The 56,038-nt window shown below is 65.4% G+C and carries 51 protein-coding genes and 1 tRNA gene (2 of these 52 only partly in view); 23 read left to right on the top strand and 29 right to left on the bottom strand.

Annotation, left to right across the window (positions count from 1 at the left end; translation table 11 throughout):
- Positions 1-821 carry the 5' portion of an NADP-dependent oxidoreductase gene (locus QBJ92_RS04930; protein WP_277968576.1) on the bottom strand. 169 nt of this gene lie to the left of the window's left edge, so the window shows 821 of its 990 coding nt (coding positions 1-821); its start codon is at positions 819-821; its stop codon lies off the left edge, out of view.
- A gap of 137 nt (positions 822-958) precedes the next feature.
- Entirely contained in the window at positions 959-1,954 is a 996-nt protein-coding gene (locus QBJ92_RS04925; protein WP_277968575.1) for a DUF2171 domain-containing protein, read from the bottom strand.
- Between the two features lie 246 nt (positions 1,955-2,200).
- Here QBJ92_RS04925 and QBJ92_RS04920 point away from each other — a divergent pair.
- The 3 genes from QBJ92_RS04920 to QBJ92_RS04910 all read left to right on the top strand — a co-directional run bounded on the left by QBJ92_RS04920 (position 2,201) and on the right by QBJ92_RS04910 (position 3,984).
- Positions 2,201-2,276 (top strand) — tRNA-Ala (locus tag QBJ92_RS04920).
- A 107-nt stretch (positions 2,277-2,383) separates the two neighbouring features.
- Complete coding sequence (locus QBJ92_RS04915; RefSeq protein ID WP_277968617.1) at positions 2,384-3,229, top strand: oxygenase MpaB family protein; 846 nt, start codon at positions 2,384-2,386, stop codon at positions 3,227-3,229.
- Positions 3,226-3,984, top strand: coding sequence for an NUDIX hydrolase (locus QBJ92_RS04910; RefSeq protein WP_277968574.1), 759 nt, complete (start codon positions 3,226-3,228; stop codon positions 3,982-3,984). The genes QBJ92_RS04915 and QBJ92_RS04910 overlap by 4 nt, the downstream gene beginning before the upstream one ends.
- A 6-nt stretch (positions 3,985-3,990) precedes the next feature.
- On the opposite strand, the gene QBJ92_RS04905 is transcribed toward QBJ92_RS04910, so the two are convergent.
- The 4 genes from QBJ92_RS04905 to QBJ92_RS04890 all read right to left on the bottom strand — a co-directional run bounded on the left by QBJ92_RS04905 (position 3,991) and on the right by QBJ92_RS04890 (position 6,720).
- Entirely contained in the window at positions 3,991-4,542 is a 552-nt protein-coding gene (locus QBJ92_RS04905) for a hypothetical protein (protein WP_277968573.1), read from the bottom strand.
- 210 nt (positions 4,543-4,752) lie between these two features.
- Positions 4,753-5,052, bottom strand: coding sequence for a hypothetical protein (locus tag QBJ92_RS04900; protein WP_277968572.1), 300 nt, complete (start codon positions 5,050-5,052; stop codon positions 4,753-4,755).
- Positions 5,053-5,108: 56 nt separating this feature from the next.
- Entirely contained in the window at positions 5,109-5,888 is a 780-nt protein-coding gene (locus tag QBJ92_RS04895) for a transglutaminase-like domain-containing protein (protein WP_277968571.1), read from the bottom strand.
- Positions 5,889-5,985: 97 nt separating this feature from the next.
- Positions 5,986-6,720, bottom strand: coding sequence for a Bax inhibitor-1/YccA family protein (locus QBJ92_RS04890; protein ID WP_277968570.1), 735 nt, complete (start codon positions 6,718-6,720; stop codon positions 5,986-5,988).
- A 280-nt stretch (positions 6,721-7,000) separates the two neighbouring features.
- Between QBJ92_RS04890 and QBJ92_RS04885 the strand changes: the two genes are divergently transcribed.
- Positions 7,001-8,572, top strand: coding sequence for a spinster family MFS transporter (locus tag QBJ92_RS04885; protein ID WP_277968569.1), 1,572 nt, complete (start codon positions 7,001-7,003; stop codon positions 8,570-8,572).
- Positions 8,573-8,607: 35 nt separating this feature from the next.
- On the opposite strand, the gene QBJ92_RS04880 is transcribed toward QBJ92_RS04885, so the two are convergent.
- From QBJ92_RS04880 to QBJ92_RS04870, 3 genes are all read right to left on the bottom strand, one after another.
- The gene (locus QBJ92_RS04880; RefSeq protein ID WP_277968568.1) at positions 8,608-9,144 is read right to left on the bottom strand and encodes a superoxide dismutase family protein; all 537 of its coding nucleotides are present in this window, start codon (positions 9,142-9,144) and stop codon (positions 8,608-8,610) included.
- A gap of 156 nt (positions 9,145-9,300) precedes the next feature.
- On the bottom strand, positions 9,301-10,317 hold the full coding sequence (locus QBJ92_RS04875) for a ferritin-like domain-containing protein (protein WP_277968567.1): 1,017 nt from the start codon (positions 10,315-10,317) through the stop codon (positions 9,301-9,303).
- Between the two features lie 40 nt (positions 10,318-10,357).
- Entirely contained in the window at positions 10,358-11,341 is a 984-nt protein-coding gene (locus QBJ92_RS04870) for a ferritin-like domain-containing protein (RefSeq protein WP_277968566.1), read from the bottom strand.
- Positions 11,342-11,751: 410 nt separating this feature from the next.
- On the opposite strand from QBJ92_RS04870, the gene acnA reads away from it, so the two are divergent.
- The 3 genes from acnA to QBJ92_RS04855 all read left to right on the top strand — a co-directional run bounded on the left by acnA (position 11,752) and on the right by QBJ92_RS04855 (position 18,116).
- Complete coding sequence (gene acnA / locus QBJ92_RS04865; protein WP_277968565.1) at positions 11,752-14,424, top strand: aconitate hydratase AcnA; 2,673 nt, start codon at positions 11,752-11,754, stop codon at positions 14,422-14,424.
- A gap of 410 nt (positions 14,425-14,834) precedes the next feature.
- Positions 14,835-16,223: a helix-turn-helix domain-containing protein gene (locus tag QBJ92_RS04860; protein WP_277968564.1), complete on the top strand. Its 1,389-nt coding sequence runs from the start codon at positions 14,835-14,837 to the stop codon at positions 16,221-16,223.
- A 297-nt stretch (positions 16,224-16,520) separates the two neighbouring features.
- Complete coding sequence (locus QBJ92_RS04855) at positions 16,521-18,116, top strand: isocitrate lyase (RefSeq protein WP_277968563.1); 1,596 nt, start codon at positions 16,521-16,523, stop codon at positions 18,114-18,116.
- Between the two features lie 46 nt (positions 18,117-18,162).
- On the opposite strand, the gene QBJ92_RS04850 is transcribed toward QBJ92_RS04855, so the two are convergent.
- Genes QBJ92_RS04850 through QBJ92_RS04840 form a run of 3 tightly spaced genes read right to left on the bottom strand, consistent with a single transcriptional unit; the run spans position 18,163 to position 19,654 of the window.
- On the bottom strand, positions 18,163-19,113 hold the full coding sequence (locus QBJ92_RS04850; RefSeq protein ID WP_277968562.1) for an aldo/keto reductase: 951 nt from the start codon (positions 19,111-19,113) through the stop codon (positions 18,163-18,165).
- A complete protein-coding gene (locus QBJ92_RS04845) occupies positions 19,110-19,319 on the bottom strand; it encodes a hypothetical protein (protein ID WP_277968561.1) in 210 nt (69 codons plus the stop codon). Before QBJ92_RS04845 ends, QBJ92_RS04850 begins: the two co-directional genes overlap by 4 nt.
- Positions 19,319-19,654: a hypothetical protein gene (locus tag QBJ92_RS04840; protein ID WP_277968560.1), complete on the bottom strand. Its 336-nt coding sequence runs from the start codon at positions 19,652-19,654 to the stop codon at positions 19,319-19,321. The genes QBJ92_RS04845 and QBJ92_RS04840 overlap by 1 nt, the downstream gene beginning before the upstream one ends.
- Positions 19,655-19,830: 176 nt before the next feature.
- Here QBJ92_RS04840 and QBJ92_RS04835 point away from each other — a divergent pair, with 176 nt between their 5' ends.
- The 4 genes from QBJ92_RS04835 (at position 19,831) to metH (ending at position 25,774) form a co-directional block, all read left to right on the top strand.
- The gene (locus QBJ92_RS04835; protein WP_277968559.1) at positions 19,831-20,799 is read left to right on the top strand and encodes an ArsR/SmtB family transcription factor; all 969 of its coding nucleotides are present in this window, start codon (positions 19,831-19,833) and stop codon (positions 20,797-20,799) included.
- Positions 20,796-21,734: a methylenetetrahydrofolate reductase [NAD(P)H] gene (gene metF / locus QBJ92_RS04830; protein WP_277968558.1), complete on the top strand. Its 939-nt coding sequence runs from the start codon at positions 20,796-20,798 to the stop codon at positions 21,732-21,734. Before QBJ92_RS04835 ends, metF begins: the two co-directional genes overlap by 4 nt.
- A 133-nt stretch (positions 21,735-21,867) precedes the next feature.
- Complete coding sequence (locus QBJ92_RS04825; protein WP_277968557.1) at positions 21,868-22,914, top strand: homocysteine S-methyltransferase family protein; 1,047 nt, start codon at positions 21,868-21,870, stop codon at positions 22,912-22,914.
- 142 nt (positions 22,915-23,056) lie between these two features.
- A complete protein-coding gene (gene metH, locus QBJ92_RS04820) occupies positions 23,057-25,774 on the top strand; it encodes a methionine synthase (RefSeq protein ID WP_277968556.1) in 2,718 nt (905 codons plus the stop codon).
- On the opposite strand, the gene QBJ92_RS04815 is transcribed toward metH, so the two are convergent.
- The gene (locus QBJ92_RS04815) at positions 25,771-26,970 is read right to left on the bottom strand and encodes a cation:proton antiporter (RefSeq protein ID WP_277968555.1); all 1,200 of its coding nucleotides are present in this window, start codon (positions 26,968-26,970) and stop codon (positions 25,771-25,773) included. The genes metH and QBJ92_RS04815 overlap by 4 nt on opposite strands.
- Before the next feature lie 176 nt (positions 26,971-27,146).
- On the opposite strand from QBJ92_RS04815, the gene QBJ92_RS04810 reads away from it, so the two are divergent.
- Complete coding sequence (locus QBJ92_RS04810) at positions 27,147-28,079, top strand: right-handed parallel beta-helix repeat-containing protein (protein WP_277968554.1); 933 nt, start codon at positions 27,147-27,149, stop codon at positions 28,077-28,079.
- Positions 28,080-28,089: 10 nt separating this feature from the next.
- Here the strand turns inward: QBJ92_RS04810 and QBJ92_RS04805 are convergent, their stop codons facing one another.
- Positions 28,090-28,467, bottom strand: coding sequence for an avidin/streptavidin family protein (locus QBJ92_RS04805; RefSeq protein ID WP_277968553.1), 378 nt, complete (start codon positions 28,465-28,467; stop codon positions 28,090-28,092).
- 109 nt (positions 28,468-28,576) lie between these two features.
- On the bottom strand, positions 28,577-30,229 hold the full coding sequence (locus QBJ92_RS04800) for an alkaline phosphatase family protein (protein ID WP_277968616.1): 1,653 nt from the start codon (positions 30,227-30,229) through the stop codon (positions 28,577-28,579).
- A 96-nt stretch (positions 30,230-30,325) separates the two neighbouring features.
- On the opposite strand from QBJ92_RS04800, the gene QBJ92_RS04795 reads away from it, so the two are divergent.
- From QBJ92_RS04795 to QBJ92_RS04775, 5 genes are all read left to right on the top strand, one after another.
- Positions 30,326-32,398 carry a protein-disulfide reductase DsbD family protein gene (locus QBJ92_RS04795; RefSeq protein WP_277968552.1) on the top strand — a complete coding sequence of 691 codons (2,073 nt, stop codon included), beginning with the start codon at positions 30,326-30,328 and terminating at the stop codon, positions 32,396-32,398.
- Entirely contained in the window at positions 32,395-33,246 is an 852-nt protein-coding gene (gene bla / locus QBJ92_RS04790) for a subclass B3 metallo-beta-lactamase (protein ID WP_277968551.1), read from the top strand. Before QBJ92_RS04795 ends, bla begins: the two co-directional genes overlap by 4 nt.
- Before the next feature lie 109 nt (positions 33,247-33,355).
- Positions 33,356-34,858 carry a circularly permuted type 2 ATP-grasp protein gene (locus tag QBJ92_RS04785; protein WP_277968550.1) on the top strand — a complete coding sequence of 501 codons (1,503 nt, stop codon included), beginning with the start codon at positions 33,356-33,358 and terminating at the stop codon, positions 34,856-34,858.
- Complete coding sequence (locus QBJ92_RS04780; RefSeq protein ID WP_277968549.1) at positions 34,858-35,793, top strand: alpha-E domain-containing protein; 936 nt, start codon at positions 34,858-34,860, stop codon at positions 35,791-35,793. The genes QBJ92_RS04785 and QBJ92_RS04780 overlap by 1 nt, the downstream gene beginning before the upstream one ends.
- Positions 35,793-36,602, top strand: coding sequence for a transglutaminase family protein (locus QBJ92_RS04775; RefSeq protein WP_277968548.1), 810 nt, complete (start codon positions 35,793-35,795; stop codon positions 36,600-36,602). The genes QBJ92_RS04780 and QBJ92_RS04775 overlap by 1 nt, the downstream gene beginning before the upstream one ends.
- A 16-nt stretch (positions 36,603-36,618) precedes the next feature.
- Here the strand turns inward: QBJ92_RS04775 and QBJ92_RS04770 are convergent, their stop codons facing one another.
- Together QBJ92_RS04770 and QBJ92_RS04765 are read right to left on the bottom strand one after the other, a co-directional pair.
- The gene (locus tag QBJ92_RS04770; RefSeq protein WP_277968547.1) at positions 36,619-37,422 is read right to left on the bottom strand and encodes an arginyltransferase; all 804 of its coding nucleotides are present in this window, start codon (positions 37,420-37,422) and stop codon (positions 36,619-36,621) included.
- A 178-nt stretch (positions 37,423-37,600) separates the two neighbouring features.
- Positions 37,601-38,848, bottom strand: a complete 1,248-nt coding sequence (locus QBJ92_RS04765) for a threonine ammonia-lyase (RefSeq protein WP_277968546.1) — start codon at positions 38,846-38,848, stop codon at positions 37,601-37,603.
- A 149-nt stretch (positions 38,849-38,997) separates the two neighbouring features.
- On the opposite strand from QBJ92_RS04765, the gene QBJ92_RS04760 reads away from it, so the two are divergent.
- A complete protein-coding gene (locus QBJ92_RS04760) occupies positions 38,998-40,674 on the top strand; it encodes an amidohydrolase (RefSeq protein ID WP_277968545.1) in 1,677 nt (558 codons plus the stop codon).
- 16 nt (positions 40,675-40,690) lie between these two features.
- On the opposite strand, the gene QBJ92_RS04755 is transcribed toward QBJ92_RS04760, so the two are convergent.
- From QBJ92_RS04755 to QBJ92_RS04740, 4 genes are all read right to left on the bottom strand, one after another.
- Positions 40,691-41,368, bottom strand: a complete 678-nt coding sequence (locus QBJ92_RS04755; protein ID WP_277968544.1) for a hypothetical protein — start codon at positions 41,366-41,368, stop codon at positions 40,691-40,693.
- Positions 41,368-43,542 carry an alkaline phosphatase family protein gene (locus QBJ92_RS04750; protein WP_277968543.1) on the bottom strand — a complete coding sequence of 725 codons (2,175 nt, stop codon included), beginning with the start codon at positions 43,540-43,542 and terminating at the stop codon, positions 41,368-41,370. The genes QBJ92_RS04755 and QBJ92_RS04750 overlap by 1 nt, the downstream gene beginning before the upstream one ends.
- A 238-nt stretch (positions 43,543-43,780) precedes the next feature.
- A complete protein-coding gene (gene ctrA / locus QBJ92_RS04745; protein WP_277968542.1) occupies positions 43,781-44,485 on the bottom strand; it encodes a response regulator transcription factor CtrA in 705 nt (234 codons plus the stop codon).
- Between the two features lie 145 nt (positions 44,486-44,630).
- Positions 44,631-45,533, bottom strand: a complete 903-nt coding sequence (locus QBJ92_RS04740; RefSeq protein ID WP_277968541.1) for a LysR family transcriptional regulator — start codon at positions 45,531-45,533, stop codon at positions 44,631-44,633.
- A gap of 132 nt (positions 45,534-45,665) precedes the next feature.
- On the opposite strand from QBJ92_RS04740, the gene QBJ92_RS04735 reads away from it, so the two are divergent.
- Positions 45,666-46,364, top strand: a complete 699-nt coding sequence (locus tag QBJ92_RS04735) for a pirin family protein (RefSeq protein ID WP_277968540.1) — start codon at positions 45,666-45,668, stop codon at positions 46,362-46,364.
- Between the two features lie 40 nt (positions 46,365-46,404).
- Positions 46,405-47,007, top strand: a complete 603-nt coding sequence (wrbA, locus tag QBJ92_RS04730; RefSeq protein ID WP_277968539.1) for an NAD(P)H:quinone oxidoreductase — start codon at positions 46,405-46,407, stop codon at positions 47,005-47,007.
- Positions 47,008-47,097: 90 nt separating this feature from the next.
- Here wrbA and moaC read toward each other — a convergent pair whose 3' ends face one another.
- From moaC to QBJ92_RS04710, 4 genes are read right to left on the bottom strand one after another with little or no spacing between them, the layout of a single operon-like run.
- On the bottom strand, positions 47,098-47,565 hold the full coding sequence (gene moaC, locus QBJ92_RS04725) for a cyclic pyranopterin monophosphate synthase MoaC (protein ID WP_277968538.1): 468 nt from the start codon (positions 47,563-47,565) through the stop codon (positions 47,098-47,100).
- A complete protein-coding gene (gene trpC / locus QBJ92_RS04720) occupies positions 47,562-48,347 on the bottom strand; it encodes an indole-3-glycerol phosphate synthase TrpC (RefSeq protein ID WP_277968537.1) in 786 nt (261 codons plus the stop codon). The genes moaC and trpC overlap by 4 nt, the downstream gene beginning before the upstream one ends.
- Entirely contained in the window at positions 48,344-49,339 is a 996-nt protein-coding gene (gene trpD / locus QBJ92_RS04715) for an anthranilate phosphoribosyltransferase (protein WP_277968536.1), read from the bottom strand. Before trpD ends, trpC begins: the two co-directional genes overlap by 4 nt.
- The gene (locus QBJ92_RS04710) at positions 49,336-49,920 is read right to left on the bottom strand and encodes an anthranilate synthase component II (protein WP_277968535.1); all 585 of its coding nucleotides are present in this window, start codon (positions 49,918-49,920) and stop codon (positions 49,336-49,338) included. Before QBJ92_RS04710 ends, trpD begins: the two co-directional genes overlap by 4 nt.
- A 123-nt stretch (positions 49,921-50,043) precedes the next feature.
- Here QBJ92_RS04710 and QBJ92_RS04705 point away from each other — a divergent pair, with 123 nt between their 5' ends.
- Complete coding sequence (locus tag QBJ92_RS04705; protein ID WP_277968534.1) at positions 50,044-50,481, top strand: hypothetical protein; 438 nt, start codon at positions 50,044-50,046, stop codon at positions 50,479-50,481.
- Positions 50,482-50,536: 55 nt separating this feature from the next.
- Here the strand turns inward: QBJ92_RS04705 and QBJ92_RS04700 are convergent, their stop codons facing one another.
- Both QBJ92_RS04700 and QBJ92_RS04695 read right to left on the bottom strand, forming a co-directional pair.
- Positions 50,537-52,060, bottom strand: coding sequence for an anthranilate synthase component I family protein (locus QBJ92_RS04700; RefSeq protein ID WP_277968533.1), 1,524 nt, complete (start codon positions 52,058-52,060; stop codon positions 50,537-50,539).
- On the bottom strand, positions 52,044-53,993 hold the full coding sequence (locus QBJ92_RS04695) for a peptidylprolyl isomerase (protein WP_277968532.1): 1,950 nt from the start codon (positions 53,991-53,993) through the stop codon (positions 52,044-52,046). The genes QBJ92_RS04700 and QBJ92_RS04695 overlap by 17 nt, the downstream gene beginning before the upstream one ends.
- A gap of 135 nt (positions 53,994-54,128) precedes the next feature.
- On the opposite strand from QBJ92_RS04695, the gene tpiA reads away from it, so the two are divergent.
- Positions 54,129-54,866: a triose-phosphate isomerase gene (gene tpiA / locus QBJ92_RS04690; protein ID WP_277968531.1), complete on the top strand. Its 738-nt coding sequence runs from the start codon at positions 54,129-54,131 to the stop codon at positions 54,864-54,866.
- 154 nt (positions 54,867-55,020) lie between these two features.
- On the top strand, positions 55,021-55,521 hold the full coding sequence (locus QBJ92_RS04685) for a GNAT family N-acetyltransferase (protein ID WP_277968530.1): 501 nt from the start codon (positions 55,021-55,023) through the stop codon (positions 55,519-55,521).
- Positions 55,522-55,531: 10 nt separating this feature from the next.
- Here the strand turns inward: QBJ92_RS04685 and QBJ92_RS04680 are convergent, their stop codons facing one another.
- Together QBJ92_RS04680 and QBJ92_RS04675 are read right to left on the bottom strand one after the other, a co-directional pair.
- Positions 55,532-55,924, bottom strand: a complete 393-nt coding sequence (locus tag QBJ92_RS04680; RefSeq protein ID WP_277968529.1) for a hypothetical protein — start codon at positions 55,922-55,924, stop codon at positions 55,532-55,534.
- Positions 55,921-56,038: the 3' end of a leucyl aminopeptidase family protein gene (locus QBJ92_RS04675; RefSeq protein ID WP_277968528.1), read on the bottom strand. It continues 1,274 nt past the right edge of the window; only the last 118 of its 1,392 coding nucleotides appear in the window; its start codon lies beyond the right edge, outside the window; the stop codon is at positions 55,921-55,923. The genes QBJ92_RS04680 and QBJ92_RS04675 overlap by 4 nt, the downstream gene beginning before the upstream one ends.

The following is a 56,038-nucleotide window of genomic DNA, read 5'->3' as shown; positions in this document are numbered from 1 at the left end:
GTGACCAGGAACCCCTGCACGCGGATGCGCGCGGCGATCACGCGCATCAGATACTTCAGTTCGGTCGGCGTGCCGCTGTTATACCCTTCGATCATCCCGCAAATCGCGAACCGGGCGCCATCGCGCGCATGGGCGAGCGCGGCGTCGAGGTGACTTCCACCGACATTGTCGAAATACACGTCGATCCCGTCCGGGGCGGCTGCACCGAGCGCTTTGACCAGTGACGTGCCGTCCTTGTAATCAATGACATGGTCGGCGCCCAACGACTTGACCCACGCGCACTTCTCCGCGCCGCCGGCAGAGCCGATCACCGTCATGCCCTTGGCTTTGGCAACCTGCACCACCGTCGAGCCGACTGCGCCGGCGGCTGCCGACACGAACACCGTCTCACCGGGTTTGGCGGAAGCGACGTCGAGCAATCCCCAATATGCGGTCATGCCCGGCATCCCGAGCATGCCGAGGAACTGTTGCACCGGCACACCCAGATCCGGCAGCTTCTGAACCTGCGCGGCGGGCAGCACGGCCTCGTCGCGCCAGCCGAGCATGTGCTGGACCATATCGCCGACCTTGACCGAGTCGGCGTTGCTCTCGACGACTTCGCCGATCGCGCCGCCCTGCATTGGCTCGCCGAGCGCGAATGGCGCGACGTAGGATTTCGTGTCGTTCATCCGGCCGCGCATATACGGATCGACCGACAACCAGCGGTTGGCGACGCGTACTTCGCCGTCACCAAGGCTGGCCGACGCGGTCTCCATCAGCGCGAAATCGTCCATCTTCGGCATGCCGGCCGGGCGGCTTTTCAAAGTCCAGGAACGGGGCATCGGGGCTTTCTCCTTCATGTGTTTCGAACGGGGGGTATGCCCTGAGGAAGCTTGAGGCAACGAAAAAACCCCCTCCCTGCGGTGGCAGGGAAGGGGGCTTTCCAAGTTCAGGGAAGTTTACTTACGTCGCAAGGACTTCAGTAGGTCCCGCCAAAGCTCCGGTTGAGCGTGCGCGGGCCATTATTCTTGTCCGCATCGGCTGCACCCGCATTTTTGTCGTTCTCGCCGAAGAGCGCCTGGTTGCGTTCCTCGTCGCGCCAATGCGCCTTTGCATCCTCTGCCGACTTCGAGATCGTCACCTTGTCGGCCACGGTCTGCAACCAGCTCGATGGGATCGAGTGGTGGCGTCCACCGGCGTCGGCATCGGTCTTGGTCAGAATGATGCGATCGCCGCGCACCTTGTCGACCGTGCCGACATGCGCGCCGTCCGAACCGACGACTTCCATATGCTCAGTGACCTGCGACAGGGACGAGCGCTGCGTCTGCCGATTGCTCCGCCACGACCCGAATTCCGACTCGAACTTCGACCGGTTTTCGCGGCGATATTCATCATAGTCGCGATCGAGCGCCTCGATCTGCGTACGACGCCAACTGCCGTAGTTCTCGTCATGATGTCCGCGCTCGTTGCCGCCGCGCTGGTCGTCGTAGCGCGCATCGAACTCACGGCGACGCTGAGCTTCGTCGTCGCCGAACCACGAGCGGACTTCGTCGCCCGCGCGATCGAAGAAGCCGCGGTCGTCATAGTCATAACCTTGGGGCTGGCGACCATATCCTTGCTGGGGGCGACCATAGGCCTGGTTGCCACCGCGATTGCCATATTGGTCACCTTGGCCGTAGCTATCGCGTCCGTCGCGGTTCTGGCTTTGGAAGCGATCGCCACTGCTCCGGTTGCCGCCATAGTAGCCACCGCCTTCCTGTCCGAAACTGCGGTCGCCATATCCGCGTGCGCCATATCGGTCGCTACCGCCTTGTCCCTGATACCCGCTTCGATCGGACGGTCCGTAGTCGTCGTGCCGGTCGGGTCCACCAAAGGGATTTCCTCGGTCGCCGTATGCGCTCTGACCGTAGCGGTCATTCTGGTCGCGGTTGCCGGGGCGGTCCGAATAGGATCGGGAATAGCGTTCATCAGCCATGATAACGTCCTCCTGAGACAGTGAGCATCAAGGTGCGCGACGTTTGCCGCGTCGCATTGACGGGGAATAAACTCGGAGAAAAGCAAACCGGTTCCGCTGTTTGACGCAATGTCGGGGCGGATCGTCGTCCAGCCACGGTGAAGCATTTGAAAATTGCGTACGGTCGGCGGCGCATTGTCGTTGCACCGTGCACAAACCATGATATTGCAAGAATGAACGCTCCGCTGGGGCGGTCGGGCGTGGTGCGGGGCTGTAGCTCAGATGGGAGAGCGCTGCAATCGCACTGCAGAGGCCAGCGGTTCGATTCCGCTCAGCTCCACCACCACGCATTTTTCCGACATCCCTGACGGCATCCGCCACCGGTTCCGCTAGGACGGGTTCGCGTGGGGAGCCTAGCGGCGGGTGCTTCGTTCGTGCATCATGCCGTTGATGTCCTCCGCCGATCGTCTCGCCCGCCCGCTTAAAGGATTGATCGCCGGACAGGTTCGTGCCGTCTTCAACGATCGGTCCAGCGGTGAGGTGCCGGTGGTACGGCGTGCCGATGCCTTGTTCCCGCCGGACTCGGTCGCGTGGCGCGTCCATGGCGACGTGACGTCGATGCTGGTGGGCGGCGTTACTGCGCTGATGCTTCAGATGCTCCATCCCGCCGTGCTTGCAGGAGTCTGGGATCATTCAGGGTTTCGGGACGACATGCAGGGGCGGCTCCGCCGGACCGCGCGCTTCATCGCGGTGACGACCTACGGCGCGCCCGAGGATGCCCGCGCGCTGCTGGCGAAGGTGCGTCGCATTCATGATCACATTGGCGGATCGCTTCCGGACGGTACGCCGTATCGCGCCAGCGAACCCGCTTTACTCGCCTGGGTCCATGTGAGTGAAGTGCTGAGTTTTCTCGACGGCTGGATACGGTATGGGGAGCCGGGCATGAGCCGCGCCGACCAAGACCGCTATGTCCGCGAGATGGCGCGGATCGCGGAGCCGCTGGGGGTCGATCCGATCCCGACGACCCGCGCCGAAGCGGAGGCGATCCAGCGCCGGATGCGGGAAGATCTCCGGGTCGATGCGCGGACTCGGGACGTTGCCGATGTGCTGCTCAACCAGCCGGCGCCATCGATCGCTGCGCGACCATTCCAGGCGATGACGATGCAAGCCGCGATCGATCTGCTGCCGGGGTGGGCGCGGACGCTCCATGGACTGGAGCGGCCCGGCATAACGCTGCCGCTGTTGCGCGCGAGTACCTTCGGTGTCGCCAGTACGCTGCGTTGGGCGTTCCGATGACGCCGGAGCCTGCCACGGTGCCGATCCCGGCGGCGACGCTCGTGTTGTTCCGGCAGCGCACGGGGACACCCGAACTGCTGTTCGTGGAGCGATCGCGCGCGATGGCCTTTGCGGCGGGTGCGTTGGTCTTCCCCGGTGGCCGGGTCGATCCGGGAGACCATGTGTTGGCGCAGCAATTTGGCGACGATGTGGAGGACGGCGCGAGCCGGATCGCGGCGATCCGCGAGACGCTGGAGGAAGTCGGGGTGCCGGTCGGGCTGCCGCCACTGTCGGCGGCGGAGATTTCAGGGTTGCGCGCCGCGTTGCAGGCTGGCGTTCCGTTCGGACAGGCGCTGTCCGCCATCGATGTGACGCTGTCGATCACGGACCTGGTCCCGTTCGCGCGATGGTGTCCGTCGCATGCGCCGGCGCGGATCTTCGATGCGCGATTCTATCTGGCCGAGATTCCGGTCGACGCGCCCGAACCGATCGTCGACGACACTGAGAATGTCCGCGTATTCTGGGCAACCGCGCAAGACGTGCTCGACCTGGCGGACCGGGGCGCCGCGACGATCATTTTCCCCACCCGCCGCAATCTGGAGCGGCTGGCATTGTTCGACAGCTTCGCGGCAGCCGTATCGCACGCCGCCCGTCATCCAATCCGCACCATTACGCCGTGGGTCGAGCCGCGCGACGACGTTCCGCATCTCTGCATTCCGACGGACCTCGGGTACCCGATCACCGCTGAACCGATGCATAAAACCGTCCGCGGCTGACGCGCGTCAGTGCGGCATTGCTGCCGCTTCTACCTTTTCCACCCAGTTGGGGAAGAATCCGGGCTGGCGGTTGGACCATCCCGACGCCGTCGCCGCAGCTTCGCTGATTGATTGCAGCAACTTCCGACGCAGTTCAGGGTGAAGGTGCGGCAATGCCGCTGCCGCGCAGAAAGCTGCGGGGAGCCACGGCCGGATTTCGGCACCGATCAACCGTTCGTAAAGGAAACGGTAGGCGGCAAAGGTGGTGAGGCGGCCCTGTCCGAGGTCGAAGGCGGAAAGCGTGAGCAGCGGCCCCATGATCGTCTCGACCCCCTCGAGGCCGCCGTCATCCGGGATCATCATACGGATATTGGGTAGGCGGTCGTACAACCGGGCTTGTGCGCGAATGCTCGCGGCTTCGACGACATCGCGCGACCACAAAGCGAGTGCGTCCTGACGGTCGAGACCGATATCGAGGGCGCGACGGATATATCTCTGGGTCGATGCGGGGAACCCCGCGAACTCTTTCATCTCGGCCAGCGTCATCGTGCCGTTGGCCGCTTTCATCCGAGAACCCATCGTGCCACTCCGCTACAATCGTGCAGTCCAGCAAAAATGCGCTTCTTGCATTACCACATGGTTAACGCCGGAAACCCACTGCGAAACTAAGCGACCATAAATCGTGTTGCGGCGCAACATCCGATGCGACGAGATGAGATATTTGTACGAATGCGGATCGTCCCCGCACGGAACGGCCGTTCCGTGCGGGGGGAGGCGGGATCGTAGGCGTCAGCGTTTGTCGGAAGACCGCTTTGCCTCGGCTTCTGCATCATAGCCGGAAGACCGCGGCGGTTCGCCGTTTTCGCCGGGGCGGCTGGTCGAGGGCGGGTCGGACGCGTCCATCGACTCGTCCAGAGCGTTGTCGAGCGCTGCATCGGGGCTCGACGGGTTCCGTTCCAGACGGTGCGCGATCGATGCGTCCTGGCCCGCATCCTGCTTGTTCGCGGTTGCCTCTTCCTCGGGATCGCCGGGCGCCACCGAGAGGCCGTCGAGGGCCTTGTCGTCGATCAGCTTGGGGTCGTCGGTCATGAATTCACTCCTGATCGTTAGCCAAGGAGAACGATCCGACCGACGCGCCTGTTCCCTCATTCCAGACGCGTGACCAAAACACGTTGCGCGACGAAGGCAGCGCGGCCGAACACGGTCATGAAGGCGATGTCCGTTGCATCGCGCCCGACCGCGACCCGGACGAGATCCGAACAGCACGCCATGCGGGTTGCATCGACCAGATGCCAGCCGCCCCCGACCCACAATTCCGCCACCGCATGGAAATCGGGCGGGTCGACCCCAGGCGCGTAAGCGGAGACGCAGCGCGCCGGTATCCCGCCGGCCCGCGCCAGCGCGACGAGGAGGTGCGCATAGTCGCGACATACGCCGTGTCGTTCGGCAAAGGTCATCATCGCCGTGGTCGTGCCGTTCGACGTGCCGCCCTCGTAGCGCAAATGCCCGGCGACCCAATCAACCAGCGCCGCGGCGAGGGGGCCGCCGCTTAAGCCACCGAAATGCTGCTCGACAAAGCCTTCCAGACGGTCCGACTCACAATAGCGGCTCGGCAGCAGATACGGGATCGTGTCGACCGGCATGAGCCGTACCGGCGTGTTGGGGAGGACCGAAAAGTCGATCACGGGCCGATCGATCCGCACGATCGCGCGGTAATCCGCACGGAATGCGCCTTCCCCCCGGGCCCAGCAGCGTTGCCCGATCCCGTCTTCCCCGCGCACCGCGCGCAGCGGCTCGGGCGAATAGACTCGCAGATCCTGCATCTCGAGATGCTGATCGGGCTGTTTGGCCGCTTCGATCAGCAACAGCACGTCCGCCGCGCCATCGATAGTATAGTCGAGCATGGCCTCGATCGCGATGCGCATGAATGTCCTTTGTGCGGTCGGAGGGAAACGCCAATAAAAAAGGCCCGATGGATCGCGCCATCGGGCCCTTTCGGAAGAGCTCTTACCTAAGCGGCGATCAGTTGCGGTTGCCGAACAGGCGCAGGATGAACAGGAACATGTTGATGAAGTCGAGGTACAGGCTCAGCGCCGACATGATCGTCACGCGCTGCTCCATGTCGGTACCAGCAACCTGGGCGTACATAGCCTTGGTGCGCTGGGTGTCATAAGCCGTCAGACCAGCGAACAGCAGGACGCCGACGAAGCTGATGACGAGGCCAAGCGGACCCGAATTCAGGAACATGTTGAGCAGGCTTGCGACGATCAGGCCGATCAGCCCCATCGTCAGGAACGTGCCGAACGCGGACAGGTCACGCTTGGTGGTGTAGCCATACAGACTGAGGCCACCGAACGCCGCTGCCGTCGCGAAGAACGCCTGTGCGATCGCCGTCGGGCTGTAGACCAGGAAGACCGTCGAGAGCGACAGGCCCATCGCCACCGCGAAGCCCCAGAACATGATCTGCAGCGTCGAGTTGGTCATCCGGTTCTGGCCGAAGCTCATGCCGAACACGAAACCGAGCGGGGCGAGGGTGATCACCCACTTGAGGATGCCTGGGCCACCGAAAACGGTCGCTGCCGCACCGCTCGCCACGAAGCCGAGCGCGACGATCCCGGTCAGCAGGACCGCGGACGCCATGTAGTTATAGACGGACAGCATGTACCGCCGCAGGCCAGCGTCATACGCCCCCGCGCGGGTGGTCCCAGCCGTCTGGAACGCGGAGGCGTTCGGACGGGGATCAGACCAGTTTGCCATTACGAAAAGCTCCTTGCAGCCGGCCGTGTGCCGGTTGCCTTGAATATCGGCGCACCTTGCCCGTATTTCAAGCGAATCCGGGGGGCTTCCGGCGGCAGCAACATAGCGTAACATGACGCAGCCACGGGATCCGGTGCCGTAGGCGGCCGCGCCGATCCTAAAACGCGCCTGCAAGCGCGGCGGCGGGGCGCTCCAATTCGGGTTGCTAAATCGCTTTCGTAATCGCGGTATGCTCTGCTACGCTTCGTACAAGAACAAAAGTTCGAGAGGAGCGCTCCCAATGCATACCGGCCCGGCCATCGCGGATTCGCCCGAAACGGCCCGCGTTTCCCGTTATGCGTGGCTGGTGCTCGGGATCCTGTTCCTCGTCTACGTGCTCAATTTCGTCGATCGGCAGATCATCTCGATCCTCGCGGAAGACATCAAGCGTGACCTCAATTTGAAGGATGAGGATCTCGGCTTTCTGTATGGGACCGCATTCGGCGTGTTCTATTCGCTGTTCGGTATTCCACTGGGTCGGCTTGCGGACACGTGGCACCGGGTCCGCCTGATGACGCTCGGTCTGGGGCTGTGGTCCGCGATGACGGCGGCATCCGGGCTCGCCCAGAGCGGGGGTGCGCTCGCCGCGGCGCGGATCGGCGTGGGCGTCGGGGAGGCGACCGCGAGTCCCTCGGCCTATTCGCTGATCTCGGATTATTTCCCGAAACGCCTGCGCGCGACCGCGCTCGCGATCTATTCGTCCGGATTGTACGTCGGGGGCGGGCTGTCGCTCGGAGTCGGCGGGTTGATCGTTCAGCGGTGGAACCAGGCCTATCCCGACGGCGGGCCGTTCGGTCTGCACGGTTGGCAAGCCGCGTTCATGATCGTCGGCATTCCCGGCCTGATCCTGGCGGCGGTCGTCGCGACGCTGCGCGAACCGATCCGTGGTGCCGTCGAAGGCTTGCCGCGACCGGAGCGGCATCCGGCACCGTTCAGCGCGTTCCTGTCGGAATTGCTCACGATCCTTCCACCGTTGACGCTGATCGGCGCTGCGCGGGGCGGGTTACAGGCGTTTCTGACCAACATCCTCGCCCTCGGGATCGTCGTTGCCGCCGTGCTCGGCCTGCATGCGATCGGCGAGCCATGGCCACAGTGGATCGCCGTAGGGATCGGGGTGTATGCGGTCTTTTCCTGGGCGGCGGCGCTGAAGCGTCGCGATCCGCCGACGTATCGGTTGATCGTCGGTAATCCGGCCTTTCTGTGCATCGTCGTGGCTTATGGCCTCAATGCGTTCATGGCCTATGCGATCAGTTTCTGGGCGGCGCCGTTCGTGATGCGGACGTTGGGTACGTCGCCGGCGATGGCGGGGCTCCTGGTCGGGTCGACCGGTGCGCTCGCGGGATTTCTGGGGGTTATGCTCGGCGGCCTGATGGCGGATCGGCTGCGGCGGCGGAATCCGGCGGGGCGCGTGATCGTCGTCCTGTTCGGCGCGATCGCGCCGATCCCGTTCGTCATCGGAGCGTTTACCGCGACGAGCGCTGCAGTCTTCTTCCCGTGCTTCTTCTTGTCGAGCATCTTCGCCAGCACCGCGCTCGGGGCTGCCGGAGCGACGATGCAGGACCTCGTGCTCCCTAGAATGCGTGGAACCGCGACGGGGACATTCTTCATCGGGACGACGCTGCTCGGGTTGGCGATGGGGCCGTATCTCGCAGGGCGAATCTCGACGCTCTCCGGCAGTTTGTCTGTGGGGGTTTTGTCGCTGCTGTGCGCCGCGCCAATTACGATCGCAGCAGGCCTTGCGGCGTACCGGCTAGTGCCGAATGCCGAGGCGCAACGAGAGGCGTGGGCGCGGGGTGCGGGCGAGGACATCTAGTCCAGACCAACTCGCCCCCCGCAGCCCGCGAAACCTTAACTCGCGGCGAATACGCCGCAGGCAACGCGCCCGCCGCTGTTGCCCGAGGGGTCGGTCATCAGATCATCCGGGTTGGCATGAACGACCAGCGCTGACCCGTCTGCGTCGAGCAACCCGGCCATCGTTGCGCCGGGAAGAACCATCCCGATCGTCCCGCGACCGTTCGTGCCGACGACCAGGTTCGGCAGGTCGCCCGCATGTGGGCCCTGCGGGTTCATCGACCCGTGCTTGGTGGATGTCGGATTCCAATGTCCGCCGGCGCTGGCAAAGTCAGGGGCATCGCACTTGCCGACCGTATGGACATGCGCGCCGTGGGTGCCCGCGGGCATCCCGGTCACGTCGACCGTGAGGCGAAGGCCACCGCCGACTTCGGTCGCGCTTGCGCGGCCCACTTCGGCGCCGTCCGCGGTTCGCAGCATGGCAACGGCACGGGCGCCGTTCGCCATCGGGGCGCCGGTCTTTGGACCTGCCTTGTCGCAGGCGGAGAGGCTGAGCGTCGCCAAGGCTGCCGCAGCGAGGATCGGTACGCGCATGGGGTATCTCCTGTTATGTGTCGGGGACGTGTTGCCCTGTAACGCATTGCGCGACAAGCGGAGCCGGGAATTGCATAAAAAAGGACCGTGCGACGATCGTCGCACGGTCCTTGCAAGGTTCCACCATGTCAATTGCCTGACATGGTGGAGATACGATCAGTTGGCGTTGCTGGTCTTGATCGACCCGTTCACGCCATTGGGGAAGAAGCCCCCCCCTACCGTCGCAGACTTGGTAAGGTACACGATGTTCAGCACATTCGCTGCACTGCGGCTGTAAGCGATACCCGAGCCGTCGGTCGGAACGATGTTCGAAATCGACGAGTCTGCCCCGGCAATCCCCTGATCGTCCTCGATTGATCCATCCAGACTGTCTCGCGCGTCACTGATCATCCGAACCTGATCGAAGATCGAACCCGTGGCCGTGCCGGCGGCGAAGCCCTTGCCGTACAGGATCGTGCGGATCAGACCCGCGTGATACGCTTCTGCCGCCAGAATGCCCGCTGCGGCGTCCAGATAGGTCTTGCTCGTCAGCAACGGCGCGGCGCCCTTGTAGGCGCTGACGCCGACGTCCTCGAAGATGAAAGCGCCGAGCAGGAACGCATTGTCGTTGGCGTACGGATCGAACACGCCCGTCGACGAGACGACACCGGCCGCCCGCGCGGCTGCGGTGAACGCCCCCGTCGCGCTGCCGTCGATGTTGATCGCCGGCATCGCCACCGCCGCAGACCCGAGCGCAGTACGCAGGTAGGCGACATGCGCGATCTCGTCTGCCGCGATCTCACGCGCATATTGTGCGACGATCGGGTCTTCGAAGGTTACCTTGCGGCCGCCGGTTACGGCACCTTGCGTTCCGACACCGGTGACTTGCGATGCGGGAAGACCCGTGCCGTACACCGCGAACGAGTAGAACTGTGCTTCGAGATATTCGAGATTGAGCGCGAAGTTCAGAATATCCCCGTCGGAAACGGGCGCACTGGTCGGCGTCGGGGTAGGGGTGGGCGTCGGGGTCGGCGTCGGGTTGAAGCCCTTCGGCCCGTTATCGCACGCGGCGAGCAGCGAAAGACCGCCCGCTGCGACCGTCGCCTGACCGGCGACGCGAAGGAAGTTGCGGCGCTCGTCGCGGCGGCGGTCACTCGCCTCCAGCACCTGCGTCAAAATATTCGTAGTATCCATTGCTACTCTCCCTTGGAGAAGGCGTGATGTCTAAAGCGGCTTAATTGGCGCCGCTGAACCGCAGGTCGGCGTTCGGGTTGTTCGTCCCGTTGGGGAAGAAGCCGCCTGCCATCACGCGCGCGTTGGTGAGGTACGCAATGTTATGGACTTGCGCGACGGTGCGCGAGAACGCGAGACCGTTCTCGTCGAGTGGCACGATGTTGGATGCATCTCCACCGTTGATCTGGACGGTCGAAATACCCTGATCGAGATCGGTCGTACCGTCGAGGCTGTCCCGCGCGTTCGAGATCTTGTCCGCCGACGTGCGAAGCGCGGGCGTGTCGACACCCTTGCGGTACAGTACGGTTCGAACGAGTGCGGCATGATACGCCTCGACCGCGAGGATGCCGGCTGCGGCTTCCAGATACGTCTTGTTGGTCAGCAGCGTCGCGCCGCCCTTATAGGCCGTGACGCCGACGTCTTCGAAGATGTACGCGCCGAGCAGGAAGTTGTTGTCGTTCTCATACACGTTGAACGCCTCGCCAGCGCCGATCAGGCCGGCCGCGCGTGCGGCGTTGCTGAAGGCGGAGGTCGGGGTCACGTCGATGTCGATCGCCGGTTGCGCGATCGCCGACGTGCCGAGCTGCGTGCGCAGAAAGGTTACGTGCGCGAGCTCGTCGCCTGCGATCTCCTTGGCGTAGGCAGCGACGATCGGGTCACTGAACGTCACCTTGCGACCGCCCGTAACTGCGCCCTGAGTGCCGAGACCGGTCAGCATGTTGGCGGCGAGGCCCGTGCCGTTGGCGGCAAAGCTGTAGAATTGCGCTTCGAGATATTCGAGATTGAGCGCGAAGTTGAGCACGTCGGCGTCGCTTGGTGCGCTTTGCGCTTCCGCACGACCCGCCAGGCCGATTGCGGCTCCGCCCGCGAGACCCGCCACGGCGGCTGCGCCGAACGCGGATTTAAAGAAATCACGACGATCGTTGCGTCGTTCTACGCGCCGATCGAGCGCTTCGATCAACTGCTGGTTTACATCTTCGGTCATTGAACTCGACCTCCCTGTGGATGGTACTTCGCTAACCCGCACATCGAGTTATGGTTCCAAGCCGTTGTAAACAAAGGCAAAAACCGAAATTCAAGGCGCGCGCAGACGGTGCCCGGAACCGCATGAACCGAACCCTCTCCCGTCGTGGCACAGCTACGCTCGGTATTTGGCCAAGGACGCACGACCGTTAAAAAATTACTTAGTATCTCTGCGTAGTAAAAGAATGTGTCGGGTTTTCCCCGGAGTATGCGCGAACCCACGGTGAACGCAGACGCGCCCTTTCCCCCGCGCAGCCCCCTTGCTAAGGGCACCTCGACTCTTGCATTCGCACAGTCGGTCGCGCCCGCGCGGAGCCTTGACGGTTTCGCCTCCCCGCCGCGGCCCGACGCATAGGGAAGGACCCGCTGCACATGACCGCCATTGGCCAGGATACACTCGGCACGCGCACCACGCTTGACGTTGGTGGCACCGCTTACGACTATTACAGCCTCGCCACCGCCGCCGAGAAGCTGGGCGACATCAGCCGCCTGCCGTTCTCGATGAAGGTGCTGCTCGAGAACCTGCTCCGCTTCGAGGATGGCGTCACCGTCACCACCGAGGATCTCCAGGCGATCATCGACTGGCAGCAGGAGCGCAAGTCGGACCGCGAAGTCCAGTATCGCCCCGCGCGCGTGCTGATGCAGGATTTCACCGGCGTCCCGTGCGTCGTCGATCTCGCGGCGATGCGCGATGCGATTACCAAGCTCGGCGGCGACCCGGTCAAGATCAACCCGCTCGTGCCGGTCCATCTCGTGATCGATCACTCGGTGATGGTCGACGAATTCGGCACGCCGCAGGCGTTCGAGGATAACGTCGAGCTCGAGTACCAGCGCAACAACGAGCGCTATGAGTTCCTCAAGTGGGGCTCGAAGGCGCTCGACAACTTCAAGGTCGTGCCTCCCGGCACCGGCATCTGCCACCAGGTCAATCTCGAGAACATCGCGCAGGCGGTGTGGTCCTCGACCGCGCCCGACGGCAAGACGATCGCCTATCCCGACACCTGCGTCGGCACAGACAGCCACACCACGATGGTCAACGGCCTCGGCGTGCTCGGCTGGGGCGTCGGCGGGATCGAAGCGGAAGCCGCGATGCTCGGCCAGCCGGTCTCGATGCTGATCCCCGAAGTCGTCGGCTTCAAGCTCACCGGTGAACTCGCCGAGGGCATCACCGCGACCGATCTCGTGCTCACCGTCACGCAGATGCTGCGCGCCAAGGGCGTCGTCGGCCGCTTCGTCGAGTTCTACGGCCCGGGCCTCGACGCGCTCAGCCTCGCTGACCGCGCGACGATCGCCAACATGGCACCTGAATATGGCGCGACCTGCGGCTTCTTCCCGGTCGATGACGCCACGCTCGACTACATGCGCCTCACCGGGCGCAGCGAAGAGCAGATCGCGCTCACCGAGGCATATGCCAAGGCACAGGGCATGTGGCGTCTCGCGGATGCGCCCGATCCCGTCTTCACCGACACGCTCGGCCTCGACATGGCGAACGTCGTCCCGTCGCTCGCCGGTCCGAAGCGCCCGCAGGACAAGGTCATCCTCACCGAGGTCGACGACACGTTCAACGCGGATCTCGCCAAGGTCTACGGCCATTCGAACGCCATTCGCGTCCCCGTCGAAGGCCGCGACCATGACATCGGCGACGGCGACGTCGTGATCGCCGCGATCACGAGCTGCACCAACACCTCCAACCCGTCGGTGCTGGTCGCCGCAGGGCTGGTCGCGCGCAAGGCGAACGCGCTGGGCCTCAAGCCCAAGCCGTGGGTCAAGACCTCGCTCGCCCCTGGCTCGCAGGTCGTCACCGACTATCTCGACAAGGCCGGTCTCACGACCGATCTCAACGCGGTCGGCTTCAACCTCGTCGGCTATGGCTGCACGACCTGCATCGGTAACTCGGGCCCGCTCGCGCCTGCGATTTCCGCAGCGATCAATGGCAACGACATCGTCGCGGCGTCGGTCCTGTCGGGCAACCGCAACTTCGAGGGCCGCGTCTCGGCCGACGTGCGCGCGAACTTCCTGGCTTCGCCGCCGCTCGTCGTCGCCTACGCGCTCAAGGGCACGGTGACCGAGGACTTCACCACCACGCCGATCGGCCAGTCGACCGCGGGCGAGGACGTGTACCTCAAGGACATCTGGCCGACCAACGCCGAAGTCCGCGAAGTGATGGACGCCAACATCGACCGCGGCATGTTCCAGTCGCGCTACGCCAGCGTCTTCACGGGCGATGCCAAGTGGCAGGCGATCGATATCGACGGGTCGGACACCTATGCGTGGCCGGCAAGCTCGACCTACATCGCCAACCCGCCGTATTTCGAGGGCATGTCGATGACCCCGGCGCCGGTGCAGGACATCATCGAGGCGCGTCCGCTTGCGATCCTCGGGGATTCGATCACGACCGATCACATCTCGCCGGCTGGTTCGATCAAGGCAGACAGCCCTGCGGGTGCGTGGCTGATGGAGCGTCAGGTCGCGCGTGCGGACTTCAACAGCTATGGCGCGCGTCGCGGCAACGACAATGTCATGGTCCGCGGCACCTTCGCCAACATCCGCATCAAGAACGAGATGGTCCCGGGCGTCGAGGGCGGCATGTCCTCGTACAAGGGCGAGACGATGCCGATCTACGATGCGGCGATGCGCTTCAAGGAAGACGGCGTTCCGTTGATCGTCATCGCGGGCAAGGAATATGGCACCGGTTCGTCGCGCGACTGGGCGGCGAAGGGCACCAATTTGCTCGGCGTCCGCGTCGTCATCACCGAGAGCTTCGAGCGGATCCATCGCTCGAACCTCGTCGGCATGGGCGTGCTGCCGCTGCAGTTCGCCGACGGCGTCGATCGCAAGACGCTGAACCTCGACGGGTCGGAGAGCTTCACGATCATGAAGGTCTCGGAAATCCGCCCGCGCCAGAACGTCGAAGTGACGATGACCCGCGCCGACGGCACGGTCGAGACGTTCATGACGCGCTGCCGGATCGATACCGTCAACGAGCTGGAATATTTCCTCAACGGCGGCATCCTGCAGTACGTGCTGCGCAAGCTGGCTGCGTAAGCGGGGCGGGCGGGCTTCGGCCCGCCGGTTTTGTGAGGTGCAAGGAGGGGCGGGGAAACCTGCCCCTTTTTCGTGCTTGATGAAGGCTTCCGTTTGCACGGCGGGCGCTTCCCCGGCGAAGGCCGGAGCCCAGGAGTGGGCGGTGGATCGCGGCGGCAGTGGTCGGTTACAGCGGCCTTCGCCGGGGAAGCACTTGTGTACGGAACGTAACGCCTTGCCCCAGAACGGGAAATGCCCGCCACACTTGCGTGTGGCGGGCATCCTTTCCTCCCCAGGAAACTTTCTTGACCAGTCCCTAGGCGGCGAATCTCGTTCGCGTAACGGCGCATCGCATCGCAGCGCGGTCGGCTTGTAAACTTCCCTGGTCAAGCGTACGTACGTTTGTAAAGTATTGACGAGCGGAGGGATACATGGCCGATCGCAAGCTGTTCGCTGGACACGCGGTGCGTCGCCTGCGCCGCGGCGCTGGCCTCACCCAGGCCGCAATGGCCGAAGTGTTGACGATTTCCCCCAGCTATCTCAACCTCGTGGAAAAGAACCAGCGCCCGCTCTCCGCGACGCTGCTGGTCAAGCTGGCCGAAACGTTCGACTTCGATCCCCGCGCGCTGGCGGCGGGCGAGCCCGGCGGCGGCGAGGCGGCGCTCCGGCGCAGATTGGCCGACCCGATGTTCGCCGACCTCGAGATCGACCGCAACGAGATCGAGGAGTGGCTCGCAGGCGCACCCGGCGGCGCGGAAGCGTTCGCGCGTGCGTTCGACCGGATCCGCGCGGGCGGGACGCCCGACGATCCCGCCGCAGTCGATCCGATCAGCGAGGTCCGCCGCGAGATCGAACGCTGGCGCGGCCATTTCGCCGACCTGGATGCCGCGGCGGAGGCGCTCGCGGACGAATTGCGGATGGGCGCGGGGGATCTGTACGGCGCGATCTCGGAACGGTTGCGCGTCAAGCACCAGCTGACGATCCGCGTCCTGCCGGTCGACGTGATGCCCGAACTGCTGCGCCGCACCGATCTCCATGCGCGACAGGTGCAATTGTCGGAAATGCTTGATCCCGCCAGCCGGACGTTTGCCGTCGCGGTCCAGCTCGCGCAGATCGAAGCGCGCGACGAGATCGAGGCACTGGCCAAGGGCGCAGGATTTGCCGACCGCGCAGCCGAGCGGCTCTATCGGCGCCACCTCGCCAATTACTATGCGGCGGCGTTGATGATGCCCTACGCCCGGTTCCTGCGTGCGTGCGAGGCGACGGGCTACGACATCGAATTGCTGCAACGCCGGTTCGGCGCGGGGTTCGAACAGGTCGCGCATCGTATGACCGCGCTGCAACGGGTTGGCGCACGCGGGCTGCCGTTCTTCCTGGTGCGGATCGACCGGGCGGGGCAGGCGTCGAAGCGTTTCTCGGGCGCGAGCGCATCGCCGCTTGCCGAGGCGGAGGCGCGCTGTCCGCTATGGCGGCTCCACGCAGCGTTCGAGCGTCCGGGAACGCTGGCGGTTCAACTGGTGGCGCTGGAGGACGGATCGCGCTGGTTCACGATCGCGCGCACCGTCACTCCGCAGGGGCGGCGGTATGGCACGGTGCCGGCGGAGTTCGTCGTCGGGGTCGGCGTTGCCGCTGCACATGCGGGCGCGCTTGCCGCGGCGCGTGGGGTCGACCTGACAGGGGAAGCGACGCCGATCGGGCTGGGGTGTCGTGCCTGTGGGCGCGGACAGTGTCCGCAACGGTCGCTGCCGCCGTCGGGTCGCGCGCTGATCGTCAACGAACGGGAGCGCGGAATCAGCGGCTTCTCGTTCGGCGGCGACTGAGCCGACCTCGCCCGTTTCCGGCGGTGCTGTTCTACAGCGCGGCGTCTTTCTATGGTGTGGGGTACGGCTCTCCCCGATGTGCTCAGCCGCGTTTGATAAAGGGGAGGGGCCAAATTACGATGCGATTCCGCCTAACTTTCCCCTAACCTTCCGACCATCTGCGGTGTCAACAACATCACACATTTACAAATAACCTGGCGAAGGATTGACGGCGGTACGCTGTAGTTCGGACGTTTCCCGTCTGGATTCCTGTAAAGAACGCTATTCCGTGGAAATCGCTACACAGTGAGGCCCTCGATGACGTACCAGTCCAGCATCGCTCAAACCAACACGCTGATCCGCAGCCACAACGGCTCGTGGGACGGCATCTCGGCCGAGTCGGTCGCGCGGATGCGGCTCCAGAACCGGTTCCAGACCGGCCTCGACATCGCGCGCTATACGGCGGCCATCATGCGGCGCGACATGGCGGCCTATGATGCGGACCCAGCGCACTACACCCAGTCGCTCGGCTGCTGGCACGGGTTCATCGGGCAGCAGAAGATGATCAGCATCAAGAAGCACTTCGGCTCGACCGAGCGGCGCTATTTGTACCTGTCGGGTTGGATGATCGCGGCGCTCCGCAGCGAGTTCGGCCCGTTGCCCGACCAGTCGATGCACGAGAAGACCAGCGTCCCCGCGCTGATCGAGGAACTCTACACGTTCTTGCGTCAGGCCGACGCCCGCGAGCTCGGGATGATGTTCCGCGACATCGATGCGGCGCGCGCTTCGGGCAATGCGATCGAGGAGCAGCGCCTGCTCAACGCGATTGAGAATTACCAGACGCATGTCGTTCCGATCATTGCCGACATCGACGCCGGCTTCGGCAATGCCGAGGCAACGTATCTTCTCGCCAAGAAGATGATCGAGGCGGGGGCGTGCGCGCTCCAGATCGAGAATCAGGTCAGTGACGAGAAGCAGTGCGGCCATCAGGACGGCAAGGTCACGGTCCCGCACGAGGACTTCCTCGCGAAGGTCCGCGCGTGCCGCTACGCCTTCCTCGAGCTGGGGGTGGACGACGGTATCATCGTCACGCGCACCGACTCGCTGGGGGCGGGACTGACCAAGCAGATCGCGGTGTCGAAGGCACCGGGCGACCTCGGCGACCAGTATAACAGCTTCCTCGACTGCGAGGAGATCGACCCGACGACCGCACGCAACGGCGACGTCATCCTCAACCGCGACGGCAAGCTGCTGCGCCCCAAGCGGCTGCCCTCGAATCTATTCCAGTTCCGCGCCGGATCGGGCGAAGACCGCTGCGTGCTCGATTGCATCACCTCGCTTCAGCATGGCGCGGACTTGTTGTGGATCGAGACCGAGAAGCCGCATATCGAACAGATCGCGGGTATGGTCGACCGGATCAGGGAGGTCATTCCCAACGCCAAGCTGGTCTACAACAATTCGCCGTCGTTCAACTGGACGCTCAACTTCCGCCAACAGGTCTATGACGCCTGGGCCGCGGAAAGCCGCGACCTGTCAGCGTACGATCGGACGAAGCTGATGTCGGTCGACTATGACGGCACCGCACTGGCGGACGAAGCGGACGAGCGCATCCGGACCTTCCAGCGCGACGCCGCGGCGCGTGCGGGGATCTTCCATCACCTCATCACGCTGCCGACCTATCACACCGTAGCGCTGTCGACCGACAATCTTGCCAAGGAGTATTTCGGCGAGGCGGGGATGCTCGGTTATGTGAAAGGCGTCCAGCGCAAGGAAATCCGTGAGGGGATCGCCTGCGTCAAGCACCAGAACATGTCGGGCAGCGACATCGGCGACGACCACAAGGAATATTTCGCGGGCGAGGCAGCCCTCAAGGCCGGCGGCGCGCACAATACGATGAACCAGTTCGCTGCCTGAAACGGTACCCCTTCCCCGGCGGAGGCCGGGGAAGGGGAGGACCTGTTTACGCGCCCGCCGCCGTCAGCCGGTCCAGCTGCTCGGTGGTCAGCGCAAGGTTCATCGCACCCAGCAGATCCTCGACCTGCTGCACCGACGTGGCGCTGGCGATCGGCGCGGTCACCGCGGGCTGCTCCTTGAGCCACGCCAGTGCGACCTGCGCGAGGCTGGCACCGGTTTCGTCGGCGACCGAATCCATCGCCGCCAGCACGGCAGGACCGTTGCCATCGAGGAGTTCTTGCATCCGCCCACCGCGTACGCTCTTCCCAAAATCGTCCGCGCTGCGATACTTGCCGGTCAGGAACCCGGAGGCGAGCCCGTAATAGGGCACGACCCCGATGTTGTTCTCAACGCAATAGGACTGCAGTTCGCCTTCGAACTTCTTGCGACTGACGAGGTTATACTCGGGCTGAAGCACATGGAAATGCGGCAGGCCATGCTCGCGAGCCGCATCGTTTGCCGATTTCAGCCGCTTGGCGTGGAAGTTCGACGCTCCCAGCGCGCGGATCTTGCCCGCATCGATCAGCTTCCCGAACGCCGCGAGCACGTCCTCCTGCGACACCGACTCATCGTCCTGATGCGCGAAATAGAGGTCGATCGTGTCGACCCCGAGCCGCTGCAACGACGCCTCGCACGCCGCCGCGATCCGCGCCGGGGCGAGCTTTTCGCCGCCCTCGCCAGGAAGCATCCCGACCTTTGTCGCAATCTGAACCTGATCGCGCTTGCCGCTCTGCTTGAGCCAGGCGCCGATCATGCTCTCGGACTCGCCGCCCTGATGTCCGGGTACCCAGGCGGAATAGACGTCGGCCGTATCGATCATCGTACCACCGCCCGCGACGAACGCGTCTAGCACGGCGAAGCTGGTGGCCTGATCCGCGGTCCAGCCAAAGACGTTGCCGCCCAGCACGAGCGGCGCGATGCGGAGGTCGGTGGCCCCGAGGCGACGGTGTTCGGTCATTGCGGCTTGGCTCCAGATTCGTCTTCGGTGCCGCCCTCATCATCGGGGACGACTTCAGCGGCGTTCATGTCGGCACTGTTCGCGTCGAGTGGGACGGTGGCGGTGTTATGCGACAAATCCTCGCCAGCCATCGCGTTACGGGCAGCAGGAGTGCCGCCCGAACACGCGCTGACCAGCGCTGCCACCAACAGGACGCCCCAGCGCATCAGTTGTCGATCTCGTTACCGATATCGCGGGCAGCGGCACCGGCGCGATCGCCCACGCGGTCGGCCTTTTCGCCGAGGCGGTCTGCAGCCCGGTCTGCGTCGTCGCCGAGCCGGTCTGCTTTCTCACCGGCCGCCTGGCCGAAATTGTCCATCCGTGTCTCGGCGTCGCTGAGCGCGGCGTCGGTATCGTCGCGCGCCTTCCGGGCGGTTTCGTTGACGTCACCCGCAATCGAGTTTGCAGCGGTGCTGGCGTCGTTTTGTGCCTTTTCGCTGCAGGCCGACATGCCGCCGGCGGCGAGGGCGAGGATCGGCAGGAGGAGGATGGACTTGGTCATAAAGGCTCCCGTGATAGGATCGGTTAAGGTATCGAAGGGGTCTAACCCACGCAATCGCGCAAAGGTCCGCTGACGGGACGATCGGACCCGGGGACGCGATACGTTGCGAAAGTCGCACAGCGCAGCCATCGTCGTCGTTGACCGCATATAAAGATATCTTTATATGTCGCTGCCAGATGACCATCGCTCTCGATATCTTTCGCGCTCTGGCGGACGCGACGCGCTTGCGGATCGTGGCGTTGCTGCGCTCGATGGAGCTTTCCGTCGGGGAGCTTGCGCAAGTGTTGGGGCAAAGCCAGCCGCGCGTGTCCCGCCACGTCAAGATCCTGTGCGACGCCGGGCTGGCCGAGCGGCGGAAAGAAGGCAGCTGGGTGTTCGTGGCGCTGGGGGAAGGGGCCACGGTCGGCCCCGTGCTAGGCGCGCTCGACCAATGGGCCGCGCTCTCGCCCGATCACTGGGCGGTCGCGGATGCGGCGCGGCTGGCGGCGGTTCGCGCGGACCGGGCGGCGTCTGCAGCAAGCTGGTTCGAGGCGAATGCCGGCCAATGGGACGCGATCCGCTCCCTCCATATCGCCGAAAGCGAAGTCGAAGCGGCGATTTCTGCCGTAGTCGGCGATGCGCCGATCGGGCAGTTGATCGATATCGGGACGGGGACTGGCCGGATGCTCGAACTGTTCGCCGGACGGGCGGATCAGGCTTTGGGAATCGACCGATCGTCGGAAATGCTGCGGCTTGCGCGTGCAAAATTGTCCGAGCGGGGGCTCACCAACATCGAGTTGCGGCAGGCGGATCTGTATGCGCTGCCGCTAGCCGATCGCGCGGCGGACGTCGCGATCGTCCATCACGTGCTGCATTTCGCGCAACAGCCTGGCGCTGCGATTTCTGAAGCGGCACGCGTGCTCAACGTGGGGGGGCGGCTGCTGATCGCCGACTTCGCGGCGCATGACCGCGAGGAATTGCGCGCGCAGGACGGGCATACCCGACTGGGTTTCGCCGATGAGCAGATGACGACGTGGTTCGCGGCGGCCGGGCTCGACCCGGTGCGCACCGAAACGCTGATGGGTGGCGAACTCACGGTCAAATTGTGGCTGGCGCGCAAGCGCGATGCCGAACGTTCCGGAATACAAGAGGCGATGGCGGCATGACGATTTCGGTAAACCAGCTCGAGGAGGCGCGGCGCGCGCTCGAAGCGCCGTTGTTCGCGGATTTGGCGGGCGATGCGGCAGTATCGTTCGAATTCTTCCCGCCCAAGACAGAGAAGATGGAAGAGGCGCTGTGGCAGACCGTGCGCACGCTGGAGCCGTTCGCGCCCGAGTTCGTGTCGGTGACCTATGGTGCCGGCGGGACGACGCGGGATCGCACCCACGCGACCGTCGCGCGCATCCAGCGCGAGACGACGATGCCGGCGGCGGCGCATCTCACCTGTGTCGAGGCATCGCGGGGCGAGATCGACGAGATCGCGCAGGAATATTGGGCGGCGGGCGTGCGGCATATCGTCGCGCTGCGCGGAGACGCGCCGGGCGCGGACGGGTTCGTTCCGCACAAGGACGGCTATACCAATGCTGCCGATCTGGTGGCGGGGCTCAAGCGGCTGCATCCGTTTGAGATTTCGGTCGCCGCTTATCCCGAATGCCATCCCGACTCGCATGACGATGCGCATGATCTCGACAATCTCAAGCGCAAGCTGGACGCGGGCGCGACGCGGGGGATCACGCAGTTTTTCTTCGAACCCGAGACGTTCTTCCGTTTTCGGGATCGTGCGGCGGCGGCGGGGATCGATGCGCCGATGGTGCCGGGGATCATGCCCGTCACCAATTTCCAGAGCATCGTGAAGATGTCGGCGATGTGCGGCACCGAGGTGCCGGCGTGGATGGGGCGGTTGTTCGAGGGGCTCGAGGATCATGCGGGCGCGCGCGGTCTGATCGCGGCGACGCTGGCGGCCGAGCTGTGTCGCAAGTTGTATGCGGGCGACGTGCGGAACTTCCATTTCTACACGCTCAACCGTGCGGAGTTGAGTTTCGCGATCTGCCATTTGCTGGGGCTGCGGGCGAAGACCGTGGCGAACGCAGCGGCGGCGTGACTTTTTCATAGCCCCTCCCCTTCAGGGGAGGGGTTGGGGTGGGGCAGTGCAGCGGGGTTTCGCTCTCTGCGAGGCACTTCCCCACCCCCAACCCCTCCCCTGAAGGGGAGGGGCTTTAAAGTGGAACCAGCTTATGACGATCCGTGAAACATTCCTTGCCGAGGCGGCCAAGCGCATCCTCATCACCGACGGAGCGTTCGGGACCGAGATCCAGAACTGGAAGCTGTCCGAGGCGGACTATGCCGGCGACCTCGGCCTCGCGAAGGACCAGAAGGGCAACAACGACATTCTCGCGCTGACCAAGCGCGAAGTCCCCGAAGCGATCCACCGCGCCTATTTTGAGGCAGGCGCGGACATCGCCGAGACCAACACTTTCTCCGCCAACCGCATCAGCCAGGCCGATTATGCCGCCGAACATCTGGTGCGCGAGATCAACGTCGAGAGCGCGAAGCTCGCGCGGGCGCTGGCGGACGAATATCAGGCGAAGGACGGCCGCCCGCGCTTCGTCGCAGGGGCGATCGGGCCGACCAACAAGACGCTGTCGCTCAGCCCCGACGTCAACGATCCGGGCTTCCGCGAGATCGACTTCGATTATCTCAAGGGCGTCTACCGCGAGCAGACCGACGCGCTGATCGAGGGGGGGGCGGACTTCATCCTGGTCGAGACGGTGTTCGATACGCTCAACGCCAAGGCGGCGATCATGGCGGCGCTCGAGGCGGGCGAGGCGCTTGGGCGTGACGTGCCGATCATGCTGTCGATGACGCTGACCGATCTGTCCGGGCGCAACCTGTCTGGGCATACGGTCGAGGCGTTCTGGCATGCGGTGCGGCATGCCAAGCCGGTGACGATCGGGCTCAACTGCTCGTTCGGCGCGGAGCAGTTGCGGCCGCATGTGCGCACGCTTTCCGATATCTGCGATACGCTGATCATGGTCTATCCCAATGCCGGGCTGCCCAATGAGCTCGGCGAATATGACGAAATGCCCGCGACGACTGCCGGGCTGGTCGGCGAGTGGGCGAGTGCGGGTCAGGTCAACGTGCTCGGCGGCTGCTGCGGATCGACGCCTGCGCACATCAAGGCGATTGCGGATGGGGTGCGCGGGCTGACGCCGCGCGCGCTGCCGGTGCCGCCGGTGGTGACGCGGCTTGCCGGGCTCGAGCCGATGACGATGGCGGCGTGACATCTCCCTCTCCCCGCTTGCGGGGAGAGGGCAAGCGAGCGAAGCGAAGCGGGGGAGAGGGGCAGTATCGGGCGACACCGCTTAATACTGCCCCTCTCCCCGACCCTCTCCCCGCAAGCGGGGAGAGGGAGAAGGAAAAGTAATGACGACCACCAATTCCTCGACCAATTTCGTCAACATCGGTGAGCGCACCAACGTCACCGGTTCGGCGCGCTTCAAGAAGCTCATCATGGCGGGGGATTACCCCGCTGCGGTCGAGGTCGCGCGGCAGCAGGTCGAGAGCGGCGCGCAAGTGCTCGACGTCAACATGGACGAGGGCCTGCTCGACGCCGAATATGCGATGGTCACCTTCCTCAAGCTGATCGCCGCCGAGCCCGACATCGCGCGCATCCCGTTCATGGTCGACAGCTCGAAATGGTCGGTGATCGAGGCGGGGCTCAAGTGCGTCAGCGGCAAGCCGATCGTCAATTCGATCAGCATGAAGGAAGGCGAGGAGCAGTTCCTCGCGCAGGCCAGGAAGGTCATGCAATACGGCGCAGCAGTCGTCGTGATGGCGTTCGACACGGTCGGGCAGGCGGACACGCGCGCGCGCAAGCTCGAGATCTGCGGCCGCGCCTATGATCTGCTGATGGGGATCGGCTTTCCCCCTGAGGACATCATCTTCGATCCCAACATCTTCGCGGTCGCGACGGGGATCGAGGAGCATAACAATTACGCGGTCGACTTCATCGAGGCCTGCCGCGACATCAAGGCGCGCTGCCCGCACGCGCATATCTCGGGCGGACTGTCGAACCTGTCGTTCAGCTTCCGCGGCAACGAGCCGGTGCGCCGCGCGATGCATTCGGTGTTCCTTTATTACGCGATCCCCGCGGGGCTCGACATGGCGATCGTCAACGCCGGGCAGCTCGACATTTATGATGCGATCGACCCCAAGCTGCGGCAGGCGTGCGAGGACGTCATCCTCAACAAGGACGAGGGCGCAACCGAGCGGCTGATCGCGCTGGCCGAGAGCTTCAAGGGCACCGATGCGGTGGCCGAGAAGGCGGCGGCGGAATGGCGCGGGCTGCCGGTCAACAAGCGGCTCGAATATGCGCTCGTCAAGGGCATCGACATGCATGTCGTCGAGGATACCGAGGAAGCGCGCCAGGCGATCTTCGACAAGGGGGGGCGCCCGATCGAAGTGATCGAGGGGCCGCTGATGGACGGGATGAACGTGGTCGGCGACCTGTTCGGGTCGGGCAAAATGTTCCTGCCGCAGGTGGTGAAATCGGCGCGCGTGATGAAGAAAGCGGTCGCGCATCTGCTCCCCTTCATCGAAGCGGCGAAGGAACCCGGCGCGCGCGGCAAGGGCAAGATCATCATGGCGACCGTCAAGGGCGACGTGCATGACATCGGCAAGAACATCGTCGGCGTGGTGCTCCAGTGCAACGGGTTCGACGTGGTCGACATGGGGGTGATGGTCCCCTGGTCGGATATCCTGAAGGCGGCGAACGAGAATGACGCGGACATGATCGGCCTGTCGGGGCTGATCACGCCGTCGCTCGACGAGATGGTGACGGTTGCCGAGGAAATGCAGCGCGCTGGTATGACGATGCCGCTGCTGATCGGGGGCGCAACGACGTCCAAGGTTCACACCGCGCTGCGGATCGCGCCGGCGTATAAGGGGCCGGTCGTGCATGTGCTCGATGCGAGCCGAGCGGTTGGCGTTGCTTCGACTCTGGTTAGCGACACGATCCGCGACGAGTTCGTGCAGAAGACGTCGGACGAATATGAGGCGGTGCGGGTGGCGCGCGCCAACAAGGGACAGAGCGAGCTCGTTCCGATCGAGATTGCGCGAGCGAACGGGTTCGTGGCCGACATGGCGTTGAAGCCGGGGGCGCCGGTGCAGCCGGGCGTGCATGTGTTCGACGACTGGGATCTGGCGGATCTGCGCGAGCTGATCGACTGGACGCCGTTCTTCCGCGCGTGGGAGCTGGCGGGGAATTATCCGGCGATTCTGGACGACGAGATCGTTGGGGAAAGCGCGCGCAACCTGTTCGAGGATGCGCAGAAGATGCTCGACCAGATCATTGCGGAGAAGTGGCTGACGGCGAAGGGTGTCGCTGGGTTGTGGCCTTGCCGGCGTGAGGGGGATGATGTGGTGATTTCCCTTAAGCCCCTCCCCTTTAGGGGAGGGGTTGGGGGTGGGGCCGTGCCTGCTTCCGACGGCCAGATTGCTGGACTGCCCCACCCCAACCCCTCCCCCGAGGGGGAGGGGCTAGAGGAAGTGCGCATGCCGTTCCTCCGCCAGCAGATCGCCAAGCGCGAGGGGCGCGCGAACATGTGCCTGACCGACTTCATCGACCCCGCAGGCGACTGGATCGGTGGGTTCGCGGTCACCACCGGGCACGGGATCGACGCGCATCTCAAGCGCTTCAAGGCGGATAACGACGACTATTCCGACATCCTGCTGAAAGCGCTCGCCGATCGTCTGGCGGAAGCGTTCGCCGAGCGGCTCCACCAGCATGTCCGCACGACGCTCTGGGGCTATGCCGACGGCGAGCAGCTCACCAACGAGGCGCTGATCCGCGAACAATATCGCGGCATCCGCCCGGCACCAGGCTATCCCGCATGTCCTGATCACAGCGAGAAGCCGATGCTGTTCGAGCTGCTCGATGCGACCAACGCAACGGGCATCACGCTGACCGACAGTTTCGCGATGCTGCCGACCGCGGCGGTGTCGGGCTTCTACTTCGGGCACCCGCAGGCGGAGTATTTCGGCGTGGCGCGCGTCGGGCCGGATCAGTTGCACGAATATGCGACGCGGCGCGGGGTGGACCTGGCGACGGCGACGCGTTGGTTGCGGCCGAACCTGGATTAGAGCGCGGCGCGCCCCAGCGCCCGCAACCGCGGTGTCACCATCGGGATCGTCAGCATCGTCGAGCCGATCGCCATCAACAAGAGCGCGGTAAACGCGTCGTTGGTGATGATCTTCTTGTCGAGCAGGATGTTGACGAAGATGATCATGATCAGCGCCTTGGTCTGAAGCAGCCAGCCGATCGTGCTCGCTTCGCCCTTGCCCCATTTGAGCAGCCGCCCGGCGATCTGAACCCCGAGCAGCTTGCCGCCGACCGACGCCACGAGCAGCAACGCCGCCGCCGCAAACACCGCGCCGCCGCCGACCTGGAACTGCGTGCGCAACCCGGTCGATAGGAAGAACACCGGCATGATCGCGAGCAGCACGAAGTGGCGGAACTGGTCCATCCGCGCGCGATCGAACAGGTTTCCGTCGAGCACCGCGCCCGCGAGGAACGCGCCGACCATGAAGTGCAGCCCCGCCCAGTCCGCCGCGAACCCGCACAGCGCGAGCCAGATCAGGCTGACGTACCAGCGGTCGGTCTCGGCGATCGCCGCCATCAGTCGACGGACCGCCCAGGTCGCTGCCGCAAAGCCGACGAGGAACGCCGCCTGCCGCCCGACCCGCTCCCAATCGAGCAGGATCAGCGCAAGCACGCCCCAGATCGCGATGTCATCGAGGCTGGCATAGCGTAGCGTCCGTTGGCCAAGCGGCGCGCGGAGGATATCGAGCTTTTCGAGAAACAGCACTAGGATCGGCAAGGCGGTAACGGCGCATGCCATGCCAATGCCGAGCACGACCTGCCATGTCGCTCCCGACGGCCCGGCCCAGCCGGGATAGCGCAGCATCAGCAGCGCGGCCGCGCTCCCGGCAAGCAGCGGAGTGGCAAGCGCAAATCCGGCCGTCACGCTGGTTTCGCCGCGCCGCCGCCATGCCTCACCCAGGTCGAGTTCGATTCCGGCGATCCACACGAACAGCATCACGGCCCACCAAGCGACGCCGTTGAGCGACCCGATCGTCGCCGGGGTGAAAACGAGTGCGTAATAGCCCGGGAAGAAGGCGCCGAGCACGCCCGGACCCAACAGGATTCCGCCGATGATCTGGACGACGACGAGTGGGGCCCAATAGTCCGTCCGCGCGAACCGCCAGACCAGATACGGCACGCTGAAGATCAGCAGCATCGCGAGGAGAAACACCTCGGTCGGCGACATTGCGTGCATCGATTTCCCCCCGACAGGCCGATTTCCCCCGGCCTTTGCGGCGCGCTGTACGATGACGCCACGGTTTGGGCAACATGACGCAAACCGTGCCAGCGCTGGACAGTCTGCCGTTAACCTCCTTTCGCCCTTCCTGTCGTTGCGCGTGGCGGGCAGGAGGGAGATGAGGAGTTCTTCCAATGCGTCGATTGTTGCCGCTTTTCGCTCTGGCGCTGGCCGCGCCCGCAGACGCGGCCCCGCCCCGCGCGGCGTTCACGATCGTAGAGACCGGGCAGAGTTTCGAGACGATCGATGCCGCGGTGCAATCGGTCCGGATGGGGACGGCGACGATCCTCATCGCGCCCGGGACCTATCATCAATGTACCGTGCAAGCGGGCGGGGTCATCACGTTCAAGGCGGCCACCCCGGGCAGCGTGATTTTCGAGGGCACGACGTGCGAGGGCAAGGCGGCGTTCGTGTTGCGCGGGCAGGGCTCGACGGTCGACGGGATCGTCTTTCGCGGCATGCGCGTCGCAGACGGCAACGGCGCGGGGATCCGGACCGAGATCGGTGACCTGACCGTCCGCAACGCGACGTTCCTCGATAGCCAGGAAGGCATTCTGGGTGGCCATCCTTCCGGACAGAAGATCGTGATCGACCATTCCAGCTTCGCCGGTCTTGGCCAGTGCGACCAGTCGACCGATTGCGCGCATGCGATCTATCTCGCCAATCAGGGCAGCGTAACGATCACCCACAGCCGCTTCGAACGCGGGACGGGTGGGCACTACGTCAAGCTCCGCGTGCCCAATGTGACGATCACGGACGACAGCTTCGACGACACGCGCGGGACGAAGACGAATTACATGATCGACCTGCCCGAAGGGGCGACCGGGGTGATTGCGCGCAATATCTTCGTCCAGGGACGCAACAAGGAGAATTGGACGGGTTTCGTGGTCGTAGGCGCGGAAGCCCGGACCTATCCGTCAAAGGGTTTGCGCGTCGAAACAAACGAAGCATCGCTTGCGCCGGGTGAAAGCCGCAGTCCTGCGTTCGTCGCCGACTATAGCCACGCTCCCCTCGGGATCGGCAACAACAGGCTTGGCCCGGGCGTGCGGGCGTTCGAGCGGCGCTGAACGATCCTGGTCACGGGATCCGCGAGAAAGTATCCGCCCCCGCGTTGATCGAGGCCCATGCCTGCCCGGGATCGGTCTGGCTCGTCATCTGCCATAGCATCACGAGTTCATCAGAGCCTTCGTCCAGCCGCCCGACCCAAGCGGTGATCGCCTGAAATTCGGTCCAGTGGACGAGGAACGCCACCTGTTGCCCGTCGACCGAGCCTTGCAGCGGACCGGACGTGCTCGAAGCGTCCCCGCTCACCGTGCTCGTGTACATCCCCGACAGCAACGGTCCGACCTGTTCGATCAGCATGAACGAGCCGAGTTCGTTCCGCCACGTTCCCGATATATCGACGTCCCCGCCGGTTCCGTGCAGGGCGACATGGATCGGGTGCAAGGATGGCATGGCGCGGCTCCATCGTGACGGTTGCGCAATGATACCCTTGCCCCGTCACGACGCGATTACGGAATAGCCCGTACGGCGCAGCCAACGGGGCCGGGCACGGGCCACCCTGTCAAGCGCACGGCGCTCCGGCCTTGCTGAGATCGAGGCACTTTCCGTCCATCCGGGGTGCCGCGATCTTCAACCCGATCTGATTAGCAAGCGTCGGTGCAATATCCACCGTCTCGATCCCGGCGGGATGTTCGAACCCGGTCATTCCCTTGCGCCAGAACAGGATCGGTACGCGGCGATCATAGTCATACGGGCTGCCGTGGGTCGCAACATAGCCCTTGGTCGGATCGGGGATCGGCGTGACGCGCGGCTTGAGCAGGACCAGCAATTCGCCCGAGCGACCGGCTCGGTAAGATGCGCGTGCACGCTGCAACAGGGTCCAGCGCTCCGGCGGTCCTTTCGGTGTCGGGGTGGCCGCAATTTGTGCCGCAGTGAAGACCTCGGCAACTTGCGGATCAGCCTTGTAATAAGCGATTGCCGCGTCCTGTACGGCCTTGCGCTGGGCAGGGGTGAGGTCGCGCGCGATGTAGACGTCGCCGTTGGGAATGTCGCCGAACAGCACGGGCTTTCCGATCCCGAGCTTCGCCGCAATCGCCTTGCCAGCCACCGCGGGCGCGAGGGCGACCCGCGCACGCTGCGCTTCCGGCAAGCCGGCATTGATTTCGCGTTCGGGGATGTCGTTGCCGCCATGATCCGCGGTCAACACGACTTCATAATCGACGCCGGTGGAATCGAGGACGTCAAAAAACGAACCAAGCGTGGCGTCGAGTTGCTGGAGCTGGATGCACATCTCCGCGCCTTCGGTGCCAAAGGTGTGGCCGACATAATCGGTGGCGGAAGCGCCTACGTCGATAATGTCGGTGGTGTCGCCTTGGCCGAGCTTCATGTCTTGCACCAAGCCAGCCGCCAGCGCGACGATCGCGCCGTCGAACGCGGGCGAGGCACGGAAGGCGCTGGCGTTGCCGGCTTCCCGCGCGAAATGGCCTGCGCCCACCGTCTTGCCGCCGCCGATCGGGATGGCGACGTCGTGCGCCTTGCACTGTTGCGGTACCTCGAGCGCGGCTTGCGGCGCGGCGATGCGGGCGGCGATCGCAGCGTTGGCGCGCGCGACGACGGGCGGGGTTGCGCGCCCGGCGTAGCTGACCATCGCCTTGCCGTTCCACCACCAGAGCTCGTCGACATTGTGGCCGCCCATCATAACCGCCGCGCGGTCCTTGCCCGCGACCGACACGACTCGCACTTTAGGGTTGGCGGCCTTCATCCGTTCGCCAAGCGTGGGTACGAGCAAATGCTTGTCCGAGACGGTGTAGGTGCCGGTGTGGTCGGTGCCGGGAACGGTTTCGTCTTCCGCGCAATAGACCTGCTTGTCCTCGCGTGCGACGCCGAGGTCGGTCCAGGTGTTCGCGATGATGCCGGTATGTTCGGGACGGAAGCCGGTCAGGATGGTCGAATGGCCGGGGCACGTCTCGGTCGCGGCATGGCTTTGATAGCCGCTGGGGAACACGGCGCCCTTCTGCAGCCGTGCAAGACCGCCAGTGAAGCTGCCGCGATATTCGCCGAACAGGTCGGCGGAGAATTGATCGACCGAGATCGCGACGATCAGCTTGGGCGGCGTGTTCGGAGCGGGAGTCGCGGCTGCGGCCGCCTGCGGGGCGGGGGCTGGCGCGGTCTTCGCGGCGATCGGAACACTGGCCAGGCTGAAAGCGATCGCCAGGATGGACGCGTAGCGGTTCAAACGAATTCTCCGAGTTGGACGGCGGGCCGATTTCGCCGCTATGGCCCGAGGGTTCGAGCTCGACAAGGATGTGCGATGCGCTGGTTTCATGACGTCGTTGTTACGCTGCTTGCGCTGCTTGTTTTTAGCAGTAGCGCGCAAGCCAGTGCGGCGACGCTCGATCCGATTGGATCCGGTGCGCATCTGAAGATCACGCTGGTCGCAGAAAGTCGCACGCCGGCCCCTGGGCAGACCGTCACGCTCGCGCTGGAAAGCGTGCCCGCGCCCGGGTGGCATGGATATTGGCAGAATCCGGGCGATGCGGGCTTTCCCGCGAAGCTCGACTGGACGCTGCCGAAGGGCGTGGTTGCGAGCGAGCCCGCCTATCCGGTGCCGGGGCGGCTGATCGTCGCGGACTTGATGAATTACGTCTTCGAAAAGCCCTATGCGCCGCTCGTGACGCTCAAGATACCAGGCGGATTGGCGATCGGCACGGCGTTGCCGGTTCGGTTGAAGACCAACTACCTCGTCTGCTCGGCGGAAGTCTGCGTTCCCGAATCGGCGGAACTTGCGATCGATCTGGTCGTCGGCGACGGCACGATCGCGCCGGATACGCGCGCGCGGTTCGATGCGTGGCGCCGGGCGGTGCCCAAGCCGCTCGATGCAAAAGCGACGTTCCAGTTGAGCAACGGGCGCGTTCGGATCGCGATCCCCTATCCGGCCGGAGCGGCATTGGGGCAGACGTATTTCTACCCGATCACGACGGGGGTGATGGATTACGCCGCCCCACAGACGATCACGCAGGATGGCGACCGCATCGTGATCGAGACCAAGGCGGCGGCGAGCCCGGCGGCGAGTACGGGACCGGTTCAGGGGGTATTGCAGATCGGCGCCCAACAGGGGTTGGTCGTAACGGCTGGCGCGGGGACGGTTGCCGCCTCCGCAGGGACGCCCGCCACGGCGGCGGGCCTCGGTGGGGCAAGCGTCCTGAGCGCGACGCTGATCGCCTTTGCCGGCGCGATGCTAGGCGGGTTGATTCTCAACATCATGCCCTGTGTCTTCCCGATCCTCAGTTTGAAGGCGTTGAGTCTCGCGCGCGGGCACCTCGACGAGCGGCACGCGCGGCAGGAAGCACTGGCTTACGCTGCTGGCGTTGTTTCGGTGTGCGTCGGGCTGGGCGGCGTGATCCTCGCGCTGCGCGCCGGGGGGACGGCGGTTGGCTGGGCCTTCCAGTTGCAGGATCCCCGGGCGATCGTCGTACTGTTGCTGTTGACGGTGGCCTTGTCGCTCAACCTCAGCGGATTGTTCGAGATTCCGACGCCTGCCTTCGTCAACCGTAGCGGCGGTGCGGGCGGTGCTTTCGCAACCGGGGCGCTGGCGGCGTTCATCGCGACGCCGTGCACCGGGCCGTTCATGGGCGCTGCGCTGGGGGCGGCACTGGTGCTGCCATGGGGCGCGGCGCTGGCGGTGTTTGCTGGGTTGGGGATCGGACTTGCATTGCCGTTTCTTGCGCTTGGCTTCGTGCCGGCGCTACGGCGGCGCTTGCCCAAGCCGGGCCTATGGATGGAGACGTTCCGCCGAATTCTCGCGATCCCGATGTGGTTGACTGCGATCGCGCTGGCGTGGGTGCTAGGGCATGAGGCGGGCGTCGACGGAATGGCGATCGGCCTGGTCGTCGCGCTGCTGTTCGCGGTGCTGCTGTGGGTCGGCGGTGCGCGGCAGAAGAAGGGGCGGGCGATCGGCGCGGGGATCGGCGTGCTGCTGTTGGCGACGGTTGCCGCTAGCGTCTGGCTGATCGGCGGGCGACGTCCCGATACGGTGGCGTCGGCGACGGTTCCGGGGGGGGCGGAACCCTTCACGGAGGCGCGGCTGGCGGCGCTGCGGCAGGCGGGGCGACCGGTGTTCGTTTACTTCACCGCGGACTGGTGCCTGACGTGCAAGGTCAACGAGAAAGCAGCGATCGAGACCGATACGACACGCAAGGCATTTGCCGATCACAAGGTTGCGGTGCTGATCGGCGACTGGACCAATGGCGATCCGGTGATGGGGCGCTTTATCGAAACGCATAATCGCGCCGGGGTGCCGTTGTATCTCTATTACGCGCCAAATGCTGCCGAACCGCGCGTATTGCCGCAGGTGTTGACGTCTGCGATGCTCGCCGGGCTATGAAACGCCGTCTTCTGTCCGCACTCGTCGCGCCGGTGTTGCTGCTGACCGGCGGCGCGATCGAGTCGCCTCCATCCTGGTCGCAACCGATCAAGCCGTTCCATGTCGCGGGGCCGGTGTGGTACGTCGGCACACGCGGGCTCGCGGTCTATGCGATCGTTGCGCGCGAGGGGACGATCCTTCTCAGCGGGCCGATGGCGGGAGACGCGTGGCAGGTCGAACGCAACCTTGCGACGATCGGGGTGCGGCCGCGGCAAGTGACGTGGATCCTCAACTCGCACGCGCACTTCGACCATGCGGCCGGCTTCGCTGAACTCCGGCGGTGGAGCGGCGCGAAGCTCGCCGCCTCGGCGGGCGATGCGAGCGCGCTGCGCCGCGGGCGGCATGAGGCGGACAATGACAACGGGTACACCCGCTTTCCGCCCGTTCCGGTCGACCGCGTGATCCGCGATGGGGAACAGGTCCGCACCGGGGATGTCAGCGTGACGGCGATGCTGACACCGGGACATACCGCCGGCTGTACGACTTGGCTCTTGCCGATCGTCGACGGACGACGGACGCTTCGCGTGGTGTTTCCCTGCAGCATCACGGTGGCGGGGAACCATTTGTACGGCAACCGGGCCTATCCGACGATCGATTCGGATTATCGCCGAAGCTTTGCGCGGTTGTCCGCAGTCAAGGCTGACATCGTACTGCCGATGCATCCGGAGATCGCCGAAGTCGTTGAGCGGGCCCAACGCCGGGACGCGGGGCAGGCGGACGCGTTCGTCGACCCAACGGTACTTCCGCGAATCGTCGCTTCGGCCAAGGCGGACTATGCCGTTGCCCGCGGGGCGCAACGAAAGCACTGATTGCGCGCCCAGCGCGGTTGAACGCTCTTTCAGACGTAATATCCCCTTGTGCGACGCAACAATCCATCGCAGCATGGAACCGGCACGCAGTTGGAGGCTTTATCGTCACATGGGGATAAGGCGGGCGTTCGACGAAATCATGGGCAAAAGCGGGAGCATGATCCCGCGATCGGAGCTTGCCGCACTCGGCGAGTGGATCGAGAGCACACCTTCCAATGAATTGCGCCGTCGACAGCAGTCGGCCGAGGCGACATTCCGCCAGCTCGGGATCACGTTCGCCGTGTATGGCGAGAGCGATGCGAGCGAGCGGATCATTCCATTCGACATCGTCCCGCGGATCTTTTTGGCTAACGAATGGAACCGGTTGTCCGAGGGTCTTGTCCAGCGGGTCGAAGCGATCAACGCTTTTCTCCACGACATTTACGGCGAGCGGCGGATCCTTGCAGAAGGTGTGCTGCCCGCCGACCTGATCTTCGGCAACCCGCAGTTTCGGCCTGAAATCGCAGGGATTCGGCCACCGCACGACATCTGGGCGCATATCTGCGGGATCGATCTGGTGCGGACCGGGCCCGATGATTTCTACGTGCTCGAAGACAATGCGCGGACCCCTTCGGGCGTCAGCTACATGCTCGAAAACCGCGAGGCGATGTTGCGGTTGTGCCCCGAGCTTTTCCGGTCCTTCCGTGTGGCTGCGGTTGATTCCTATCCCGATAAGTTGCTGGAAACGATGAAGTCGGTCGCGCCGATCGGGGTCGCCTCGCCGGTGTGCGTCGTGCTGACCCCGGGGCATTACAACTCGGCCTATTACGAGCATAGTTTCCTGGCCGATTCCATGGGCGTAGAGCTCGTCGAGGCGGCTGATCTGGTGGTCGACGACGACATCGTCTGGATGCGGACGATCGCCGGGCTGGTGAAGGTCGATGTCATTTATCGGCGGATCGACGACGATTATCTCGACCCATTGGTGTTCCGGCCGGATTCGATGCTGGGCGTGCCCGGCCTGATCGCGGCCTATGCGGCGGGGAACGTCGCGTTGCTCAACGCGCCGGGGAACGGGATCGCGGACGACAAGGCAATCTACTCGTACATGCCTGAAATCGTTAAGTTCTATTCGGGTAGCGAGCCGAAGCTGCCCAACGTCGAGACGTGGCGCTGCCGGGAACCGCAGGCGTTGAAGTACGTGCTCGACAATCTGAAGGACGTGGTGGTCAAGCTGGTCGATGGCTCGGGCGGATACGGGATGCTGGTCGGCCCGACCGCGACCAAGGCGGAAATCGAGACGTTCCGCGCCGCGCTGATTGCCGAACCGCACCGCTATATAGCGCAACCTACCCTCGCTTTGTCGACGGTTCCGACACTGGCTGACGCCGGTTTAGCGCCACGGCACGTCGATTTCAGGCCGTTTGTGCTGACAGGATCCAAGGGTGTGCAAGTCGTCCCCGGCGGCCTGACGCGCGTCGCGCTCAAGGAAGGATCGCTCGTCGTGAATTCGTCGCAGGGCGGCGGGACGAAGGACAGTTTCGTGCTGATGGACAATGGGGCGGGCGAACAGGCGCAGGTTTCGGATGCGTTCGGCCAGGCGCAGGTCCAGACGATGGGGCAGCCGCTCTGATGCTCAGCCGGACCGCATCCTCGCTCTACTGGCTCGGGCGTTATGTCGAGCGTGCCGATTTCATCGCCCGACTGGTCGAGGCGACCGTCCGCCTCGACGTTTTGTCGCCGCGTCCGGCGGGGGAGGCTGCCTGGGCCTCCGCGCTGGCGGTGACCGAAACCGACGCGGCGTTCGCCAAGACCGGCCAGTCGATCACCAAGACCAACGTCGCGCGGTTCCTGACCCTCGACGCGAGCCACCCGGGGTCGATCGTGCGCGCGCTCGACATGGCGCGGAACAACGCGAAGGCCGTTCGGACCGCGCTGACGCGAGAAGCGTGGACGGCGATCAATGGCGCGTGGCTGGTGTTCGATCGCCGCGCGAGCGCAGGCAATGCGACCGCGACGCTGAACCTGGTGGAGTCGGTGAAGGCCGAGACGCGCGGTTTTGAAGGCGCGATCCACCGGATGCTGCGCAACCAGACGACCTGGTTCATCAGGCTCGGCCAGGCGATCGAGCGGGCGGACAACACCGCGCGATTGCTCGACGTGAAATACCATATTCTGCTCCCTGAAGGCGAGCGGGTCGGCGGTGTGGTCGATCGCGACCAGTGGACGACGATCCTGCAGACGGTATCCGCCGTCACGGCCTATCGCTGGTTGTATTCGGAGGGGTTGCGCCCCGCCAATGTGATCGACCTGCTGATCGCGCGGTCGGAACTGCCGCGCAGCCTGGCGGCGTCGGTCGAGGAGGCGGTCGACATCCTGAACTTGCTCGCCAAGCGCACCGGGCTCCACGGCGAAGCGGACCGCATGGCGCGCGCGCGGCATGCGCGGATTGCACGGACCCGGTCAGGCCAGGTCATCGCCGGGGGCCTGCACCAGTATCTCCAGGGCTTCATCGGCGAAAACGACCAGCTTCACGAAGCAGTCGGTCGCCAGTTCAAGTTCAGTTGATGCGCCTATCCGTCGATCATCGCACGACCTATCATTTCTCCGCGCCGCAAGCGCGATTGACCCAGATGCTTCGCCTCATTCCCGAGGACACGCATGACCAGTCGGTGACGGGGTGGAACCTGCACGTCGATTGCGATGCGCGGATGCGCCACGGACGCGACGGCTTCGGTAATCGCGTCACGATGCTGTATGTCGCCGGTCCGATTTCCGACATCGAGATTGCGGTTTCGGGCGAAGTGCTGACGCATCCGTCGAACGGGATCGTCCACGGTGGGCAGGAGCCGCTTCCGCCAGCGCTGTTCCTTCGCGATACGCCGCTGACGCGGGCCGATGCCGATATTGCCGAATTTGCCATGGCGATTGGTGAGAGCGATCCGGTCGCTTGGCTCCACGCGCTCAACATCGCGATCAACCGGCGGTTCGCGCTGGACCATGGCCGACCGATCGCCGGTCGAACCGCGATCGAGGCGTTTGCGGAAGGATCGGTCAGTTCGCGCGACATGGCGCAAGTCTTCATCGCGTCTGCGCGGGCGACGGGCGTCGCGGCGCGCTATGTCTCGGGCTACAGCCCGGTATGCCAAGCGGAGGCGGATGGCCGGCCAGCGCCGCATGGCTGGGCGGAAGCGTATGTCGAGCGGCTGGGATGGGTCGCGTTCGATCCGTCCACTGGCCTCAGTGCGGACACGGCCTATGTCCGTGTCGCGGTCGCGCTGGATTCGGCGGGGGCTGCGCCCGTCGCCGGATCACGGCTGGGGGAGGGTTTTGAGACGCTCGACGTCGATCTGCACGTCGAGCGCGACGGACAATAGCCCCGCGCCTGACGACCTATCGGGTTTCGAGCAGTTGCCCTGCCATCGCCGCATATTTTTCGGCAGGCGGCGCGAACTTGGCGTCTTCGTCGACGAGCAGGTTCCAGCCGGTTGGCCCGAGCGCCTCGATCGGGCGATAGCGGACCTTGTATTGCATCCGCGGCGAGCCCTTCACCCAATAGCCCAGATAAACGTAGGGAAGCCCGACCGCGCGCGAGCGGAGGATATGGTCGAGGATGATGAAATTCCCGAGGCCGCCGCGCGTGGCATGTTCGGTGTCGAAGAACGAATAGATCATCGAAAGGCCATCCGCCTGCTGGTCGGTCAGGCAAGCGCCGACCAGCCGACCGCGCTCCCCATGGCGGGCGGGCTCGCGATATTCGACGATGAAGCTGTTGACCGGCGAATGTTCGACCATGTCGGCATAGTCGCTCTCGTCCATTTCGGCCATGCCGCCGCCGGGATGGCGCGACCCGAGGTAGCGGCTGAGCAGCTGGAACTGCTCGTCGGTCGCCCATGGCCGGCACGCGGTAACTTCGAGATCGCGGTTGCGGCGCAGTTGCTTGCGCTGCGTGGCATTCGCTTCGAAATCAGCCGAGACGACGCGCACCGACACGCAGGCGGTGCACCCCGCGCAGCTCGGGCGATAGGCAACGGACTGGCTGCGCCGGAAACCGATCCGGCCGAGCGCATCGTTGAGGTCGCTCGCCTGTTCTCCACGCAACTCGGTGAACACCTTGCGCTCCAGCCGATCCGGCAGATACGGGCAAGGCGCCGGGCTGGTCACGAAAAATCGCGGGAAACGAAAAGGCGCAGTCACCGGCGGAAGTCCTCTGCGGCAGGAAGGTGCGGTCTGCATTTCCGGCCTGGCATCGCGTTATGCTTTGTCCCCGTCAGGTTGGAAAGGACGTTTGCCAAGTTTTCCGTCCCATCCCGAGCGACCGACATCATCCGGTGTTAGCCGCCTATTCCCCTCAATCCGGTTAACGACCCAAGGCTCAGGCGAGTTCTACCGTGGACACGGTATAGCCCGCGACTTGCAGCGCATCGGTCAGCCGGTCGAGATGCGCGCGGTCACGCGTCTCGCACTCCACGTCGAGGAACAGACCCTTGGCCGGAAGCTTCGTGAAGATCCGCTGATGCGACAGTTCGAGAATGTTGACCCGCTGGGCATCGAAGATCCGTGCGACGTTGAACAGCGCGCCGGGCTGATCTTGCAACCGAATCCGGAGCCGCGCGAGCCGTCCGGACCGGGCCAGGTCGCGCAACAGCACGTTGGCGAGCAGCCGGGTATCGATGTTGCCGCCGCACAGGACGACTCCGACGGTACGACCGGCGAAGCGTTCGGGATGCTGGAGCAATGCCGCGAGGCCCGCCGCGCCGGCGCCCTCGACCACGGTCTTCTCGATCTGCAGCAGCAGGCTGACGGCCTGTTCGAGACTGCGTTCGTTGACCAGCACGATGTCGTCGACCAGCGCCTCGACCATGTGTGACGTGATCGCGCCGGGTTCCTTGACCGCGATGCCTTCTGCAAGCGTATCGCCGGCGCACGGCATCGTCGTGCCGTTGATGCGGTTGTACATCGATGGGAACAGCTCGGCCTCGACCCCGACGACTTCAATGCGGTGCCCACCGGGCTTGCGGCTGGCCGCCTCGGCGACGACCGCCATGCCGGAGATCAGGCCGCCCCCGCCGATCGGCGTCAGGAACGTGTCGATCTGCGGCACGTCCTCGAGCATTTCGAGCGCGACCGTTCCCTGGCCTGCGATGACGCGCGTGTCGTCGAACGGATGGACGAACGTCAGGCCGCATTCCGCCTCGAGTTCGCGCGCGTGGGCGTAGGCGGCGTCGAACGTGTCGCCGAACAGGACGACCGTCGCGCCGTGGCCTTCGGTCTGCGTGACCTTCACGATCGGGGTGTTGGTCGGCATCACGATCGTCGCGGGGATGCCCAGCCGGTTGGCGTGATAGGCGAGACCCTGGGCGTGGTTGCCCGCCGACGCGGCGATGACGCCGGCGGTCTCGGGCGGGAGCTGGAGCAGCGTGTTGAGCGCGCCGCGCTCCTTATAGGCTGCGGTGAACTGGAGATTTTCGAACTTGAGATAGACGGTCGCGCCGGTGAGTTGCGACAGCGTGCGGCTGATGAAGCAAGGCGTGCGGACGATCTTGTCCGAAATCCGCATATGCGCCGCCTGGACGTCGGCCAGCAGGACGGGGAGGGGTTCGGACTTCGCTTGCGTCGCCATCGTTCACTTCCGTTCGCCCCCGAGCCTGAGGGGCCAGCCTTGCGTTCCCTCGCCTGGAGTGGGCGGTGCGTCGATAGGCTCGGCACGCGGGTGCGTCCGTCGCCTAGACCATCTGGCGCGATGAAGGAACAAGCCTTATCGCGGGGCCTATGCTCACTGTATCCTGCGCTCGCCTTGCCACGTCGCTGCTGTCCGCCGTCGCGCTTTCCAGTTTGATCGTGCCCTGCGCGGCCTGGGCCGACGCGCTGATCGACAACGTCAACGGGATTACGCTCGACAAGGACGGGAAGGTGGTTCGCTTTACCGGCTTGTTGATGTCGCCGGATGGCAAGGTCGTCAAACTGCTGGCAGAGAACGAAAAGCGCCCGGTGAAGCTCGACTGGCGCGCGGATGAGCATGGCAAGGTATTGCTGCCGGGGTTCATCGATGCGCACGGGCACGTGATGGAGCTGGGGTTTCGCGCGCTCGAACTCGACCTGTCGGGCGCGACCTCGCTAGACGACGCCAAGGCGCGGATCGCGGCTTATGCGGCGGCGAACCCGGATCGCAAGTGGATCGTCGGGGGCGGCTGGAACCAGGAGGCGTGGGCGCTCGGACGGTTCCCGACCGCGGCAGATCTCGACGCGGTGGTCAGCGACCGTCCGGTCTGGTTGCAACGCGCCGACGGCCATGCCGCCTGGGCGAACAGCGCGGCGATGAAGGTCGCCGGGGTCACCGCCAAGACGGTCTCGCCCGCAGGCGGTCGGATCGAAAAGACGGGGACGCTGCCCAGCGGCGTGTTCGTCGATTCCGCGCGCGACCTGATCGAAAAGGCAGCGCCGCAACCGCTCCCCAAGGAGCGCGATTTCGCTTTCCTCAAGGCGCAGGAGGCGCTGCTCAGCCACGGCATTACCGCGACCAGCGACATGGGCAGTTCGCTGGACGACTGGCTCAGCTATCGCCGCGCGGGGGATGTCGGGGCGCTGCGGGTGCGGATCATGAGTTACGCCGCCGGTGTCGAGACCGCAGTAAGGGTCGGCGGTTCCGGCCCGACTCCGTGGTTGTATGCCGACAAGCTGCGGATGGGGGGCGTGAAGCTGTATGCCGATGGCGCGCTCGGGTCGCGCGGGGCGTGGCTCAAGGCGCCGTATAGCGATGCGCCGGGGCAGACCGGGGCGGGGTTCATGTCCGACGACGTGCTGCGCAACCTGATGAGCCGTGCGGCGGTCGACCATTATCAGGTCGCGGTCCATGCGATCGGCGACCGTGCCAATGCCGAGGTGCTCGGCGCGATCGACGACATGGTCGATACCTACAAGGGCGATCGGCGCTGGCGGATCGAGCATGCGCAGATCGTCGATCCGGTCGATCTTCCGCGCTTCGGCAAGAACGGCATCATCGCCTCGATGCAACCGACGCACGCGACGAGCGACCGGACGATGGCGGAAGCGCGGCTGGGGCCGACGCGGCTTGCGGGGGCCTATGCCTGGGCGTCGATGCTGCGCAACGGCGCGACGCTGGCGTTCGGGTCGGACTATCCGGTCGAGAAGCCCGATGCGTTCGCGGGCTGGGCCGCAGCGTTCACGCGGCAGGGGGCGGACGGGCAGCCCTATGGCGGCTGGCGTCCTGAGGAGCGCGTGACGCGCGAACAGGCGTGGTGGGCGTTTACCGGAGCGGCGGCCTATGCCGGGTTCGCCGAGGAGAAGTTCGGGCGGCTGGCGGTCGGCCAGCGCGCGGACTTCATCATCGTCGACCGCGATCCGCTGTTGGCGAGCCCGACCGATCTGCGCGCGACCAAGGTGGAACAGACGTGGGTCGGCGGGGAAAAGGTGTTCGTGCGCCCCTGATCCCCCAGCGTCGGGGTCAGTCCGCCTCGATGTCGCGGTTGGCATCGTTCTTGATGAAGCCGCGATCGTCGGGGACGAACGTCGCGGACGGGATGGTGCGCTGATCGACCGCCGTGACGCGCCACACCGGCGGGCCGCTGGCGGGAGCGATGAGCAGCGGTAGCTTGACCGTATCGTCCCAGCAGATGTGCGTCGTCCGCGCGCCCTCGATCAGATCGTACCAGCGACATGCCCGTCCGATCCGCGGCATGCCTGCGGGCGCGGTCCGCGCGGCGACCAGGCGATAAGGGCCCTTGGGGTGGCGCAGGCCATGGCCCAGATCGTACCAGTCGGTGAACTGCCCGATCCGGTACAGGTTGGTCCGGTCGATCACCGTGCTGATCCGGCGCTTCAGGTCGAGCACCTTGAGCGTATAGCCGACTTCCCCGGCCTTGCGCGTCGCGTAGGTCGCCAGCGCGGCATCGGTGACGCGCTTGATCCTGCGATCATGGTCGCGCCACAGCTCCAGCCGATGGATCGCGCCGTCGGAGGCGTAGAGGATCTGCGCGTGGAGGAAGGCGGGTTCGCCCGTCGCCGCGAAAACGGTGTCGAACGTTCCCGCGCGGGGTGCCGGTGCTGCCAGCCCGGGCGCAGCCGCCAGGGCGAGCAGTGGAAGCGCGAGACGCATCGGCACGGTCGATTTGCGCATACGCATTACTGGCGGATGGCCTTGGCGTGATCAAAGTAGCGGTAGGTCTTTCCGTCGATCGTCAGATCCTTCACCTGCAGCGTGATGGTATAGGTGCCCAGCGGCAGCGAGGTGTCGCGTGTCCGGCCGGTCGGATCCAGCGGGGTCTCGAACGCGAGCCCCGTCGCGGGTGCGGTGGGGGAGATGGAGGATGCGGCGACCGTCGGGGTCGATCCGCTCGCCGGCGTGGCCAGTGCCTCGTTGATGATACGGCCATCGGCTTGCGGCATCGCCAGGCGCAGCAGATAGGCGACGGTCGGGGCGACATCGACGTTGCCGGTCGGCGTCGTCACGGTCGCGCCCTTGCGGAACGACGGACCCGAGGCGATCAGCGTGTTGTGGACGTCGACCGGGCTGAAACTGCCGTGCATCCCGCGTTGACCGCCTGTGCTTTCGAACTCGATCCCGGCCTTGCCCTGGACGACGGCCTGATCGTCCCAGTTGAACGACACCACGACGTCGGGCTGACCGTTGCCGCTGCGGGTGGCGTTTTCCAGGTTGACCTGGTTCATCTGCAACGTGCCCGGCAGCGCGCCGTACCGGCTGTCGACGAAGATCGCACCATATTCCTCGCGTTGCTGGAGGAAGGTGACGAGGTTGCGGATCGTCGTCACGTCGTGGCTGGGGACGTAGAAATAGTCCGACCCCCCGTTCGCCGAGACGACGATGCCGTTGGTCGGCAGGCTGCCGGGGGCGGGAACGCGGAACGTGCCGGTCGCGCTGATCGCCTGGTACTTGGTGTTTGCCGCGCCGCAGACCGAGCCGGTCGTGTCCAGACGGACGGGGATGGTCGCAGTCCCCGTTGCCGAGATGCCGTACATCGCGCTGGTCGAGCAGCCCGCACCGTCATAGGCGCGGAAGCCGCGATAAGTCAGCAGATCGGCCGAGCGGACGTCGCCCGAGAAGGAATAACCCGACGGATTGACCCCGCCGAGGCTCGCCGCACTCGTGCCGCTGGTGGCGCCATTGATCGTGGGACCGTTCGGCGCGGAAGCCGACGGGTTGATCGTCCGCAGCGGATACAGGTTGAGCGGTCCGGAGACGCTGGAATGCGCATGATCGGACACGACGACGACGTTGGTCGTGCTATCCAGACCCTGCGCCTTGAGCGCGGCCATCAACTCGCCCAGCCGCGCGTCCTGCGATTGCAGCCCGGCCTTGGCGTTCGCGCTGCCCGGTCCGTAGCCATGCTCGACGTTGTCGGGGGTACGGAACCAGATGACCGACAGCATCGGCTTCTTCTGGGGCAGGATGTAGGACGTGAAGACGTTCAACATGTACTTGTTGGACGCATCCTCGGGAGCACCCTGCGTTTCGTCGCTGGAGTCGCGCGCAGCGACCGTGAGCGTGCCGTTCGGATCGTAGGCGGTGGTGTCGAACGTCACATAGCCGGCACGGGCGGTCGGGGTGCCGTTCGTGCCTGCGAGCGTGACCGCTTCGCCCGCGGTATAATTGTTGACGACGTTCGTCGGGAGCGGAATGTTCGCGGCTTGCAGTTCGGTTACGAGGCTGCGCGGCTGGACGGTGTTCTCGTCGAGGAACACGCCGCCCTTGCCGAGATCCTGGATGAACGCCGCGCCCGACTTGCCGATCGCGGCGGTGGTGAGGCCAGCGGCCTGCGCGGTCGCGAACAGGCTCTTCACCAGCAGCAACTGGCCGCCATAATAGTCGTTGAGCGTGCTCAGGACCTGATAATCCTCGGTAAAGACCGGGTCGGTGTAGCTTTGGGTGCCGCCCGCGGCGGTCTTGCCCGCCGGGATCGTGTTGCCCGTGCCCTGCGGCGGGGTCCAGAAGGTGTTGCCGTAGAAGCCCGACGTCTTCGGGAACGACCCGGTCGCAAAGCTCGATCCGTTCATCATCGTGAACGTCGGATAGGTCGAGTGATTGTCCTGGAAATTGACGCCAGCTTGCTGGAGCGCAAACAGGTTGGGCGTATCGGTCGCGTTGACGTCGTCCGGACGCAGACCATCCCAGACCATTACGATCGTCCGGACCGCCGGGGCCGAAGGGGTCGGGGTCGGTGAAGGCGTCGGGGAGGGCGCGGGGGTCGGCGCGGTTTGTGTTCCACCACCACCGCCACTGCAGCCGGAGAGGACGAGACTGGTCGCACACAGCGCTGCCAGCGCGGATTGCATCTTCATAGATTTGCCCCAGGACATTGGACTGGCCAGACCGCCGAAGCGCCCGCCGAAACTGGGCGCTAACTGACGATCGTGACGGAAACGTGACTTATGGTAAACGAAATGTCACGCAAACAGTTGTTTTGGCGTCATTAAATTACGTGTTGTTGCTAGAAGTCACAGGCGCGCACGAAGCCGCCGCCGGCGATGATGCGATCACCACCCGGCCAGCCGTACTGCATAGGATCAACGGAACGGGTTAGGCGACTTCCACCGAACCGAGCATGTCTTCGGGTTCGCGCAGCACGTAGCCGCGGCCCCAGACGGTCTCGATATAGTTTTCGCCCTCGCATGCCATGCTGAGCTTCTTGCGAAGCTTGCAGATGAACACGTCGATGATCTTGAGCTCGGGTTCGTCCATCCCGCCGTACAGGTGGTTGAGGAACATTTCCTTGGTCAGGGTGGTGCCCTTGCGCAGCGACAGCAGCTCGAGCATCGCATATTCCTTGCCGGTCAGATGCACGCGCGCGCCATCGACCTCGACCGTCTTGGCGTCGAGGTTGACCGCGAGCTTGCCGGTCCGGATGACGGACTGGCTGTGCCCCTTCGACCGACGAACGACCGCATGGATGCGCGCGGTGAGTTCTTCACGGTGGAACGGCTTGGTCACGTAATCGTCTGCGCCGAAGCCGAACGAGCGGACCTTCGAGTCCATCTCGTTGATCCCCGAGAGAATCAGCACCGGGGTCTGGACGCGGGCGACGCGGAGTCGCTTGAGAACGTCATAGCCGTGCATGTCGGGCAAGTTGAGGTCGAGCAGGATGATGTCATAATCATACAGCTTGCCGAGATCGAGGCCTTCTTCGCCAAGATCTGTCGTGTAGACGTTGAAACCTTCAGCCGACAGCATGAGCTCAATCGCTTTTGCAGTCGTCGGCTCGTCTTCGATCAGCAGCACCCGCATCTTGCTGTTCCCCGTTTCAAGGGGCCAGTACCTCCCGTGGCCTGACCAACCCTTGTGGTAACTATTAACCTCAACAGTGATGAAGGCAAAAGGTTAATTTGCGATTAAGCCGTGGAAACAACGCGGTAGGGGAGGCAGGAAAAGGTCATGGTAGGACGCAAATCTGTTTTAGACGGTCGGTCAGAAATGCGATGAGACCTTCGACTCGCGCGGGGCGCAACGTACCGGGTGGCGTCATCAGGTGGAGCGCCCCGGTGTGGGGCGCCCAGTCTCCCAGAATCGTTTCGATCCGACCGGCCTGCAAATCCTCCGCGACGATGAATTCGGGCAGCATCGCGATGCCGAGCCCGCGGCGCAGCGCCGGCAGCATCGCCTCTCCACTATTGGTTGCCAGCGGACCGTTGAGCCGGACCGACACTTCCGTGCCGTCGGCCCCGACGAAGCGCCACGGCGTGGTGACGTTGGTATAGGCGAAGCAGCGATGCTCGCCGAGTTGACCGGGATGGGTCGGGCGCCCGTGGAGCGCGAGATAGGCGGGTGCCGCGACCACGTGCATCCGCATGTCGGCGAGCTTGCGCGAGCGCAGCGAACTGTCGGGAAGCGTCGCGATCCGCAGCGCGATGTCGAATCCTTCCGCGACGATATCGACTCGCGCGTCGGACAGGTGGAGGTCGATCTCGATCCCCGGATTGAGGACCAGAAAGTCTGCGATGACGGGCGCGATCGCCAGCAGCCCGAGCGACATCGGCGCGGCGACCCGGACCAGGCCAGTCGGTGCGTTGGCGGCATCGAGCGCGGCTTCCTCGGCGGCGTTGGCCTCGGCGAGGATCCGGGCAGCATGTTCCGCCAGCCCCTTGCCGTTTTCGGTCAGCGTCAGGCGGCGCGACGTCCGGTGGAACAGCGACTGGCCAAGATGCGCTTCGAGCCGGGTGACCGCCTTGGACACGGTCGCCTTCGAAACGCCGATCGCTTCCGCCGCGCCGCTGAACGAGCGGTGTTCCACCACGCTTGCGAAGATGGCCCAGGCTTCGAGATCGGGCAGGCGCATCGTTTGTCCCTTCGCGACAGAGAGGGTCGTTTAGCCATGGAAACGATCGGTTTCCAGTGTTTCCATTTACGACGTGATTGAAACGCCTATCTTGCACTCAACGGAACGACTGGTTCCTCCTGGAGACATGTCATGATCGAGAAACGGTCTTTCGAAAGCCTTGGGCATGCCAATCACGGCTGGTTGAACGCGCGTCACCATTTTTCCTTCGCCAATTACCACGAGCCGGCCCGGATGGGATGGGGTGCGATCCGCGTATGGAATGACGACGAGATCGCTGCCAACAGTGGTTTCCCGCCGCATCCGCACCGCGACATGGAGATCATCACCTATGTCCGTAAGGGCGCGATCACGCACAAGGACTCGCTCGGCAACGAGGGCCGGACGGGCGCTGGCGACGTTCAGGTGATGAGCGCCGGGTCTGGCGTGCGGCATGCCGAATATAATCTGGAAGCCGAACAGACGACGATCTTCCAGATCTGGATCGAACCGAGCCGTACCGGCGGGTCGCCGTCGTGGGGCGCGAAGCCTTTTCCGAAGGACGATCGCTCGGGTCAGTTCGTCACCTTGGCGAGCGGTTTTGCGGACGACACCGACGCGCTGCCGATCCGCGCCGAAGCCCGCGTACTCGCGGCGATGGTGCGCGCCGGGGAGACGATCACGCATGAAGTGCTGCCGGGGCGGCACGCGTATCTCGTGCCGGCGACGGGCGTGATCGAAATCGCTGGTGAGACGTTCAAGGCGCGCGATGGCGCGGCGATGGACGGCGGCCAGACCGTGACGATCACCGCGATCGAGGATGCCGAACTGGTTCTCGTCGACTCTCAATAAACGTTTACAACCCTATGTTTTCAAACCGAAGGAAGTCATGATGGCTAAAGTTCTCGTGCTCTATTACTCGTCTTATGGTCACATCGAGCAGATGGCCGATGCCGTCGCCGAGGGCGCACGCTCGGGGGGTGCAGAGGTCGACATCCGCCGCGTTGCCGAAACCGCGCCCAAGGACGTGGTCGAGGCCGCGCACTTCAAGACCGATACCGCGCACCCGCTGATCGAAGGCCCCGACGCGCTCGCCAACTATGACGCGATCATCGTCGGTGCGCCAACGCGCTACGGCCGGATGCCCGCGCAGATGGCGTCGTTCTGGGATACGACCGGTGGTCTGTGGTTCCAGGGCAAGCTGATCGGCAAGGTCGGCGGTGCGTTCACCTCGACCGCCAGTCAGCATGGCGGCCAAGAGACGACGCTGTTTTCGATCATCACCAACCTGCTGCACCACGGCATGACGATCGTCGGCCTCGATTATGGCTTCAAGGGCCAGATGGGCGTCGACAAGGTCCTTGGTGGCACGCCGTATGGCGCGACGACAATCGCAGATGGCGACGGCAGCCGTCAGCCCGCGCAGGAAGAACTGGATGGCGCCCGCTACCAGGGCAAGCGCATTGCCGAGACGGCGGCGAAGCTGTTCGGGTAACGGACACGGGGGAGGCTGCTAAAGCGGCCTCTCCCTTCCACCGTCGCGGACGCGGTAGGGGCTAACCCCGCCGCAGGCCGGCACCAGGGTTCAGCGCGCCCAGTCGCCCGACTTGCCGCCGACTTTCGTCAGCAGTTGGATGTCGCGGATCGTCATCGCCTTGTCGATCGCCTTGGCCATGTCATAGACCGTCAGTAGCGCGACCGTCACCGCGGTCAGCGCTTCCATTTCCACCCCGGTCTTGCCCTCGGTCGCCGCGGTTGCGGTTGCGACGACTCCCGAGTCATCAATCGCAAGGTCGATCGCGACGCGCGTGAGCGGCAAGGGGTGGCACAGCGGGATCAGATCGCTCGTCTTCTTCGCGCCCATGATCCCGGCGACGCGCGCAACCGCAAGCACGTCGCCCTTGATCGCGCTGCCGTCGCGGATTGCGCGGACGGCCTCGGGCACCATGTCGATCCGGCCACTGGCGACCGCCTCGCGGCGCGTCGGGGCCTTCCCCCCGACATCGACCATATGCGCCGCGCCCGCCGCATCGAGGTGCGTCAGGCCGCTCATCCGATGAGCGCGCGCGTCGCGGCCTCGACGTCGGGCTGGCGCATCAGCGCCTCCCCGATCAGGAAGCAACGGATGTCCTGTTCCGCCATCGCGTCGAGATCGGCGCGCGTCGTCAGTCCGCTTTCGGCGACGAACGTGCAGTCCTTGGGCGCCTTCGACACGAGCTCGCGAGTGCGCGCGAAATCCACGGTAAAGGTGCGCAAATCGCGGTTGTTGACGCCGATCAGCCGCGACTTGAGCTTCATTGCGCGCTCCATCTCGCTTTCCGAATGGACCTCGACCAGCACGTCCATCCCGCATTCCAGCGCGCTCGCCTCAATCTCGGCGAGCACCGTGTCATCCAGCGCCGCCATGATGAGCAGGATCGCGTCCGCGCCGATCCCGCGCGATTCCGGGACCTGCCACGGGTCGACCATGAAATCCTTGCGCAGCACCGGCAGATCGCACGCCGCGCGTGCCGCGACCAGAAACGCGTCCGATCCCTTGAACCACGCTTCGTCGGTCAGCACCGACAGGCAGGCGGCGCCGCCTGCGGCATAAGCGGCGGCATGCGCCGGGGGGTCGAAGTCCTCGCGGATCAGGCCCTTCGACGGGCTCGCCTTCTTGATCTCGGCGATGAGCGCGAAGCCCGTCTTCGCGCGTGCGTCGAGCGCGGCGCGGAATCCGCGCGGCTTGGTCTGCGCGGCGATCCGTGCATCGAGTTCGGACATCGGGATCGTCGCCTTGCGCGCGGCGACATCGGCGCGCTTGGTTTCGAGGATGCGGTTGAGAATATCGGTCATGAATAAGCGATCCAGCGATCGAGCAGGGCGTTGGCAGCACCGGAATCCAGTGCGTCGGCGGCGATGTGTACACCTTGCGGCAGGGTTTGCGCGGTTCCGGCGACGATCAGCGCCGCGGCCGCGTTGAGCAGCACCGCATCGCGATACGCGCCTTTCTCTCCCAGCAACAGACGGCGCAGCGCGGCGGCGTTATACGCCGGGTCGCCACCGACGATCGCGCTGATCGGGTGGCGCGGCAGACCGGCATCCTCGGGCGTGATCCGCTCGGGCAGGGTGGTGTTTCCGATGCTGACCGCACGCGACGGGCCTGCGCACGAGATCTCGTCCAGCCCTTCCTCGCCTGACACGACCACCGCGGCTTCGGTGCCGAGCTGTTCGAGCGCGGCGGCATAGGTTGCGGCGTAGTCGGGCCTGGCGATACCGATTAGCTGGCGCGTCACACCCGCCGGGTTGGCGAGCGGACCCATCAGGTTGAAGATCGTGCGGCGCCCGATCCGCTGCCGGATCGGGGTGATCCGGCGCATCGCGGGGTGATGATTGGCCGCGAACAGGAAGGCGATGCCGATCTCGTGGAGGCTCGCCTCCGCGTTTGCGCCCGCCCGCTCCATGTCGAGGCCGAGGATCTCCAGCGTATCGGCGGCGCCCGCCTTGGAGGAGGCAGCACGGTTGCCGTGCTTGGCAACCGGAACGCCGGTGCTCGCGACGACGAGCGAGACCGCAGTCGAGACGTTGAGCGTGTGATGTCCGTCGCCACCGGTCCCGCACACGTCGATCGCCCCTGCGGGGGCGGAGATCGGGATCAGCCGGTTGCGGAGCGCCCGGGCGGCTTCCGCGATCTCGATGCTCGATTCTCCCCGTTCGGTCAGACCGATCAGGAACGCTGCGATCGCGTCGTCGGTAGCATGGCCGTCCAGCACGTCGACGAACGCCTGCGCCGCGGTTTCGCGGTTGAGCGGGGTGCTCGGGTCCGGGAGCAGCGTAAGGGTGCTCATGCGGCGCCCTTGCGGACGATGCCCGCGTCCGACAGGAAATTCGCCAGCAGCGCATGGCCATGTTCGGTGGCGATGCTTTCCGGGTGGAACTGCACCCCGTGGATCGGGAGCGTGCGATGGCGAACACCCATCACCGACCCGTCGTCCGCGTGTGCGTTGGCGACGAGCGCGTCGGGCATGTCTTCCACGATCAGCGAATGATAACGGGTCGCGGTGAAGGGCGAGGGGAGGCCGGCGAAAACGCCGCTGCCGTCATGCGTGACGGGAGACGTCTTGCCGTGCATCAGACCGCCGCGCACGACCGAACCCCCGAAATGCTGGCCGATCGCCTGATGGCCGAGACACACGCCGAGCAGCGGTCGACCCGCCTCCGCGCACGCTGCAACGAGATCGAGCGAAACGCCCGCTTCGGTCGGGGTCTTCGGGCCGGGCGAAATCAGGAACCCCTGCGCGTTGCTCGCCATGGCGTCGGCGGCGGTCAGCGCATCGTTTCGGACGACCTTCACTTCCGCGCCCAACTCCATCAGATAATGGACGAGGTTCCAGGTGAAGCTGTCGTAATTGTCGATGACGAGGATCATCCTCGCGCCGCTACCGTGTTTGGGGATATACCACAACGGTTACGCGGTCGGACGATCACACGAGCGGTTCAGGGTGGATCAACCTTGCCCCCCGCACGTTGATGAACCTCAGGAGAATTGAACATGTTGCGCACTTTAGCCGTGATTGGATTGCTGGCCGCGCTGCCCGCCACGGCCTTGGCTCAAACGGCCGCGTCCGGCTCTCAGCAACAGGCCGAGTCGGGGAAGCCGCCGCAGCGGATTCGATCGGTGACGATCACGGGGAATCAGGCGTGCCCCAAGTCGAGCGACCCCGATGCCGAGATTGTCGTGTGCGCTCGAGTCGGCGAGCCGTACCGCATCCCGAAGGAGTTGCGCGACGACAAGCCGATCGCAGCGCAGAACCAGAGCTGGGTCAATCGCACGGCCGTGGCCGACGAGGCCGGGCGGCGCGCTGGCGGCTTGCCTGATACGTGTTCGCCCGTCGGATCGGGTGGCCAGACCGGCTGCGGCAAGCTTCGCGCCGAGCAGTTTGCGGCCGAGCGGGCTGAGGCACGCCGTCAGGCTGAGATCATTCCATAAGGCGAACGTCCTTTCCCGGTGAACATCGGGGAAGGACGGCCTTTGAGAACTGGCGTTACTGGCCGTATGCCGTAGCCGCTGAACGCGCGAGCGCCTCGCGCGCGGCGGCGAGCAACGCGCCGGCCTTGGCCTCGCATTCGCGTTGTTCGGAGATCGCCACGCTATCGGCAACGATGCCCGCGCCGGCCTGAACGTGCATGACCCCGTCCTTCACCACCGCCGTACGCAGAACGATGCATGAGTCCATCGACCCGTCGGGCGAAAAATAGCCGACGCCGCCCGCATAGGCACCGCGGACCGCATCCTCGAGTTCCGCGATGATTTCACACGCGCGCACCTTGGGCGCACCGGAGACTGTGCCCGCGGGGAATCCGGCAAACAGCGCGTCCAGCGCGTCCTTGTCCGGCGCGAGCCGACCGACGACGTTCGACACGATGTGCATGACGTGACTGTAGAATTCGGTCGTGTAGCTCGCGGTCACCGTGACACTGCCAGCTTCCGCCACGCGCCCCACGTCGTTGCGTCCGAGATCGAGCAGCATCAGATGTTCGGCGCGCTCCTTGGGATCGGCGAGCAATCCCGCGCGATTGGCTTCGTCTTCCGCCGCAGTCTTGCCGCGCGGTCGCGTTCCGGCGATCGGGCGGATCGTCACTTCGCCGTCGCGCACGCGCACCAGAATTTCAGGCGATGAGCCCGTCAGCGCGAACCCCGGCAGATCGAGGTGGTACAGGAACGGCGACGGATTGATCCGCCGCAGCGCGCGATACAGTTCGAACGCGGGAAGCGGGAACGGCGCGGTGAACCGCTGCGCCAGCACGACCTGGAAGATGTCGCCCGCGACGATATAGTCCTTCGCGCGCGCCACCATCTCCGCATAGCGACCGGGCGCGAGCGTCGAGGTCAGCGCGATCTCGGCGGCGGTTTCGGTCCGCACCGGGGCGGGGAGCGTCGCGGTCGCCAGACGGGCGGCGACGGCATCGATCCGCTCGAGTCCCTGGGCAACGATCGCGTCTGGATCACGAGTCGCATCGGGCCAGACCGGCGCCACCACGAACAACGCATCGGCGAGCCGATCAAAGATCAGGATCACGGTCGGGCGCACGAAGATCATGTCGGGCAGGCCGAGCGCGTCGTTGGTCGGGCGCGGCAGGCGTTCGACCAGGCCGATCGTCTCATAGCCGAAATAACCGACCAGGCACGCAAGCGCGCGGGGGAGTTCGGCGGGAACGTCCATCCGGCACGATGCGACCAGCGTGCGCAGTGCGTCGAGCGTCGGTTCGCTGCACGGCGCGAAGGCCTCGCGATCGGTCAGCCACGCGGGGTTGATCTCGGCAGCCGCGCCGTGCGCGCGGAACAGCAGATCCGGCGCTAGACCGATCAGGCTGTGGCGACCGCGCGTCTCGCCGCCCTCGACCGACTCGAGCAAGAAGTCTCCGCGCCCCGGCTCGATCAGCTTGAGCGCGGCGGCGACGGGGGTTTCGGTATCGGCGATCTGGCGCTGCCACAGCAGCGCGGGACGTCCGCTCGCGAGCGCGAGCCGTGCCGCCGCCGCGTCCGGACGATCAGGGCTGGTCGGCACTGGCGACGCCCAGGAGTTCGGCCTTCAAGGATGCGATGGCTTTCGCGTTGCGCGACGTGCCGATCGCATTCTGCACGGCCTTGCCGAACTGCGAAACATATTCGCGCCCGACGACGTTGCCGATGTCGCTTTGCGTCCCGGCGATCACCTTGGCGTTGCCTTGCGCATTGCCGGGGGTGATCGTGTCGAGGTGAACGATTACCCAGCCGGACTTGTCAGGCGCTTCCAGCAGCTTCGTCGTCTTCGCGGGCATGGCGAACATCAGCGCGAGCGGCGGGGGCACGCGCTGCGGGTTGCCGATCAGCGCGGCGCGGGGCCCCGTGACGGGCTGTAGCGGCGGGAGCTTGAGGCCCGTCGCGACGAGCGCCTGGGGCAACGGCGTTCCCTTGTTGGCGGTGGCGACAACCTTCGCGGCAACCTCGCGCGCGGCACGCTGTGCCCGATCGAGCTGGTAGTCCCGAACGACCGTCTCGCGGATCTGCGCGAGCGGACGCGGCGCGGCGGCGATCACCTTGTCCAGCGTCACCAGCGCGAAGCTGCCGTCCTGGCCGAGCGGGACCGTCTGCGGCTGGTCTCCGGCCGATGCGGCGAACGCGGCGGCGAGGATCGGGGTCAGCGCGGGATCGGGTTTGGCGGTCGGCGTATCGATGTTCTGGCCGCTCGCGGTCAGCGCTGGCGTGGTCTGCGCGGTGAGCTGGTTCTTGGTGACCAGTCCGTCGAAGCTCGTCTTGCCGAGGGCATCGTCGAACGCGGCGCGCTTTTCGGTCAGCAGCGCGGTCGTCTTTTGCGGGGCAAGCGACGCCTTGAGCTCGGGGGTCGCCTCGGCAAGCGACCTGGCGGCTTGCGTGCGGACCGACGCGACCTTCGCGACGACGAAGCCGAGCGGTGCGCGCAACGGCCCGACGACGTCGCCGGTCTTGGCGGCGAACACCGCATTGGCGATCTCGGGCGAGGACTGGCCGGCGAAGGCGGCCTTCTGCGTATCCTTGACCGTGGCGGGCTCGAGACCAGCGGCACGGGCGACCTGTTCGATCGGCGCGCCACCGCGCACCTTGGCGGCAAGCGCCGTCGCGGACGCCTTGTCGCCGACGACGACCTGAACGATCGTGCGGAGTTCGGCAGCCGCGTACTTCTGGGCCTGTGCCTTATAGGCGGCGGCGATTTCGGCGTCGCTCGGCGCGGCCTGCGCGGCGAGCGATGCGGGGGTCAGTGTCGCGTAGCGGACGATGCGGCGCTCGGGCAGGCGATATTTGCCGCTGTTGCGCGCATAATAGGTCGTCAGCTCGGCGTCGGTCGGCGCCGGCCCGGCGGGCATGGCCGCAGCGGGGATGAAGCCGATTTGGCCGCTGCGCTTTTCCAGCAGAAGGTTGGCGTAGGGCACGGCGAGACCAACCGGCACCTGCTTCGCCTGGATCGGCGACAGCAGCAACTGCCGGGTCAGCACCTGATCAGTGGTCTGGAGCCGGACTTCCGCATCGGTCATCCCGATCTGGCGCAGCACCTGCTCGTACTTTTCCTGGCTGAACTTGCCGTCCAGCCCGGCGAGCCCGGGCTGGCTCGCGATCAGGCCGTCCACGGCGCGCTTGCTGACGACCATGCCCTGCTTCTGCGCGAACTGCCGGAAGGCGGTCGAGTCGATCAGCCGCTCCAGCGTCGCTTCATAGCCACCGCCCGCAACGAACTGCTGCGTGTCGAGCGTCGGCTGCTGCTGGCGATAGGTGTCGACGTCGCGGGCGACGGCGGCGCGCAGTTCGCTGATCGTGATCGTCTTGTTGCCGACCTTGACCGCGACATCGGCCGCATTGACCGTCGTACCGGTCGCCGTGCCGCTGTGGTCCGACAGGACGAAGGCCAGGCCGAGCAAGGCGACGAAGCCGAGCGCAACGGCCCCGCCGAGCGGGTGGCGGATCATTCGACGGAAGAAACTGAGCATGGTCGGGGTCGGCCGATCTGTCGTGTAAAAGGAGCGAAGAGCGGTTGCTTTACGGGCAGGGCGGTGTTGCATCAAGCTTGTGCAGCACGCCTGTGGCGCTATCGCTGTCCGCAAGAGCAAACGGAGAGACGCAGAATGATGCGACGCAAGCTGGTGGCGGGCAACTGGAAGATGAACGGCAGCCATGCCGCGCTTTCCGAACTGACGGCGATTGCAGAGGCGGCGAGCGCCGCGAGCGCGGTCGATGTGGCGATCGCGATGCCGGCGACGCTGATCGCGCCCGCCGTGGCGTTCGCGCCGGGCTTTGCGTTCGGCGGACAGGACGTCCATTCCGCGGAAAGCGGCGCCCACACGGGATGCCTGTCCGCCGGGATGCTGGTCGAGGCCGGCGCGCGGTTCACGATCGTCGGGCATAGCGAGCGCCGCGCGGATCAGGGCGAGACGAGCCAGGACGCGTGGGCGAAAGCGAGCGCGGCGCATCGCCATGGACTTTCCGTCATCCTCTGCGTCGGCGAAACCGATGCCGAACGTGACGCCGGGCGCGCTGCGCGCGTCGTCCAGGCGCAGATCGAAAAATCGGTGCCAGACCTCGCCAACGGCGATTGGCTGACGATCGCCTACGAACCACGCTGGGCGATCGGCACCGGTCGCACGCCGACGCTCGACGAAATCGCAGAGGTGCATTCGATCGCGCGTGCCAAGCTGCGGACGCTGGTCGGGGATGCGGCGGACGGGATCCGGATCATCTATGGCGGATCGGTGACGGGCGCGAATGCTGCCGCCATCCTAGAGACCGAAGACGTCGACGGCGCGCTGGTCGGCGGCGCGAGTTTGGCCGCCGCGAAGTTCGTACCGATCATCGAGGCGGCATGACCCGGCTGGCGCAGGGATGACCGCTGCGTTGACTCCGGAGCTGCTCGCGGGCTGGCTTTCGGCACGGTCAATCGCGCGCGGGGTTCCAGCGCCGGTCGAGGATGGTGGTGGGTGACGCGTCGATACCGCGAGTGCGGCGGAGCGCTGTCGGTACGTGTTCCTCGACGCTGACGACGGGTTCCGTGCCCTGGCCGACGCGATCGATACGCCGCGCATGTTCCTGAAGGCGTGTGCGCCCCCAACGGACGTGCTGGCGATCGTTCCGCCACGCTGGACGCTGCAATCGGTCGCGTGGATGATGCTGCAGGTGCCGCAAGCCACCGATCCTGCGGCGCGGCTACCGAACGGCTACAGGCTTGACCTAACGACGCAAGACGAGGTCCTGTACGCCGTCGTGCTGGACGCCGCAGGAAGTCCGGCGGCGAGCGGCTATGCAGCGTCGGCGGGCGGCGTCTTTTGTTACGACCGGATCGTGACCCAGCCGGATCATTACCGCCGGGGTCTAGGACGGGTGATCATGGCGACGCTGGGGCAGCATCAACCGGCAGGGACGCACCGCGTCCTCGCGGCCACCAATGCCGGGCGTGCATTGTACGAAACGCTGGGGTGGCAGGTCGTTGCGCCGTATACGACGATCGAGATCGCCCAGCCCTGATCGTCGGTGGTCAGGCTGGAGGCGGGGCGAGCCCGATCAGTTTCATTGCGACCGCCTGCGCCACCATCGTCCCCAGCCAGAACAGGCTGTCGCGGACGATCTGCCCGGCGCGCGCACCACGATAGCTTTGCGTGATCGCGACGACCGGCAGGACGAACCCGATCCAGATCACCACTGCGCTGCCGACCGCCATGATCCACGGCGCTGCCTTGGGCGGTGCGAGGATCAGAGCGCCCGCGAGGATCGACGCGAACCAGAACAGCCCGAGTGTGCCGAGCACCAGCGTCGACATCCGCAACCGAGGCGCGCCCCGGTCGAAGGTCGCGCGATACGCTGCGCCCAACAGCATCCCGATCCCCGTCGCGACGAGGATCGGCGCGAGGTTGAGCAGGATATAGATCACGCCGCCGGATACCGCGCCTTGAGCATTGCCCAAGCCGCACGCAGCCCGAGCGCTTCGCCGCCCTTGGGGCGACCCGGCTTGGCGGACGGCCGCCACGCGAAGGTGTCGAAATGC

It is taken from the genome of Sphingomonas echinoides (genome assembly GCF_029623395.1).
Taxonomy (GTDB): domain Bacteria; phylum Pseudomonadota; class Alphaproteobacteria; order Sphingomonadales; family Sphingomonadaceae; genus Sphingomonas; species Sphingomonas echinoides_A.
The sequence above is the reverse complement of the archived record's forward strand: the minus strand, read 5'-3'. Positions and strand labels throughout refer to the sequence as shown.

Excerpts from the sequence above, each read along its gene's own strand:
- QBJ92_RS04925 (WP_277968575.1), bottom strand. The coding sequence starts at position 1,954 with ATGGCTGATGAACGCTATTCCCGATCCTATTCGGACCGCCCCGGCAAC.
- QBJ92_RS04915 (WP_277968617.1), top strand. The coding sequence starts at position 2,384 with ATGTCCTCCGCCGATCGTCTCGCCCGCCCGCTTAAAGGATTGATCGCC.
- QBJ92_RS04910 (WP_277968574.1), top strand. The coding sequence starts at position 3,226 with ATGACGCCGGAGCCTGCCACGGTGCCGATCCCGGCGGCGACGCTCGTG.
- QBJ92_RS04905 (WP_277968573.1), bottom strand. The coding sequence starts at position 4,542 with ATGGGTTCTCGGATGAAAGCGGCCAACGGCACGATGACGCTGGCCGAG.
- QBJ92_RS04900 (WP_277968572.1), bottom strand. The coding sequence starts at position 5,052 with ATGACCGACGACCCCAAGCTGATCGACGACAAGGCCCTCGACGGCCTC.
- QBJ92_RS04895 (WP_277968571.1), bottom strand. The coding sequence starts at position 5,888 with ATGCGCATCGCGATCGAGGCCATGCTCGACTATACTATCGATGGCGCG.
- QBJ92_RS04890 (WP_277968570.1), bottom strand. The coding sequence starts at position 6,720 with ATGGCAAACTGGTCTGATCCCCGTCCGAACGCCTCCGCGTTCCAGACG.
- QBJ92_RS04885 (WP_277968569.1), top strand. The coding sequence starts at position 7,001 with ATGCATACCGGCCCGGCCATCGCGGATTCGCCCGAAACGGCCCGCGTT.
- QBJ92_RS04880 (WP_277968568.1), bottom strand. The coding sequence starts at position 9,144 with ATGCGCGTACCGATCCTCGCTGCGGCAGCCTTGGCGACGCTCAGCCTC.
- QBJ92_RS04875 (WP_277968567.1), bottom strand. The coding sequence starts at position 10,317 with ATGGATACTACGAATATTTTGACGCAGGTGCTGGAGGCGAGTGACCGC.
- QBJ92_RS04870 (WP_277968566.1), bottom strand. The coding sequence starts at position 11,341 with ATGACCGAAGATGTAAACCAGCAGTTGATCGAAGCGCTCGATCGGCGC.
- acnA (WP_277968565.1), top strand. The coding sequence starts at position 11,752 with ATGACCGCCATTGGCCAGGATACACTCGGCACGCGCACCACGCTTGAC.
- QBJ92_RS04860 (WP_277968564.1), top strand. The coding sequence starts at position 14,835 with ATGGCCGATCGCAAGCTGTTCGCTGGACACGCGGTGCGTCGCCTGCGC.
- QBJ92_RS04855 (WP_277968563.1), top strand. The coding sequence starts at position 16,521 with ATGACGTACCAGTCCAGCATCGCTCAAACCAACACGCTGATCCGCAGC.
- QBJ92_RS04850 (WP_277968562.1), bottom strand. The coding sequence starts at position 19,113 with ATGACCGAACACCGTCGCCTCGGGGCCACCGACCTCCGCATCGCGCCG.
- QBJ92_RS04845 (WP_277968561.1), bottom strand. The coding sequence starts at position 19,319 with ATGCGCTGGGGCGTCCTGTTGGTGGCAGCGCTGGTCAGCGCGTGTTCG.
- QBJ92_RS04840 (WP_277968560.1), bottom strand. The coding sequence starts at position 19,654 with ATGACCAAGTCCATCCTCCTCCTGCCGATCCTCGCCCTCGCCGCCGGC.
- QBJ92_RS04835 (WP_277968559.1), top strand. The coding sequence starts at position 19,831 with ATGACCATCGCTCTCGATATCTTTCGCGCTCTGGCGGACGCGACGCGC.
- metF (WP_277968558.1), top strand. The coding sequence starts at position 20,796 with ATGACGATTTCGGTAAACCAGCTCGAGGAGGCGCGGCGCGCGCTCGAA.
- QBJ92_RS04825 (WP_277968557.1), top strand. The coding sequence starts at position 21,868 with ATGACGATCCGTGAAACATTCCTTGCCGAGGCGGCCAAGCGCATCCTC.
- metH (WP_277968556.1), top strand. The coding sequence starts at position 23,057 with ATGACGACCACCAATTCCTCGACCAATTTCGTCAACATCGGTGAGCGC.
- QBJ92_RS04815 (WP_277968555.1), bottom strand. The coding sequence starts at position 26,970 with ATGCACGCAATGTCGCCGACCGAGGTGTTTCTCCTCGCGATGCTGCTG.
- QBJ92_RS04810 (WP_277968554.1), top strand. The coding sequence starts at position 27,147 with ATGCGTCGATTGTTGCCGCTTTTCGCTCTGGCGCTGGCCGCGCCCGCA.
- QBJ92_RS04805 (WP_277968553.1), bottom strand. The coding sequence starts at position 28,467 with ATGCCATCCTTGCACCCGATCCATGTCGCCCTGCACGGAACCGGCGGG.
- QBJ92_RS04795 (WP_277968552.1), top strand. The coding sequence starts at position 30,326 with ATGCGCTGGTTTCATGACGTCGTTGTTACGCTGCTTGCGCTGCTTGTT.
- bla (WP_277968551.1), top strand. The coding sequence starts at position 32,395 with ATGAAACGCCGTCTTCTGTCCGCACTCGTCGCGCCGGTGTTGCTGCTG.
- QBJ92_RS04785 (WP_277968550.1), top strand. The coding sequence starts at position 33,356 with ATGGGGATAAGGCGGGCGTTCGACGAAATCATGGGCAAAAGCGGGAGC.
- QBJ92_RS04780 (WP_277968549.1), top strand. The coding sequence starts at position 34,858 with ATGCTCAGCCGGACCGCATCCTCGCTCTACTGGCTCGGGCGTTATGTC.
- QBJ92_RS04775 (WP_277968548.1), top strand. The coding sequence starts at position 35,793 with ATGCGCCTATCCGTCGATCATCGCACGACCTATCATTTCTCCGCGCCG.
- QBJ92_RS04765 (WP_277968546.1), bottom strand. The coding sequence starts at position 38,848 with ATGGCGACGCAAGCGAAGTCCGAACCCCTCCCCGTCCTGCTGGCCGAC.
- QBJ92_RS04760 (WP_277968545.1), top strand. The coding sequence starts at position 38,998 with ATGCTCACTGTATCCTGCGCTCGCCTTGCCACGTCGCTGCTGTCCGCC.
- QBJ92_RS04755 (WP_277968544.1), bottom strand. The coding sequence starts at position 41,368 with ATGCGTATGCGCAAATCGACCGTGCCGATGCGTCTCGCGCTTCCACTG.
- QBJ92_RS04750 (WP_277968543.1), bottom strand. The coding sequence starts at position 43,542 with ATGAAGATGCAATCCGCGCTGGCAGCGCTGTGTGCGACCAGTCTCGTC.
- ctrA (WP_277968542.1), bottom strand. The coding sequence starts at position 44,485 with ATGCGGGTGCTGCTGATCGAAGACGAGCCGACGACTGCAAAAGCGATT.
- QBJ92_RS04740 (WP_277968541.1), bottom strand. The coding sequence starts at position 45,533 with ATGCGCCTGCCCGATCTCGAAGCCTGGGCCATCTTCGCAAGCGTGGTG.
- QBJ92_RS04735 (WP_277968540.1), top strand. The coding sequence starts at position 45,666 with ATGATCGAGAAACGGTCTTTCGAAAGCCTTGGGCATGCCAATCACGGC.
- wrbA (WP_277968539.1), top strand. The coding sequence starts at position 46,405 with ATGGCTAAAGTTCTCGTGCTCTATTACTCGTCTTATGGTCACATCGAG.
- moaC (WP_277968538.1), bottom strand. The coding sequence starts at position 47,565 with ATGAGCGGCCTGACGCACCTCGATGCGGCGGGCGCGGCGCATATGGTC.
- trpC (WP_277968537.1), bottom strand. The coding sequence starts at position 48,347 with ATGACCGATATTCTCAACCGCATCCTCGAAACCAAGCGCGCCGATGTC.
- trpD (WP_277968536.1), bottom strand. The coding sequence starts at position 49,339 with ATGAGCACCCTTACGCTGCTCCCGGACCCGAGCACCCCGCTCAACCGC.
- QBJ92_RS04710 (WP_277968535.1), bottom strand. The coding sequence starts at position 49,920 with ATGATCCTCGTCATCGACAATTACGACAGCTTCACCTGGAACCTCGTC.
- QBJ92_RS04705 (WP_277968534.1), top strand. The coding sequence starts at position 50,044 with ATGTTGCGCACTTTAGCCGTGATTGGATTGCTGGCCGCGCTGCCCGCC.
- QBJ92_RS04695 (WP_277968532.1), bottom strand. The coding sequence starts at position 53,993 with ATGCTCAGTTTCTTCCGTCGAATGATCCGCCACCCGCTCGGCGGGGCC.
- tpiA (WP_277968531.1), top strand. The coding sequence starts at position 54,129 with ATGATGCGACGCAAGCTGGTGGCGGGCAACTGGAAGATGAACGGCAGC.